This is a genomic window from Chryseobacterium sp. HMWF035, from assembly GCF_003094695.1.
Taxonomy (GTDB): domain Bacteria; phylum Bacteroidota; class Bacteroidia; order Flavobacteriales; family Weeksellaceae; genus Chryseobacterium; species Chryseobacterium gambrini.
Map to the genome: position 1 here is coordinate 139,964 of NZ_QEHP01000139.1, position 57,671 is coordinate 197,634.

The following is a 57,671-nucleotide window of genomic DNA, read 5'->3' on the forward strand; positions in this document are numbered from 1 at the left end:
TTCGTTCATTTCTTTTATGATTTAATTTTAAGCCTTAAAATAAGGAATAAAAATAAAGACATAACTATCCATAAGTTTTTTAACATAAAATTATAAAACACCCTTTCAACACAAGCTGAAAGGGTGTTTAGAATTATTTTAACCGAAACAGGCTAAGTAAAATGATACATGAAATTTATTTGTACGACTAAGAATCTGCACAAATAACGCACGCTCTTGGAGTACTCGGCCAGCTTCCGGGAATACAGCAGCTTCCTTTAGGACACGAAGTTGGTGTACAAGACCAGTTTGGACCAGATCCTTCAATGGCTCTCAACTCTGGTCTTGACAGTTTTTTTAAGTTTTTCATAATGATTTAGTTTTAATGATTGTTCCTACTCTTTATGCTTTTCGGATTTCGCATCCTAAAGTTAGCAATAAAATCATTTAAAAACAATTTAATCAAATAGTTATACAATTAAAAAGCAGCAATTCGTTAGAGAATGCTGCCTTATATCATCTTCTGAATTTAAATCAATCCAAACTGCTCAAAATGATGTGTAAAGTGTTTCTTATGCATCAGTTCCCACATTTCCTTATTCAGTTTTCCGAAAACGAAATTCAGGTGTTCTGCCTGTGGATTTTCTTTGTAATAAATGATAAATCTTTTAAAATTATCAATGAAAGACTGTTTTGCTGCTTCAAGATTTTTATGTCTTAACTCCAATAGTTTTTCGTCATCCGCTAAAAACGGCGCAGGGAAATCTTTTGGCATTTTTCGGTGATTATACAAAGAATCCTGCCATTTTTCCAATTGCTCTTCAGGAGTGAAACAGTTGTCTGCTTCAGGTTCGCCAAGACTTACCAAAACCCCATGCTCCAAATGTTCAATCATTTGTTGTGGAGACATTTTACCCCAGCTTGGCTGAGTAGATTCTGTTAATCCATTCAGCATTTTCTGAATTTTTTTTAAGTTTAAATCAATAAAAGGAGATTGTTTTGCCACCAAAGTTAAAATAGTAGCAACACAAACGATCTCATCTCTCTGATTTACTACTTCAACCAACCATTTCACAACCCCTGAAGGAATGTTTCTTCCTTTTACGCCACGATTGATTTTTTCTTTCGCCGTTAAATACACCGTAATGGTATCTCCTGCATAAACCGGCTTGAAGAACGAACAGTTTTCCAGTCCGTAATTTGCGATAACCGGTCCTTTTTTCCCTGAAACAAACAATCCTGCCGCTGCTGAAAGAATGAAATAGCCATGAGCAACGGTTTTATCAAATATAGTTCCTGTTAAGCTCGTTGCATCGGTGTGTGCGTAGAAATGATCCCAAGAAACATTGGAGAAATTCACGATATCTGCATCGGTAACCGTTCTTCCTGCTGTTTCCAGAGAATCTCCCACCTCAACTTCTTCAAAATATTTCTGGAACGGATGTTTATCTGAATATTTTTTCTCAGCTCCCTGCTGATAAATCTTTGTAATGGCTGTTAAAATATCCGGAGAACCCTGAATAGCTGTTTTCTGAAGGAAGAAATGAAGACCGTTCAATCCGCCCATTTCCTCTCCTCCTCCTGCTCTTCCGGGACCGCCGTGCATTAAAGTCGGAAGCGGAGAACCGTGACCCGTACTTTCTTTCGCGCTGTCTCTGTTCAATACAAAAATTCTTCCGTGCTGTGAAGCCATTTTCCAAGACGTTTCGGCAACGAAATTATTATCATGAGAAACGATGGAACCTACCAAACTTCCTTTTCCTCTTTTTGCCAACGCCGCCGCTTCTTCCGCATCTTTGTAAGGCATTAATGTAGAAACCGGACCAAATGCTTCGACATCGTGAGAAATATTTTTTTCAAAAGGTTTATCATTCAGGAAGAGTTTCGGACTCATAAATGCTCCGTTTTCGTAATCGGCATCTACCAATTCGTGCTTTCCGTCGTAAACCAGTTCTGTTTCAGCTTTTAATAAATTTATTTTTCTTACAACTTCGTCATACTGCTGTTTTCCCACCAAAGAACCCATTCTTGTTTCCCTACTCAACGGGTTTCCGATTTTTGTCTGGTCTAAAGCTTTGGACAAAGCATTCTGAACGTCTCCGATCAAGTTTTCAGGAACGATGATTCTACGGATCGCTGTACATTTTTGTCCGGCTTTTGTCGTCATTTCATTACGGACTTCTTTAATGAATAAATCAAATTCCGGAGTTCCCAGTTTTGCATCCAATCCAAGAATTGAACAGTTCAAAGAATCAGCTTCCATATTGAAACGAACGGCATTTCCTGCAATTGAAGGCAGAGATTTTAATTTTCTCCCTGTATTTGCAGAACCTGTAAACAGCACAGAATCTCCATCCTGAACATAATCCAGAATATTTCCCGGATCACCACAAACCAGCTGAACCGCTCCTTCAGGAAGGATTCCGCTTTCAATCATATCCTGAAAGACGGCATTCGTTAAATAAGAACCAAACGGAGAAGGTTTCACAATGGATGGAACCCCCGCCAATAAAGAGGTGGATAGTTTTTCCAACATTCCCCAAACCGGAAAGTTATAGGCATTAATCTGAATGGAAACCCCTTCACTTGGTGTTAAAATATGAGTTCCTAAGAAAGTTCCATTTGCTGAAATTTTCTGCGTATCTCCATCTACCCAAAACGGCGTATTTGGAAGCATTCTTTTTGCCAATCCTGAATACGTAAAGAAAGTACCGAAACCTCCTTCAATATCTACCCATGAATCTACATGAGTAGCTCCTGTCTTATATGATAATTCGTAATATTTTTTCTTTCTTTCTAAAAGGTAAAGCGCTACTTTTTTCAACATTTCACCACGATCGTAGAACGTCATGGATGAAAGGTTTTTGTAGCCTACTGTTCTTCCGTAATCCAAAGCCTGCTCAAAATTCAGACCTTCTGTGTCAGAAACAGCAACCTGCTCTCCATTAACAGCGTTATATAAAGGAATTCCGTTTCCGTTTCCTTCGATCCACTCGCCGTAGATATAGTTTTTTAACTTTTCCATATTTATCTAATTTGAAAATTTGAGAATGAGTCAATTTGAAAATTAGTTTCCTATGATAAAATTTTCAAATTAGCACATTTTCAAATTATTTAATTTTACTTAATATCATCCCAGATGCTGTAATCTACAACTTTCGTAGGAATCTGCTGAACATATTCTGTAAAAGGTTCACAAGGCAAAATAGCATCTTTTCCTTCTCTTGCCAATTCCTGATACAGTTTTGTTCCTTCTGTTTTCCATTTAATCATTTCATCGGAAACATCGCGGATGATTTTTGCAGGACTTCCGACAATCAATTTTCTTGCATCACATCTGAAGTTTGCCGGAACAAAAGCTAAAGCACCGATGATACATTCATCTCCGATGACCGCTTTGTCCATCACGACTGAATTCATTCCGACCAGACAATTTTTTCCGATATGTCCGGAATGGATAATCGCACCATGACCGATGTGTGCAGATTCTTCTAAAATAGTTTCAATTCCCGGAAAAACGTGAAGGGTACAGTTTTCCTGAACATTGGCACCGTCTTTCACAATAATTTTACCCCAGTCGCCACGAATCACCGCATTGGGACCGACATAAACTTCTTCGCCAATTTCCACATTTCCGATGATCACCGCTTGCGGGTGAACGTACGCGGAAGGTTTTATTATCGGTCGAATTCCGTGATATGAGTAGATATTCATAATTTTAATTTGAAAATAAATCAATTTGGAAATTTGACAATGTGCCAATTTGAAAATTAAAACGCTGTGAATAGTATTTTCAAATTCTCAAATTAGCTCATTTTCAAATTAAACTCGTTCAATCACCATCGCATACCCTTGTCCTACACCGATACAAAGTGTACACAATGCATATTTCTTATCCTGTTTTTGAAGTTCCATTGCTGCTGAACCAACGATTCTGGCTCCTGAAACTCCAAGTGGATGACCGATTGCGATGGCGCCTCCGTTTGGATTTACTCTTGAATCGTCATCTTTTAAACCTAAGGTTCTTGTTACGGCTAAAGCCTGAGCGGCAAATGCTTCATTCAATTCGATGATATCCATATCGTCTAATGAAAGATTCAGTCTTTTTAATAGTTTCTGAGTGGCTTCTACAGGTCCGATTCCCATAATTCTTGGTTCAACTCCGGCAACGGAAGATCCTAAGATTTTCGCTTTTGGCTTCAATCCATATTTTTTTACAGCTTCTTCACTTGCTAAAATTAAAGCTGCTGCTCCGTCATTCATTCCGGAAGCATTTCCTGCGGTTACCGTTCCTTCTTTTCTGAAAGCCGGGCGAAGTTTTCCTAATCCTTCCATTGAAGAAGTCGGTTTGATAAATTCGTCGGTATCAAATATTTTCGGTTCGCCTTTTTTCTGAAGAATTTCAACTTTTACAATTTCTTCTGCCAGTCTTCCGGTTTCCTGAGCTTTGGTGGCTTTCTGCTGAGACCAAAGGGCAAATTTATCCTGATCTTCACGGCTGATGTTGTGGATGTCTGCTAAATTTTCAGCCGTTTCACCCATTGCATCAATCCCATACATTTCTTTCATTTTCGGATTTACAAATCTCCATCCGAAAGTGGTATCAAACATTTGGCTATCTCTACCGAAAGCTGTACTTGGTTTTGACATTACATAAGGAGAACGCGTCATGTGTTCTACTCCACCTGCGATATAAATTTCACCTTCTCCTGCAGCAATAGAACGGAAAGCATTTGCCACCGCAGACATTCCTGAAGCACACAATCTATTCACCGTTTCCCCTCCGATTTTATATGGAAGTCCAGCCAATAAAAGCCCCATTCTGGCTACGTTTCTGTTGTCTTCACCTGCCTGATTGGCACATCCGAAAATAACGTCCTCAATTTCCTCAACAGGAACTTCAGGATTTCTCGCTACAATTTCTTTAATAACAATGGCAGCCAAATCGTCGGCTCTTACTTCTGAAAGACCTCCGCTCAATTTTGAAATGGGAGTTCTGATGTAGTCAATTATATATACGTTGTTCATTTTATTTAATTTGAAAATGTGTTAATTTGAAAATTTGAAAATGAAAAAAAGCAGTAAAAAATAATTTTCAAATTGCCTCATTTCCAAATTTTCAAATTTATAATTCCGTTACTTTTTTTCCTATTTTATAAACTGTTCCGACAAATTTTGCCACCAATTCTTCGTTTTGATTGGTAATTTTAATGTCATAAACAGCGGTTTTTCTGGTTTCATTTACCAAAATACTTTCTGCTCTGAAAGTATCGCCTTCTTTTCCTGCTTTTGTAAAATTGATGATGCAGTTTAAAGCAACGGCAGCGTCTCCGGAATTGTTGGATGAAAATGCCAATGCAGAATCTGCAAAAGCGAACGTAACGCCTCCGTGAACTGTTTTCAGCCCGTTAATCATTTCTTTTTTAATGGGCATTTCTATTAAACAATAATTTTCTCTGACTTCAATCAGTTTGATATTCATCCATTGGGAAAAATAATCCTGATCGAACATATATTCTGCAACCTGTCTCGGATTCATTTTTAATTTATAGTTGTTATTTCTTCATATAATTCATCAGCCAACTTGTCGTAAACCGCCATGGTTTTGCCAAGAATAATCTGATGGTATGAAAGATTTTCGGAATTTGATGGATCTTCTGTTTGAAAATGTTCATGTAAATCAATTCCAAATTCATTCGCTAATCTTTTAATCAGCTCTTTATATTTTTCATTGAATTTGCCTAATAATTCAAGTTTTTCCTGATAATCTTCAATCGAAGAAAGTTCCTGAATGATGTATTCTTTTTCAATGATAAGTCTTGTTTCAAGTTCGGCTCTGAATGATTCTATATCCATAATTTTAATTTGAAAATTAAATCAATTTGAAAATTTGAAAATCAAAACCTGCTGTAATCAATTTTCAAATTAGCACATTTTCAAATTTTTTAATTCAATTTACGAAGCAACGGGCTTTGTCTGTATCTTTCTTCCTGATACTCTTCATAAAGATCCTGCAACGTTTCGGAGATTTTAGCATATCCTATTTCTTTTCCCCATGCCAATAAACCTTTGGGATAATTTACGCCTTTCTGCATTGCGAGTTCGATATCTTCGTCATTCGCCACGCCTAATCTTTTTGCTTCTACGGCTTCGTTAATCAGCATGGAAATAATTCTCATGAATATTTGATGATAAAGTACATCATCATTCACAGGTTCTTCTTTAACAGCTCCTTCCGAATAATCGTAAAACCCTTTTCCCGTTTTTCTGCCGTGAAGTTTGGCTTCCGACATTCTTTGCTGTAGAAGAGACGGTTTGTATTTCGGATCGTAGAAATATTCGTTATAAACGGTTTTGGTTACCGAGAAATTCACGTCAACTCCGATTAAATCCATTAACTCAAAAGGTCCCATTTTAAAGTTACCTAAAGTTTTCATGGCATCATCAACCTGTTCTACCGTTGCGATGTTTTCCTCAACAATTCTCAACCCTTCACCATAAAAAGGACGAGCAATTCTGTTGACGATAAATCCGGGAATATCTTTGGCAATAACCGGAGTTTTTCCCCAATCTTTCATCAGACTGTAGATTTTTTCCGCTAAAGATTTTTCGGTTAATAAAGATGGAATAACCTCAACTAAAGGCATCAACGGAGCCGGATTGAAGAAGTGAATTCCGATGAAACGCTCCGGTTTCTGTAATTCCGCACCAAGAGAAGTGATGGAAATGGAAGAAGTATTGGAACCAATAACACAGCTTTCTGAAACGTGTTTCTCTAATTCTGTGAAAACTTTGGTCTTAATTTCTTTGTTTTCGATGATGGCTTCAATGATCAATTCACAATCTTTGAAGTCTTTTAATTCTGTAGCAATGGAAATATTGGCTAAAATTTCAGTCATTTTCTCTGATGAAATTTTCTGTTTATCAACCAGTTTAGTCAATGTTTTTTCCAGACCTACGGTTGCCGTTTCTACTTGTTTTGCATTAGCGTCATAAATCCAGACTTTGCATCCGTTCGTTGCGGCTACCTGTGCAATGCCGATTCCCATAGTTCCGGCACCGATAATTCCTACATTTTTCATAATGTAACAGTGTATCAATGTAACAATGTAACAATCTTTTCCATTCTGAGCTAGCTGAAGCATTTCATTGGTAAACTGTTACATTGGTACATTGCTATATTAATTCTTATTTCCCTTTATACTCAGGTTTTCTTTTCTGTAAAAAGGCGCTTACTCCTTCTTTAAAGTCTTCTGTTTCTGCGGCTTTCTGTTGCAGATCACCTTCTAATTCCAACTGCTGCTTCAGCGTATTGTCATAAGAATGTGCAAATGCCTTTTTGGTTAATTTTAAACCAACTGTAGGCATATTGGATACTCTTTCTAAAATTTCCAGTGATTTTGAACTGAATTCTTCTTCAGTGAAAACTTCAGCAACCAAACCGTATGATTTAGATTCTTCCGCGGATAATTTTTTTCCGGTAAATGCTAAATAATTGGCTAATTGTCTTCCCAGTAATTTTGGTAAAAAATAGGTTCCACCCGTATCTGGAATCAATCCGATATTGGAGAAAGCCTGAGCAAAATAAGCTTTTTCATTTGCCAGAACAAAATCGCAGATCAACGCCAACATCGCCCCGGCTCCAACTGCAGGACCGTTTACCAACGCTACAACCGGTTTTTTGCAGTGGGTAATTTCCATTACCAAAGGATTGTAATAATCTGTTACAATTTTTCTGATGATATCGTTGTCATGATGTTCATTGCCCTGAACAAAAGCATCATCCAGATTCTGACCGGAACAAAAAGCTCTTCCTCTTCCGGAAATTGCCACGCATCTTACTGCAGGATCTTCACTGCATTCTTTTACAAAATCTTTCAGATCTGATAAAGACGGCTTTGTAAGCGCGTTCATGGTATCCGGCTGATTGAGATAAGCAATTTTAAGTTTTCCGTCGAAATGCGACTCAATATCGAGTTGTGTATACATAGTTTATAATTTTTTAATTTGAAAATTAGACAATTTGAAAATTTTAGTTCACCACTAATTTACTCATTTTCAAATTAGCACATTTTCAAATTGTTTAGTGACATTTAAAATAGTCAAAAGGTTCTAAACAGTCTAAACACTGATACGAAGCCTTACATAAGGTAGACCCGAATCTGCTGATCTGTTTTGAGTTCATGGAACCACAACGCGGACATTTTTTCGGTTTCCCGATGTGATGTTCGTCGGCTCCTTTTTCGGGAGGGGTAATTCCGTATACCCGAAGTTTTTCTCTCGCTTCATCTGTTAACCAGTCCGTCGTCCAGATCGGAAACATTTTGGTGACCACTTTCGCTTCCCATCCGTTTTCCTTCATAATTTTGATGATGTCTTCCTCAATGGTAAACATGGCGGGACAGGCAGAATAAGTAGGCGTAATCGTTACTTCGCAGGAATTCTCGCCAGTAATTTTCGCCTCTCTTACAATACCTAATTCCACGATATTAATTACCGGAATTTCCGGATCGGGAACCATTTCTAATATGTCTAAAGGATTTTTCATAATTAATTTGAAAATTTGAAAATTTGGGTAATTTGAAAATTTATGGCACTCCTCAATTTTCAAATTAGCACATTTTCAAATTAACTCATTGATTTTTTTACCAAGTACAGCCCGGATATGCTCTCTGCATATACTGTAATTCACAAAGGATATATCCAAAATATTCTGTGTGATATCCTGTTCTGGATTTTGGCTGCATGAAAGGATTTGTAGGATATTCTAACTGGAAATCTGCAAAATCTTTTTGGGTGATCGCTAAAAATTCCTCATAAAGAGCATCTGTATTCGGAGCAATATTTAAAGCTACCAAATCATCTTCTCCTTCTGTTTTTGCGAATAAACCTTTCGTATATTCCCAAATATTTTCAATGGCTTTTACCAGACGGCTCTTACTTTCTTCTGTTCCCTGAGCGAAAATTTTCATCCAGGAAGCAGCGTGCGTGTAATGGTATTTTACTTCTTTCAAAGATTTTTGAGCAATTGCCGCCAATTCTTCATTTGCTGAATTGGACAATGCTTCATACATCAGTTTCTGATATACTGCAAAAACATACACTTTTAAAATCGTCTGGGCATAATCTTCGTTCGGAAGTTCTGTCCAGTGTGCATTTACATATTCGTGTTCATATCTTAAAAAGGCGATATCATCTTCAGATTTTCCGTCGTCTAAAAGTCTTGAAGCGTAAACGTAAAAGTTGTTCGCCTGACCAAGTTCATCCAGCGCAATATTCGTTAATGCAATATCTTCCTCCAGATAAGGACCTTCACCGCACCACGCAGACAAACGCTGTCCCATAATGAAACTGTCGTCTGCCAATTTTAATAAATAATTATATAATGGGTTCATTGTTTTAGCTTTTGGCTTTTGGCGTTTAGCTTTTGGCAAATTGCAAGCAGCTAACAGCCAATTGCTGTTTTACATATTTTTTACATCGTTCGGGATCTCGTAGAAGGTTGGGTGACGGTATAATTTGTCATCAGCCGGATCGAAGAATGCTTCTTTATCCACTCCTTCCGAAGTTACAATGTATTTACTTGGGACTACCCAAACAGAAGTTCCTTCTTTTCTTCTTGTATACACGTCTCTTGCGTTTTGCAAAGCCATTTCTGCTGTTGGCGCCTGTACAATTCCAACGTGTTTGTGGGACAATCCCGGTTTAGTCTGAATAAACACTTCCCACATATCTAAATTTGCCATAATTAATTTGAAAATTTGAAAATTCGTTAATTTGAAAATTGATTAAGTGTCGTAATTGAAAATTTGATCATAAATAAAACCGCTAAGGTCATTTTCAAATTCTCAAATTAGCACATTTTCAAATTATATTACCTCTTTTTGTTGTTTTTCTGCAAAAGCTGCTGCCGCTTCTTTTACCCAGGAATTTTCTCTTTGGGCTTTTCTCTTCGTTTCGATACGCTTTTTGTTGGCAGGACCATTTCCTTTTAAGATTTCCATAAATTCATCCCATGGAAGCTCTCCGAAATCGTAATGCTGTCTTTCTTCGTTCCATTTCAGATCTTTATCCGGAATGGTTAATCCCAAGAATTCAGCCTGAGCAACGGTAACATCAATGAATCTCTGACGAAGACTGTCGTTGCTTTCTCTTTTCACTCTGTAATTCATCGAGATTTTGGAGTTTGGCGAACTGTCATCGTTTGGACCAAACATCATTAAAGCAGGCCACCAGAAACGGTTTAACGAAGCCTGAGCCATTTCTTTCTGCTGTTTTGTACCGCGGCAAAGAGCCATTAAAATTTCATAACCCTGTCTTTGGTGGAAAGATTCTTCTTTACAGATTTTCACCATCGCTCTTGAGTAAGGACCGTAAGAATTTCCCATCAACATGACCTGATTCATGATCGCAGCACCATCAACCAACCAACCGATGGCACCAATATCTGCCCAGCTTAAAGTCGGATAGTTGAAGATACTTGAATATTTCGCTTTTCCTGAAAGCATATCTTCATACGTTGCATCTCTGTCTGCTCTGATGGTTCCATCACCTAAAGTTTCTGTCGCAGAATAAAGGTATAAACCGTGACCTGCTTCGTCCTGAACTTTCGCCAAAAGAGCCATTTTTCTTCTCAAAGAAGGTGCTCTGGAAATCCAGTTGGCTTCCGGCAACATTCCGACAATTTCAGAATGTGCGTGCTGTGAAATCTGACGAACCAATAGTTTTCTGTAATCATCCGGCATTACATCTTTTGGTTCTACTTTATTTTCGTCGTGTACGTACTGTACAAATTTTTCTAAATCCATCTTTTTAAATTTGAAAATTAATTAATCTGAAAATTTGAGAATTAGGCAATTTGAAATTAAAACACAATCATGGCATTTTCAAATTAGCACATTGACTCATTTTCAAATTGTCTTAAACATCATAATTAAGCATCACCACGTTGGTTGTCGGGTGACACTGGCAGGTAAGAACGTAACCTCGGGCTACTTCTTCTTCGGTAAGCGCGTAGTTTTTTTCCATGAAGACTTCGCCTTCCAAAACTTCGGCTTTACACGTACAACACACTCCTCCTTTACACGCAAAAGGTACAGGAAGATTGTCTTTCAATGCTTTATCTAAGATACTTTCTTTTTTTGAATTCAAATGGAAAGAATATTCATCATCATCAATAATTACCGTAACCATACTTTCGATGTTGGCAATGGCTTTGAACTCGTCGCTCATTTCCTCCGTATTTTCTTCGTCAGGAGCGGTAAAATATTCAAATAAAACCTGAATCGCCGGCACTTTTTTATCTTTCTTTAAATAATCTGCAATTCCCTTGATCATTTCCGAAGGTCCGCAAATGAAATACGTGGCTTCTTTTACATCAATATCGGTATATCTTTCAAATAAATGTTCCAGTTTTTCAGGGGAAATTCTTCCTTCGAAAATCGGATCTTCATGCTTTTCACGGCTTACGAGATAAACTACTTTCAATCTTCCGTTGAACTGCTCTACCAATTTATCGATTTCAGCCTTTTTCATCACGTGATTCATGCTTCTGTTGCTGTAGAACAGGTACGCGTTGGAATTCGGCTCCTGATAAAGACTTTCTTTAATATTCGATAAAACCGGAGAAATTCCACTTCCTGCCGCCAAACCAATGTATGTTTTTACGTTTGTCGGATGATAAGACGTGTTGAAACCGCCCATCGGAGGCATTACCTCAAGAATTTCATCCATGTGAAGATGTTCATTGAAATAACCGGAAACTTTTCCGCCTTCCAATAATTTCACTAAAACTTCCAGCGTGTTGCTTTTTTCACTCGGCGCATTACAGATGGAGTAAGAACGTCTTTCTTCATTTCCGTTGATCATCATTCGGAAATTAAGATACTGCCCCTGTTTGAATCTGAATTTATCCTTCAGCTCTTCAGGGATTTCAACCGCTACATTTACTGCATCGTTGGTATCTTTCTGAACTTTTACCGTTTTAAGTTTATAAAATGAATTCATTTATTTTTTAAGTATTCTGTTAATTTTTCCACCTTCGCATTTCGGAAGACTGTCCTGAGCATGAATTTTCACTTTTGTGGTAATTCCTACCCTCTTTTTTATTTCGTTTTCTATACTTTTTCCAAAGTTTCCGACAAAAATAGCATAATCGTCGGTATTTTGATTTAAATTTTTCGATGCGATCAATTCGTCATCAATTTCAACATCAATATCCAGTGCAACACACATTTGTTCCTTCTCAACAGGTGTTAAATAATAGTTCGGAACGACTCCTTCTACATGAGAAAACGCTTCTTCTATCTGACTTGGATAAACATTCACCCCTCTTACAATCAGCATATCATCGGCTCTTCCCAAAATCGGACGCATTTTCACCATCGTTCTTTTACCATTTTCGTCATAGTAAAGACTTGTGATATCATTTGTCCAGTAACGCAGAAGCGGCATTGCTTTCTTCGTTAAAGTCGTAATCACCAAAACGCCTTCTTCTCCCAAAGGAACGGGCTTTTTTGTAACCGGATCGAGAATTTCTGGGTAAAAATGGTCTTCCCAAATGTAAGAACCGCCTTTTTCTTCAAAATCTTCCATCGAAACACCCGGCCCTATAATTTCACTTAATCCGTAAATATTGGTTGCATGAACGCCTAATCTTTCTTCAATATGATGTCTGATTAATTCCGTCCAAGGCTCTGAACCTAAAACGGCATATTTTAAACTGATTTCTTCTGCCGTGATTCCTCTTTTAGCAAATTCATCAGCAATGGTTAAAGCGTAAGATGGCGAACAGCAGATTACTTCGGGTTGAAAATCCATGATGAGATCGACCTGTCTTGACGTCATTCCTCCCGAAATCGGAAGAACGCTCATTCCCAGTTTTTCCGCTCCGTAGTGCAATCCCAATCCGCCCGTGAAGATTCCGTAACCATATGCATTATGCAACTGCATTCCCGCTTTCGCGCCTGCTGCATTCAAAGATCTCGCCACGACTTCGCTGAATAAATCAACATCTTCTTTTGTATATCCCACCACCGTTGGTTTTCCCGTTGTTCCGCTTGAACAGTGAATTCTCTGCAGTTCACTTTTCGGAACGGTAAATAACCCGAACGGATAATTGTCTCTCAAATCCTGTTTATACGTTATCGGAAGTTTGGTAATATCTTCAATCGACCTTATTTCCTGTGGAGATATTCCTGATTCTTTAAATTTTCTTTTATAAAACTCAGACTTCTCTCCAAGATAGCCTACCAAATTTGCCAACCGCTCAGACTGAAGCCGTCTCAATTGATCGGGCTTAAGATATTCAACACCAAAATCCATAACTAACTAACATTTGTTAGGTGTAAATTTAAAAAGATTTTGGAACGTGACAAAATTTTTATGATTTTCGTCAGATTTTTAATGATTCTAAATAATTAAGGCTAAGATTTAGGTTTAATTTAAGCATGATTTTAATGAGGATTTTAAAAATTACGAATCCATTTTATGAAATCTTGATCGGAAGAAATATTAATCAATTTTCGAATATTGTATTTATGTGTCTGTACTGTTCTTGGTGATGTTTTGGTAGATATTGCAATATCTTTGGTGGAAAAATTAAGGTAAGAAAGAGCCAAAATCTTCAACTGAACATCAGTTAATTCAGGATGCTTTTCAGTTAGTCTATTGTAAAATTGTCCGTATACTTCTGAGAATCTTTTTAAAAAAGAAGCATCATTTTTCTTTGCGAGATTCAAAACTTCTTCAAAAGCATCATTTACTTTTGTTTTTAACTCTGTTATTTCTTCAGATTGTTCTTTTACGGTTTCGAAAATAATGGATTTTTCTTGCTCGGAGATTTTTCTCTTTTTGCGTTGCATAAAAATGTAGAGCATAATCACCAACAAAACCAATATTACTAGTATAATGATAAATAAGATGTTACGTTCTAAAAAGCTAATGTTTTTATCCTGAATCTCTCTTATTTCTTCAGATTTTAATTTATTTTTATTTTCAAAATCTTTTTTTTCAGCTAAATATTTTAATAAATAAAGGTTTCTTTTGTCTTTTAGAGTAGCAAAACTAACAGAAAGTTGGTTAAGAGTTTCTACATAAATATCCTGATATTTATTTTGTTTAGAAATCTCCAAACCTCTCATCAGATAGGGAATTGCTTCTTTATATTTCCCTTCTATATTATAGCCCATTCCTAAACCAGAATTGATAATGGCTTCATTTTTTATATCATAAATTTTAGTTATAGGAATTAGTTTTTGTGCACTTTTGAAATAAAAGGCAGAAGAATCAGTTTTTTTTTGAAAAAGATAATTTGATCCTATGTTGCTATACACATTAATTAATTTGCTATTTCTTAATTGATTTTTTTTTATTTTTTGCAAAACAGACAATGCAATACTTCCTTTATTTATAGCTTCTTGATCTTTTTCCTGTACATTATAATATTCTTGATAACAGGTCCAATAATTTCCAATAATTTCTAAATGAAAATCATTTGAATCATCTAATTCCTTTAGGATAAGTCCAGTATCATCTAATATTTTTTTGGCATCATATAATAATCCCAAATGCATCAATGCCCAAGATTTTCTTACTAATGCTTCTATTTCTTTTTCGAAATTTTCACTTTCTTTAGCTTTTATTATTGTTTTTTCACAAGACTGAAGTAGTTTTTTATACTCATTCGTATTCATGTAAACTGCATCTATTAAAGACAGTGCATGAATTTCATAATAAATGTTTTTACTTTTCTGTGAAGTGATTAAAAATGCATTTATAGAATTTAAAGCTGCTGCTGGATTTTTTTGTGCTAATTCTAAGTTTCTTTGCATTTGTTCTTCTAATATTTTGTCATAATTAGGATTAAGCTGAGCATTAACTAACACAACATTCCATAGAAATATAAAATAGATTAAAATAGCTTTAAAAATCATTTTCCTTCATAAATATTGTACAAATATAATGTTTTATAGTCCTCAAAAAGAGAGCAACCCAACTGATTACTCTCTTCCTATTTTCTAAATTGTGATTGTGATTTTGTTATTATTTTGAAACCTTTTTAGCTGCACAATTACTTGCCATACTTAGAGTCCCTATTTTTTTGATGATAATTTCGCTTCGCATTACTTTCACATCACTACCACAACTATTAGACCCCATACTTGCAATATCTTGTACCGTAAATGTATTGGGAGACAATGCCCCATTTCCTGTTATTGGCTCTATTAGAAAATCTATATCAAATGTGGTACTGCCGTCTCCATTTAAATACATAATAAATGAAGAGGTGTTTTCTGCTTCTGCATTACCTCCTGTAGCAGAATATGTTTTTCTAAAATAACTGTTATTAATAGAGGTAAGTATCCTTAGTTTTGTATTAAGATTGGGATTACTTGCATCATCTACCAAACCCCTTACATTAAAAGTAAATTCATAAATCCCAGTTGGTAACGTAACAGTATCTGTAGTTCTGGTAGTAGGAACGGTGTTTTCCCCAGAGAATGTGGCGAAAGAGGGTAAAGTTACCCCTTCATTAATTACAGATCCCACAATGGTGTTTACAAAATTATAATCATTATTTGATGAGGGTAACACACCCAACTCACCATAACTATCATACTTATCAAAACGCATTGCGCTAAGTTGGTTAAAAGTATAGCTGGTTCCTGCTGTATTGCCATTTACGCCTAAACGTAAAACCTGTATAGGATAAGGAAGTGTATGCAAAACACCTGAAGCATCTGCAACCACAATACTTTCTGTAGGGTTTCCTTTTTGCAAACCTTCTAATCTTGCAGGATTAGCAACTGCAGTTACGTGTAAAGCATTGGTGGGATCGTTATTGCCAATTCCTACATTCCCTGTTTGATAAATATTTTGTGTGTTTGAAGTTGCGGGATTTGTAGTAGCAGCTTCGTTCCAAGGTTCCACATAAGTTCCGCCAGAAGAACCAGCCATTGTTTGCCAAATAGCTCCGTCAAAATAATAATATCCTGACGCAGAAACATTTACCACCTGATTATCAAGCGGAGCCATTGCTGCCGCTGTTACATACACAATAGCTCCTGTTTGATCTGTGGTGTATGTTTTTAATCTTAATTGCTCACCTGTAATTCTGGGAGCAATAACACCGTCTAATTTTGTAGCTATTGTTGGACTTCCTGTAACATCCAAAGTTGCTTTTGGAGCTTCTGTATTGATTCCAACTTGAGCAAAATTGTAACTAAATATACATAAAGCTACAGATAAAAATAAAATCTTCATTTTTGTTTTTTTGTTTTGCAATGATAACTACATAACTAAATAAAACAAAAAAAAGAGCATACGTATTTCATACTTAAGCACTGACTATCAGTAAAATAAACAAAAAATCTTAACAATACACCATTCTAAAAGCACATACAAATTATCTAATTACAAAAAGTGATAAGGCTATAAGGATTTCATATTTCCTTCACATTTTTATGATTCTAAATAGTTAAGGCTAAGATTGAGGTTTAGTTTAAGCATGATTTTAATACGATTTTGTCATTCAAAACATAGACAGATAGTCTAAGAACGCAGTTCAGAAGTGAAGTGAAAAATCTGTTTTTATTTAATGTTTAGTAGATTTCTCCTTCGTCGAAATGACAGCTTACTGCATAAAATTTTGTTATTATTCAGAACGGAACAAAGTAAAGTGTGGAATATAAGCGAAGTTTTCGTTGTAACTGTCGAAATTTCTACGGAATGACAATAACAATTTTAAATAATTTTAAAATAATTGTTGAGATTCTTCCTTCGTCAGAATGACAGTTAAACGGTTTATTTCTTTTGATTTCCCAGTAAACCAAAAAGAATTTTATCCCTTATTTCATCGGTGATATCAGAACCAGAATCAATATTTCTTTTAAACCAGAAATAGGAGTTGTTTAAAGTATGGAGAATAAATCTCGTGGTAAAAGCGGGTGATCTCAATTCCCAGTTTTCAGCGGTATAAATTTCAGAAATCAACTGTTCAACTTCCTGCTGATAATTTTTTCTTAATTCGATAAATTCAGGTAATCTCTCTTCCAGATGTTTCCATTCGTTGGAATAGATGTGCGTGACATCACGGTTTTTCAGAACAACCGACAAATGTTTTTCAATAAAAAGATTGAGCTTTTCCTTTGGTGGAATATTGGTGTTTTTTACATCCTGAAGTTCATCGAAAAATTCCTGCGCGATGCCGAAACAGATCCATTCCAGAATTTCTTCCTTTGAGCGGATGTGCGCATATAAAGAAGCTGCTTTGATATTCAGTCTGGTTGCCAAATCACGAACAGAGCTTCCCATGTAGCCTTTCTCCTTGAAAAGTTCCACGGCAACATCTAAAATTTTCTTCTGTTTTTCTTTAAGCTCCATTTGTAAAAACGCAAAAGTAATTATTTTGATTTTAATATTTGATTTTGAGAAGATGATTTTTAACTTAAGAATTAAAAGCTAAACACTGCATAATGCTTTTTCAAAATGATGAAATGAAAAAATTAAACTTTTTTACCACTAAAAGATGCAAAAGATTTAAACACTTTAGTTTCTTAAGTTTAATACTTAAATGAAAAAAAAGAGCACATAAGTAAAAAAAATCAAAGATTTTTTCTCTTTGCAGACTTTTGAAATACTTTAAATAAATTCAATAAAGTCTTTTGTTTCTTTTGTAGTTAAATTTAAAATGAGTTTAAAAAACTTATTATTTAAACCATTAAGAAAATTTTAAGTTGTTAAGTTCAATTAAGAAAAAATCAATAGATTTTTAATAAGCATTATTTTGGAAAGCGAAGCGGCTCTTAAATATTCTAAACTTCTTAATTAAAATCTTAATGGTTCAATCAAAAAATAAGGTTAGACGTATTTTAAGATTCAACCCAATCTGACGGTTCTTCCGATAATTTTCACTTAAATTCTTCGAATCGGAAATTTTGTCTTTCCAAAATAGATTCAAAATAAATATTTCGGAAATTTTGTCCAATATTTTTAAAAATTCAACAATAGAATACTTTTTGCGATAATGTACCCGAATTAAATGATTAAATAAAGATTAAGGGCATCAGAAATTAGAAAATCTGATTAAAAAATTAACATTTATTTGACTCTTATGGTCTGAAATCTGATGTCTAAAATCTAAAATTGGAAACTAAAAATTAAAGAATCAAAAATATACAAAATATGAATTTAAATCAATATACCGTAAAATCTCAGGAAGCAATTCAGGCTGCACAACAGGTGGCAATGGAATTTGGCAACCAACAGATCGAACCTCAACATTTACTGGAAGGTATTTTTCAGGTAGATGAAAATATATCGCCTTTCTTATTAAAAAAATCTGAAGCAGATGCGGCTTTGGTAAGAGAGCGCAACCGCGAAAATTTAGAGAAACTCCCTAAAGTACAGGGAGGCAATATTTACCTTTCACAATCAGCAAATAAAGTTTTGCTTGATGCGCCTAACATTGCTAAAAAAATGGGCGACGAATATGTAACGATTGAACATTTATGGCTTTCCTTATTGGAAACCAATTCTGAAGTTTCGAAAATGCTGAAAGATATGGGCGTTACCAAGAGTCTTTTGGAAGGGGGAATTAAAGAATTAAGAAAAGGTTCGAAAGCCACTTCTGCAAGTTCGGAAGAAACGTATCAGTCTTTAAATAAATACGCTAAAAACTTCAACGAATTAGCGGCGGAAGGAAAATTAGATCCTGTGATCGGTCGTGACGAGGAAATCCGAAGAGTGTTGCAGATTCTTTCCAGAAGAACGAAAAACAACCCGATTCTGATTGGTGAACCCGGCGTTGGTAAAACTGCAATTGCAGAAGGAATTGCCCACAGAATTATCAGCGGTGACGTTCCTGAAAACCTGATGGATAAAACATTATATTCACTGGATATGGGCGCTTTGATTGCCGGTGCAAAATACAAAGGTGAGTTTGAAGAGCGTCTGAAATCCGTGGTGAATGAAGTTATTAAATCGGAAGGACAGATTATTCTTTTCATTGATGAGATCCACACTTTGGTAGGCGCAGGAGGCGGTGAAGGTGCAATGGACGCCGCAAATATTCTGAAACCAGCTTTGGCAAGAGGAGAATTAAGAGCGATTGGAGCAACGACTTTAAATGAATATCAGAAGTATTTTGAAAAAGATAAAGCCTTAGAAAGACGTTTCCAGAAGGTAATGGTGGAAGAACCGGATACAGAATCGGCAATTTCTATTCTTCGTGGAATTAAAGACAAGTATGAAGCGCACCACAAAGTAAGAATTAAAGATGAGGCGATTATTGCAGCGGTAGAAATGTCTCAGAGATATATTTCAGACCGATTTTTACCGGATAAGGCGATTGATCTGATTGATGAAGCATCGGCTAAATTAAGAATGGAAATCAATTCGAAACCGGAAGAGCTTGATGTTCTCGACAGAAAATTAATGCAGATGGAAATTGAACTGGCTGCCATTTCAAGAGAAGGTAACCAGACGAAAATCGATCATTTAAAAGAAGATATTGCGAAGATTTCTGAACAGAGAAATGAAATTAACGCCAAATGGCTGAAAGAAAAGCAAAAATCTGAAGATTTAACGCAGATTAAAAAAGATATAGAATCTCTGAAATTAGAGGCAGAAAGAGCTTCAAGAGCAGGAGATTACGCAAAAGTAGCGGAAATCCAATACGGAAAACTTCGTGAAAAAGAAGAAGAGCTTAAAAAGCTTGAAATCGAAATGCAAAATCATCAGAATGAGTTAATTAAAGAAGAGGTAACTTCTGAAAACATTTCTGAAGTGATTGCCAAATGGACCGGAATTCCTGTTACGAAACTGCTTCAGTCTGAAAGAGAAAAGTTATTGAATCTGGAAACCGAACTTCATCACAGAGTAGTTGGACAGGACGAGGCGATTACCGCTGTTGCGGATGCGATACGAAGAAACAGAGCGGGATTGAGTGATGATAAAAAACCAATCGGGTCATTCTTATTCTTGGGAACCACCGGAGTCGGAAAAACTGAGCTGGCAAAAGCTTTAGCGGAGTTTTTATTTGATGATGAAAACAATATGACGAGAATTGATATGAGTGAATATCAGGAGCGTCACAGTGTTTCGAGATTAGTGGGTGCGCCTCCGGGATATGTGGGTTATGATGAAGGCGGACAATTAACGGAAGCCGTGAGAAGAAGACCGTATTCTGTGGTTCTTTTAGATGAAATTGAAAAAGCGCATCCTGATGTTTTCAATACTTTGTTACAGGTTTTGGATGACGGAAGATTAACCGATAACAAAGGAAGAGTGGTGAATTTCAAAAATTCGATCATTATTATGACTTCGAATTTAGGTTCGCACCTTATTCAGGAAAATTTTGAACATATTACTGATGAAAATCAGGATGAGATTGTTGACAAAACAAAAGATGAGGTCTTTGATTTATTGAAACAGACGTTACGTCCGGAATTCTTAAACAGAATTGATGAGGTTGTATTATTCCAGCCTTTAAGAAAAAAGGAAATCGGAAAAATCGTTACCTATCAACTGAGAGGATTTAATGAAATGCTTTCGAAACGAAATATCATTATGACGGCAACTCAGGATGCTGTAGATTATCTGATGAATAAAGGGTATGATCCTGCGTTCGGAGCAAGACCTCTGAAAAGAGTCATTCAGCAGGAAGTTCTCAACAAATTATCAAGAGAGATTCTGGCAGGAACGGTAAATGATGGAGACAGAATCACTTTGGATTATTTCGAGGAAACAGGTCTGGTTTTCAGACCTACAGATTTATAAGTAGTTTTTTTCATATATATTATTTTTGAAGAATTTCCGCAGACCAAAAAATCTGCGGAAATTTTATTTGTAATACATCAGATGTAAAATTAGCAAATCCCATTATCGCTGATCTACCTATCAAACAACATTTTTATTTAATATTCACCAATTCTACATCAAAAATAATAGTCGCTCCCGCAGGAATTGGTCCGGCACCATTATCTCCGTAAGCAAGCTCCGAAGGAATGTAAAATCTGTATTTAGATCCTTTGCTCATCAACTGGATACCTTCTGTCCATCCTTTGATTACTGCGCCCAGATTAATATCCATTGGCGCACCTCCGTTTTTGTCGGTAGAGTCGAAAACAGTTCCATCCAGAAGCTTTCCGGTATATTTTACCTGTACAACATCTGAGGCTTTTGGTTTTGTTTTACCATCACCTTCCTGCAAGACTTCATACTGTAAACCTGAAGCCGTGGTCTTCACTTTAGGATTACTTTTATTTTTGGCAAGAAACTCCAGACCTTTTTTCTTATTTTCATCTGCCTGTACGCCTGCTGCAGCCTGCTTTTTTTCATGTTGCTTCTGCATAAACTCCTGCATAAAAGCTTCCATTTCTTCAGCCGGCATCAGCTTTTTCCCTCCATTCATTTCTTCTTTAATAGCCTGAGCCAAAAGATCTGCATCTACTTTGAAGCCTTCCTGTTTCATGTTTTGGGCAATACTCAGACCTATATAATAAGAAGCTTTCTGATCATCCGTGTATTTGCCATCCACTGCGTTTTCATCTTTCTTAGCGCATGAAACACTAAATATTGCTATGCAAAATAATGCGATAGTCTGTCTTTTCATTTGATAATTTTATTGTTTATGATTAACGAATTTAAAATCGCTGCAAATCTATCCAAAATCTTTATCATTTTAATTAAAATTTACAATCCGTAAAAACCCCATAAATAATCAGGAAAAAACCGTGTCGTATTCCCCTGAAATTTTACGAGATTTGCAATACCAACTAACCTTACACCTTTTAAAACTAGCTTTATGGAAACAAAACCAAATTTAGACAACTTAGAATTTGAATCTGCCGAATCAATTTCTAATCCCAACACCCTTCATTGCGATTTGATCAGAACTCTTGTAGAGAACTACAGAAAAAATCAGTTGGCGTGTATAAACCAAAATTTAGGATTTGATGATGCCCATTCCATTCATTTTGATCTGGCTACGCTGAAAAAATTTATTTCAGACATTGAAAATGAAGCATCGAAAAACGATTCCCGCGTTACAGATCAGGATTTGGGAATACGATTTTATTATGCGGCTTATCCTAAAGAGCAGGACTGGAATATTATGTCGGGAACTCCGATCGGAACAGAATATGCACAAAGGCACACTTTAGTTTTGGTTCCTACCATGAAACAGGAAGACGAAAACGGAGATAAACTCTGCTATGATTTCAATCCTTTAAGCGCAAGCGGAAGCGGAGAGTTTTTGGCGATGGCTTCGGCAAGAAATTCCGGTTTGCAGGGAGAGGTGGTATGTCAGAATCATGGTACCCTGTCTCCTCCTTCCACACAAGTAACAGAATCTTTTTAATAAAAAATTATATTTACACGAATAAGCACAATGAGTGAATTTCAAAAAGTACTACAAGAATCTTTAATCTGGACGGAAGGGCTGGCTGCTCTTATTTCTATTATATTTTATAGGAATGCTAAAGATAAATACTGGAAGTACTTTTCCATTTATTTAATACTCATGTTTTTATGTGAAGTTTTTGGGAAATGGGGCGGATATTTAATGGAATATAATAAGCCAAAGTTTTTTAATTATTTTGTTATTCCTGTTGAGTTTTTATTTTTCTATTGGCTTTACGCAGCAAAATCATTAAAAAGACCAAAACTATTCTATACGCTATCTGTTATTTATCTGCTTTCCTTTCTTCCCAATGAATATTTTTTTAAAGCAGGAAAAATAATTTTTTCATTCAATTATACGTTTGGCTGCCTTATCCTGATGGTTCTTGTGATAATGGAATATTATAGGCAAATTAACTCTTCGGATATTTTGCATTTCAGTAAAAACAAAATGTTTTACATTAATCTCGGGGTCACTTTATTTTATATCGGAACTTTACCTTTTTGGACGTTCTTCAGTTTATTAAACAAGTATCCAGAATTATGGAATATGTATTTTAATTATTTCCTAGTTTCCGGAATCATCATGTATTTATTATTCTCAATTTCATTTATATGGGGAAAACAGAGCTCATAATAACAATCATCCTTTTCAATATATTTTTTGTATTGTTTGTGGCTGCAGTGATGGTTTATATCCGCAAATACAAACAGCGCAAGAAAGAATATCTGAATGAGATTGAAATAAAAAACGAAATTCACCAGAAAGAATTGTTAGCGACGCAGCTTGAAATTCAGCAGGCAACGATGCAGCAGATCGGGCGCGAACTTCACGATAATATCGGGCAGAAATTAACGTTAGTGAGCCTTTACACCCAGCAGCTTTTGTATGAGAATAAAGTTCCGGAGGTAAGCGAAAGAATTGAGCAGGTTTCACAGATCATCAATCAGTCGCTTCACGATCTCAGGAGCCTTTCAAAAACATTAACGGACGATAATATTAATCAAAAGGAAATCGTAACTTTAATTCAGGAAGAAGTAGACAATACCAATGCGTTTAAAAAATGCCATGTCGATTTTCAGCATAATTTTAATCAGCTGGATCTCAGCTTTGTGCATAAAAACGTATTGCTGAGAATTACTCAGGAATTTATTCAGAACAGCATCAAACATTCAGGCTGTAAAAATATTCTGATTAATCTGAATACTTCTCAGGAGTCGCTTTGGGAATTGAATATTAAAGATGACGGGGTGGGTTTCGATCAGTCCAACATCAAATCCAACGGAATCGGGCTCACCAATATGAAAAACAGAGCCGAAATTATCGGGGCAGATTTCTGTCTTGAAAGTCAGAAAAATTTGGGAACTACGCTCAACATTATTTTAAAAAGACAGCCATGAAAAAAACGATAGTAATTGTAGACGATCATGTACTTATCGCAAAAGCTTTAGAAGGAATTATTGATAATTTTCCGGAGTTTGAAGTAATCTACGTTGCCGAAAACGGAAAAGACCTGATCCAGAAATTCGAAAATAACAGCAAAATTCCGGATATCATTCTTCTGGACATCAGTATGCCGATTATGGACGGTTTCGAAACCGTACTTTGGCTTAAAGAAAATCATCCGAACATTAAAGTAATGGCTTTAAGCATGCAGGGCGACGATAAAAGCGTTATTAAAATGATCCGGAACGGCGCCAAAGGGTACTTACTGAAAAATACACATCCGAAGGAACTGGAGAATGCATTGACGAAACTTAACAATGACGGTTTTTTTTATCCGGAATGGGCTTCGAAAATCATTTTTTCCAACATGAACAATGAAGATGCTGCCAATAATGTAAAAATTTCCGACCGCGAGAAAGAGTTTTTAAAATACACCGTTACAGAACTCAGCTATAAAGAAATTGCGGATAAAATGTGCTGCAGCCCGAGAACAGTGGAAAGCTACAGAGATCAGCTTTGTGATAAATTAGATCTTAAAACGCGGGTTGGTCTTGCCGTTTTTGCCATTAAAAACGGTTTTGCAGGATAAAATCAACATTCAAACATTACTCAATAATAGTTTTAAATAATCAATAAAAACGTCTTTTAAATATAAATACAGTAACACATATTTAAAATTACTATTTATTGAATAATAAAACAATTCAACTACATAGTGAAATACTTGCATATCTACTTCAAATAATATAATTTCATCCTGCGAAACAAAATATTGTATTTTTATGAAAAAACTATTATTCGGAGCTCTTATGCTGAGTTTCCTGTCTGCGTGTAACAGCGACAACATTTCTAACCAGACCGAAGGATCTGAAAACACTCCTGCCATTTCCGGAACCGCACTGCAAAGAGGCTGTGCTTCAGAAGAAATCAGAAAAGTGGCATTGAAAAACAGTTCGGAACTGAGACAGAAATATTCTGAAATCGAAGCCAAAACCGAACGATTTGAAAATGACATGAAGCTGGGTAAAGTATTATCCGATGGTACCGTTGAAATTCCGGTAGTGGTAAATGTCTTATACAGAACAACTGCTGAAAATGTTTCTGACGCCCGTATTGCAGAACAAATTGCAGTTCTTAATGCGGATTATGCAGGAACCAACACCGACGTTTCAAAAATTCCTTCCGAATTTCAGGGGGTAAAAGCAGGTGATGTGAAAGTAAGATTCAGACTGGCAAATGTGGTGAGAAAATCTACCACCAAAACAAGTTGGGGTACCAATGATGCCATGAAGAAAGCATCTACCGGAGGAATTAATGCAACAAGTCCTTCTAATTATCTAAACATCTGGACGGTAGGAAATATGGGACAGGTTCTTGGCTATGCGACTTTCCCTGAATCTTCCGGATTATGGAATGATGGTGTGGTAATTGCCGCTCCTTATTTTGGTAAAACCGGTGCCTCTTCTCCATTTAATCTGGGAAGAACAGCCACCCACGAAGTGGGACACTATCTGAACTTAAGACACATCTGGGGAGATGCTAACTGTGGAAACGACCTTGTAAGCGATACACCTACACAAACAACAGCTAACACAGGAAAACCAAGCTACCCTCTTTACAATACCTGCAGCGGCGTACAGAGATCTGTAATGTTCATGAATTACATGGATTATGTGGATGATGCAGCCATGTTTATGTTCTCCGCAGGACAAAAAACCAGAATGCAGTCTGTTGTAGCTTCTAACGGAGCAAGATCAGGACTAAGACTATACTAATCTTTATTGTTAATTTTAATACAAATGATTCCGGCTGTTTCTCTGAAACAGCCGGAATCTATTTATAATGTTTTAGTATTGTCTTTCGGTGTATAATCCATAAAGATACCACCATCAAGATTTACCGATTTTACTTTTTTGGTAATCGGAACCGTAAGCATTGTTTTTTTCTGATCTTTTTCCCAGACCGATGGCGAAAAATGAAGCTTCTCCACAGTTCCGTCTTCATAGCCGATTTCTGCATCAAAAGGGATGGCAAAACCGCCTACATTATCCACATTTACTGTCAAAAGATCATTCATCTGAGATGCTGAAGACACTTTCAGGTCGATATAATTATTGGTGTAAAACCAGTTATTGAAGAACCAGTTCAGATTTTTTCCCGAACCTGTATTCATAGAATTAAAATAATCCCACGGAATCGGATGCTTTCCGTTCCAGTTGTTCATATAATGATGTAATGCTTTTTTAAACAGATCATCCCCCAGATAATCTTTTAAAGCCAGATAAGACAGGGATGCTTTTACATAAGAATTATTTCCGTACCCTGCTCCGCTTACCTGAGTACTCATCGTAATAATAGGCTGATCCTGTTCCGCAGAAGGATCATTGATCCATCTTTTTACCCTGAAATTTTTATAAAATTCTTTGGCTTTTGCTTCTCCGTTTTCATCAATTCCGATTAAATATTCCAAAGTCGTTGCCCAACCTTCATCCATAAAAGCATAACGGGTTTCGTTGATGCCCATATAGAAAGGAAAATAAGTATGTGCAATTTCGTGATCCGCCGTTAATCTCGCATCCTGAAAATCATCCGGAATACTGGTATCATTAATCATCATCGGATATTCCATGTCTGCGTATCCCTGAATTGCGGTCATCGCATTGTAAGGATATTCCACTCCGGGCCAGTTTTTAGAAAACCAGTCGAGATTATACTGCATCCATTCCACATAATGCTCAAAATCTTTTGCATCCGCTTTGTAACCTGCCTGAACACTTGCTCTTTTCGTTTTAAGCTGCACACTTGCTGCATCCCAAACATAATGATTGCTTAAAGCAAAACAGAAATCGGTGATATGACTGGCTTTAAATTTCCACGTATTCCATTTATTCTGCTTCGTTACTTTTCCGGACTTCATTTCTTGCTCAGTCGCAATATGAATGACTTTGTCGCTTTTTAATGAAGACTTATATCTTTTTAAATACTCAGACTGAAGAACGGCATCGGGATTCAGGAAATCTCCGGTTGCCCAGACTACGTAATTTTTAGGCGCAGTAATGGCAAAACTGTAATCGTTGAAATCATTATAAAACTCCTGCCTGTCGGAATGCGGAAGCATATCCCATCCATTGTAATCATCATAAACAGAAATTCTCGGGAAAGAATAGGCCACATAAAATGTTTCAGGATCTATCTGTCCTTCTCTTCCGCTTTGTACAGATAAAGGATACTCCCACTCGATGCGGATTTCAGCTTTTGCTTTGGATTTTAAGGCTGAATTCAGCTTTATTTTTTCAACCGTTCCCCAATCGTCGCTGTTTACGTTATATTTTTCACCATTTACAGCAAATGATTTAATATGCAACCCCGAAGAAAGAAAATCTTTGGAAACAACGCCTGATCTCGGAGCCTGTGGTTTATGGAGATTATTAACAAATCTTATGGCAAGATCATTCAGATCATTTGGGCTGTTGTTGGTATAGACGATGGTTTCCTTTCCCGAAACCACCTTAGAATTGGCATCTATCTTTACCTCAACATTATAAATCCCTTTATTCTGCCAGTAATTTTTACCCGGAGCGCCCGACAGATCACGGGTTCCGTTTTCGTATGCTTTTTTAATATTTCTCGGCATATACAATTCCTGCGCGGAAAATTGCCATGAAACTAAAAACAATACACCCAAAACAAGCTTTTTCATTAAAATCTTTTTATAATAAGTATTTTATTTAACATAAAAGTAACAAAAAACGGCAATATAATTATTACCGTTTGTATTATTTTTTGATCGCTTACAATTAAGCAGAAATCATTTATTATCTTAAATATTTGACTAAAGCCATTTTAAAACATTAAATCCACCAAAACCGGAAAGTGATCCGATGGATACAGAAGATTTTCTCTTCTGTCGTTGATGTGTCTGTGAGATTTGATCTTAAAACCTTTCACGAAAATATAATCAATCCTGTCCTTCGGAATTTCATTTACATTGAAACCTGTAAAAGTACCTTTCGGACCGTAATGTTTTGTTTCTGAATGATAAAAACTGTCTTTCATATTCTGCGACATAATTTTTATCGGCTCCGAATCTTCCGTTAAATTAAAATCTCCGCTCACAGTTACCGGCAGATTTTTAGGATTGATTTCTTTGATTTTCTTTAAAATTAATTCCGAAGACTTCACTCTTGCTACATTTCCGATGTGATCGAAATGAAGATTCAGTGCCATGAATTCTTTTTTAGATTTTTTATCTCTGAAAACAGCGTAGGTACAAATTCTGTTCAAAGCGGCATCCCACCCTTTTGATGGTTTTTCAGGAGTTTCCGAAAGCCAGAAGGTATCCGATTTTAAAACCTGCAATCTGTCTGTATCATAAAAAATAGCCGAAAATTCACCTTTTTCTTTTCCGTCGTCTCTTCCCACTCCTACATAATCATAGTTTTTCAATCCGTTTTTTATATCCTTCATCTGATCCGGCAATGCTTCCTGAACGCCGAAATAATCGGGATGATAATACGTAAGGAGATCTGCTACATCCTGTTTCCTGTTTGTCCATGAATTTTCTTTATCCGAATCTACATTCAGTCTGATATTAAAACTCATCACCTTAAGATTCTGCGAAAATCCCAATGCAAAAACCATCAGGAATACGATTGAAAATCTGTAATTCATAATCATCTATTTTAAGTAACAAAAGTAATGTTTCTCCTTAAAACAGCCTTCAGAATTGGGAATTTTAATATTAAATTCAATTTAAAAACAAAAACTCCGGAGTATTTTCCGAAGTCTTGATTTATTATTTTAATTTAAACCATTAAAATGGAGTTAAGGGGTTAAGAATATCTAAGTTTCCAATTTTTAAGATTTAAAAAAATGATTTTTCTTGATAAAGCTTAACTTCTTAATTTAGAACTTAATGGTTTAAAAGATTAAAATTATTCTTTATTAAATTTAAATTCTCTTCCGTTCTGCTTAAAGGTAAATGATTTTTTATCCTGACTGAAAGTTAAAGAAATCTGCGCCATTTCCAGACTGAACGTATTGTTCCCGGTATATTCCAGAGGAAATTCCTGCTGTCCTGTTGCCTGAGCAAAAAGCTGGTTGTTTTTCTCTGTAAATACAATTTTCATCGGAAGATCCTTGCTTCCGAAAGTTCCTGTAAATTCTTTAAGATTTACTTTTTCCGTCGGTTTTGCATCAGCGGAACTCCAGGTGTTATTTTTAGAATCTACATCCGGAATTTCTGAATTCGGATCCAGTTTCACCTGATCGATTTCTTTTGTGGAATTGATTCTGAATGTCCATTCCGTATTTCTTTTCCAGACCTCGATCGGCAGTTTTACCATTTGCTGCGTTCCGTCTTTAAATTTAACCTGAACGTTGGTCGGCATAGGTAACTGTCCGATATTTTCAACCGTGATCTGCGCTCCGTTTTTAAAGTCTCCGTTAACGTATTTTACATTTTTAATACCCTGATCGATTTTCCATTTGTTGATGAACCACCCTCTCCAGAACCAGTTCAGCTCTTCACCCGACACATTTTCCATCGTGTGGAAAAAATCCCAAGGTGTAGGATGTTTGAAAGCCCATCTTTCAACATAGGTTCTGAATGCCTTGTCGAATTTTTCAGGTCCTAAAATAGATTCTCTTAAGATTTGCAGTCCCATTCCCGGTTTGAAATACGCCAAAGCACCGATGCTGTTTTCTTTCATATTATCCGGACCTACCATGATGGGTTCAAAACCGTCGCTCATAATATATCCGCTCATCTGCGCAATATTTTTCTTTTCGTAATACTCACCTTTGTTGAAAGCTTCCGTAGAAAGTTCGTTGATGAATGTGTTGAATCCTTCATCCATCCAAGCAAATAATCTTTCGTTGGAACCCACAATCATCGGGAACCAGTTGTGCCCGAATTCATGATCTGTAACGCCCCAAAGATCGCCGCCTTTGGAATCCATGTGACAGAAAACAATTCCCGGATATTCCATTCCGCCTTCATTTCCTGCTACATTGGTTGCAGCCGGATAGGTATATTCGTACCATTTTGCAGAGTAATGCTCAATCGCCGCTTTTGTGTATTCCGTAGATCTGCTCCATGCCTCTTTCCCTACACTTTCTACAGGATAAGCGGAGATTGCCAAAGATTTTTTCCCGCTCGGAAGGTTAATTTTTGCGGCATCCAGAATAAATGCAGGAGAGGAAGCCCAAGCAAAATCTCTTGCCTGATTGATTTTAAATTTCCATGTTTTTGTTCCTGTTGAATTGTTTTTCCCCAACTCAGATTCAGAACGGATCATCACTGTTTTATCACTGTTCTTTGCCTGATCCCATCGGCTGATTTCTTCTTTGGAATACACTTCTTTTGAATTAAGTAATTCTCCTGAAGCCACCACATAATGATTGGCAGGAACGGTAATGTTTGCCGTAATATCTCCGTATTCCAGATAAAATTCCGAAGCACCGAGATAAGGCAACGTATTCCATCCCATTACATCATCATACACACACATTCTCGGATACCATTGTGCTATCGTAAAGATCTTTCCGTTTTTCGTATCCTGAATTCCCATTCTGTCGGAACCGTATTTTGGAGAAAGGAAAGAATATTCAATTTTAATTTTTGCGACGCCTCCCATCGCTTTCAGTTCAGCAGGAAGATCAATCTGCATCCTGGTATCAGTAATAGTATATTTTACGTCTTTACCATCTAATTTTACGGATTTTATTTTGTAACCGCCGTCAAATTCCTCACCATGCGCTCCGTTTCGGCTTCCCGAAGTCGGTACGACTGCGTTTCCTCTTGAATCTTTTGCAAATAAATTCTGGTCGAGCTGCAACCATAAAAAACCCAGTTTGTCGGGACTGTTATTGGTATAAGTGATTTCCGCGGTTCCTGTGAGTTCGTTTTTGGCTTCATTAAGGCTTACATCGAGATTGTAACTTGCCGAATTTTGCCAGTACGCGTGTCCCGGCTGTCCGCTTGCGGATCTTGTAGGTGTACCTGTCTGTGTATAGAAAAATGGTTTGAAAGCTTCTACGTAGCTGTATTTCGGGGCTTCCTGAGCCAATGCAGACTGTGAAAAGAACATCATGGCAAGCGCAGAAACAAGAGTTGGAATTTTGAAATTCATATTAATTCTTTTAATTTAACAAAGTAAACAAAAATAAGACTTCTCCGGACAGAAAAGTCTGATGTCTTCATTTATCTTGTTAAATTTCTTTGTCTTCTTCCACAGAAAGAAAATACTGCTCAAAATCTTTATCTGAAACCGGCTTTTCGCTTTCAAGTTTTACGACTCCGATGGTTTTGTAGTGAGCAGACAATCTTACATTGTTTTTTTTCAGTTCTTTTTCAAGCTGTCTGATATCTGTATTTTTTTTGAGAACTGCTAAGTATGTTTTCATCATTATATCTGTATAAGTCCGTTTCCGATGTCTCTGTATTTCAAACCTTCGATGGGTTTTGCCTTCATTTCTACGAGTTCCCAGATTTCTTTTGCCGATTTTTCGGGAAACTGTTCCATATATAAGGCAATAAACCCTGAAACATGCGGTGTTGCCATGCTTGTTCCGCTCATTGCGTAATAATTGCCGTTTTTATTCTTAGAATTTTGGGGATAAGAACTGATGATATCGACTCCGGGAGCGCAGATATTGACGTTTCCTCCGGTTGAAGGATTTAAGCCTGCGTTGGAAAATTTAGCTACTTTCATTTGTCCGTCAATCGCTCCGACTGCCATTACCGACATGGAGTTTGCAGGCATGGAAACAGGTTTTGGAACAGCCGGTCTGTTACTGTCGTTTCCTGCTGCTGCAATAATGATGCAGTTGCTTTCCAAAGCTCTTGCCCCCACGGTTTCAAAAAGCGGAGAAGGTGCTTCATTCAGCAGAACCGGAGAAGCGAGTGAAAGGGACAGAATTCTGAATTTCTTTGTAATTGCCCAGTCTATAGCATCAATAACGCTGCTTGTGGTTCCTTTTCCTGCATCGGAAAGCACTTTTGCAATTTTTAAATTGGCATCTTTTGCGATTCCGTACCGTTTTCCGTTATCCAGCCGAATGTTTCCTGTTGCAACTCCTGCACAGTGGGTTCCGTGACCGTTGGGATCGCGGCTCCAGTCTTCTCCGGCAATAAAGGATTTGCCTTCAATATTTCTTCCGAAAAAATCGGGATGAGAAAGTTCTAGTCCTGTATCCAGAATACAGATATCAACACCTTTTCCCGTGTATAAAGAATTTCCGAGACCCAAAGCTTTGAGCCCCCATTCCATTTCTACTAAAGGTTTTTGAGGTAACGGTTTATTTATAATGTATTTTTCCAGCTCGGTGATTTTGTCTGCAATCTCTGCGGACTGTTTTTTCAGTTCACTGATGATGGAGAGCTCATCCGCCGAAAAAAAATCTCTTTCTTTTTCAAAATAAACGATCGGGTTAGAATCGTTTTTCACAGCGCTTTTCAACTGTGCTTCATCCATATTTTCAACCACAAGAACACCCAGATTTTTGTAGAGAACTCCGTTATCTTCATCAATAACATCATAGGCTCGGTTTTCTGCGGAAAGAAATTCTGATGAGGTAATGTTTACATCAAATTCATTTTCAATTTTTTTGAGGGAATTTTTATGCTGATCTTCGAGAACAACAATGTATCTTTCATTTTCCATGGGTTTTGTTTTTAAATCTATTATTCGCCTTTTAATTTTAATACAAAGGGCACTAAGTTTTTTTTACAACTAATTGTTTTTAAGGCTCACAAAGGTGTTTGGTTACGTCGAATCTTCGATTTCACTTAAATTAAGAAACACAGAGATTTTAAATTATTACAGATTAGTTTAATTTTAAAAGAACTTTTTCAAGAAGCAGATAGATATCTTCCGAGATCATCTGTAATCTGAGTTTTTTATTAATTCCGGCAATCTGAGTGTTTTGTTTGATTAAAGAATTCCAGAAGTCTTCAATTTTTGGTACATTGACGAGACTTTTCACGATTTCGTCGTTCAGTATTCCGTTTTGATAGAGAGAAACAATTAATCCTGATAAAATTTCTTCTGCTTCATCCAGTTTTTTATGCTCTTTGGTGTACATTTCCATTAAAAATTTGTGGACACTTTCCATTGCGCTGAATGAAAATCCCCAAGTCAGCTCACGTTTTCCCGAAGCTATTTTTTCCATCTGAACGGGATTAAATCCTCTTTTTACAGTGGAAATCATGTTCATAACCTTTAAAACTTCAGATTCGTAAGTAGTATTTCCTTTGATCTTCAGGTAATCTAAAAATTCATAGAGAAATTCCTCAAACTGCGCATCAAAATCGAAAGACTTCGACAGATAAAGCTCCTGAACTTTATTAAAATGTTCAAGCAGTTCCTGAATTTTCTGTATTGTATGATGAACAAGTTCCTGCATTACTCAAAAATTATCTGTTCGACTTCTTTACCGTCCTTGTCTTTAAAAGAGACGATTCTGATTCCTTCGTCTTCCATTTCCACATGAAGATTGACGAAAAGCTTGTCTTTGTCTTCCGCAGAGTTGGTATTGGGATCGATGTAGATGTTATTGATTTTAGAATTCACGAGGCTGAATCTGTTCAGCAAAGCATTACTAAAAATTTCTTTCAGCTCGTTCACTTCCTCTTCGCCGTTTCCTTCCTGCACGCGGAAAATTCCGGAATTTAAACTTTTAACATTCTGTCTGAGATCAACTTTAAGCAATTCTACAGAAGGTTTTTTACCAAATTTCTGGTCTCCGGTTTCAAGTGCTTTAAAAAGACTGGTAAATTCTTTGGTCTGAAGCTGTTTTTTGCTGATCTCCGTCATATTGAGGTTTTTCTCTTTATTGACAAGGCGGATTTTTTTGTTAACATCTTCCACAAGCTGATCTTCGCTGTACTTGAAATTGTACTTCGAATCTGCATCAATATCTGTGATCTTGATGGGGATATCCATTTTTACACTCGGAAGCGAATATCTTGGAACTTTAAAAAACTTTAAATACTCGTGTTTAGCATATTCTTTTGCGATCATTACCGCATTTTCGTCTGCTTTTTTACGAGCCTGAATTATCTCGTTGTTGAGATAATCCAGGTAATCTGATAATTTAATCATTTCTCGTAAAGGGTTTTTATTGTGCGAGTAATCCTAAAACTTTTTCCAATCCTGCAGGCATTTCGTCGTTGGTTGCTCTTACTTTTACGCCCAGAGAATATTCTTTTTCCACTTTAATTCCTGTGGCTGAAGTTCTTTTGTAAGAAACATCCACTTTAAACTTCACAGGTCCGAAACCTCCTGAAGCTCCCGCAGTGATCCCGAATTCATCGCTTACATCTTTGGTGTAAGTAGAATTTAATTTTACATTGAAATCCACTTCGCAGGTTTCAATTCTGAAGCTCGGAACATTTAGTAATGCAATGAAAGGAACTGAAATTTCAACATCGTTCATTGTTTCTTTAGGATTGGTGGAACTTTCGGGTTCTGCCGGATCAAAATCTGGGTTTGGTCCCATTTTTTTGTACTTGAATTCCGCCATACGAAGTTTGCTGTCGCTTCCATCCTGCTCAAATCCTACTTCTTTGATGAAATTTACTGTGCTGATTGATGCATTCGACTGTGCTTTTACACACGCATCCAACGGACCTCCGATGATGGTTGCAAAATCGATGCTTCCCAATTCTGCTGCAAAATCTGCACTTTCGGCTCCTGAAGTTTTGAAAACCTGATCATCTGCCGCCATTCTTCCTGCCATCATTTTCATGATTTCTGAAGAAACGGCTGCGAAAGATTTTTCCCACTTCTCATCGTAATTTTTCTTGAAGTCTTCAATAATGCTTACCAATTCTTTGTTGGAAAGGGAAGAAAGCTCGGAAGTTTCAATACCCGATACTTTTTCGTAGACTGCAGGACTTAAAGATTTTTCCAGTCCTGTTAATAAATCAATTAATTCACTTTTTGTTTTCTTGGTGTGGTTCGCTTCCAACACCGACTTTAATGTTTCCATGTTTGGTTGTTTAGGTTATTAAAAATTGATACTGCAAATGTATCATCGCCTGTGATGAGTTGTCTCAGTAATTCACCTAAATTTCAACCGTAAAATCACCCAAATAAAAAAAGTAGATTCCCCATTGAGAATCTACTTTTTGCTTTATTTAAAGGATTTTTTTCTTTTTAAATTAGAAAACAATTTAAATTTTTCTAATTATCCGCAATATGCTATAATTAAGTGTTGTTTGCTGTAATCATTATTATTTTTTTACCACAACGTACACTAAGGTTATCCACAAAGCTCACAACTATTGTGTTCCTTGTGAAATCTTTAGTGTTCTTCATGGTTAAAATCCAAGTATGATAAATAACATATATCAAAATAAATTTTTATACACATTGTCATTCCGACGAAGGAGGAATCTCTACATAAGATAATAGATTCTTCACTCCACTTCTGAACTGCGTTCGTAGACTTTCTGTCTATGTTTAGAATGACAAACGTATTACTAATCTTAACTCCTTAAAATTATTCTTAATGGTTAAAATTTAAAATTAATTTGATTTTTTTGCTTTAATCATGGCTTCCAAAGCATCCCACATTTCCTGCGGAATATCTTCAAGCATGTTAAATTCACCTGCTCCCTGCAACCATTCTCCGCCGTCGATGGTTACCACTTCGCCATTCATATAAGCGGAATAATCTGAAACTAAGTAAGCGGCAAGATTTGCCAGTTCCTGATGTTCTCCTACTCTTCTTAAAGGAACTTTCTTTCTCATATCAAATTTTTCCTGCAGGTTTCCCGGAAGCAATCTGTCCCATGCTCCTTTTGTAGGGAAAGGTCCCGGAGCAATGGCATTGAAACGGATTCCGTATTTTGCCCATTCCACCGCCAAAGATCTCGTCATTGCCAAAACGCCTGCTTTTGCACAAGCGGACGGAACCACATACGCAGAACCTGTCCATGCATACGTTGTTACAATATTTAAAACCGTTCCCGGTGTTTTGGAATCGATCCAGTGTTTCCCAACGGAAAGAGTACAGTTCTTTGTTCCTTTCAACACAATATCCAGAACAGCATCAAAAGCAGAGTGAGTGAGCCTTTCTGTGGGGGAAATAAAGTTTCCGGCAGCATTGTTGAGCAGGATATCAATTTTTCCGAATTCTTTTAACGCAGCTTCTTTCATGGCTTCTACCTCATCCCAGTTTCTTACGTCACACGCAACGCAAAGAACTTTTCCGCCTGTTTCTTCTTCCAGTTCTTTTGCAGTTCCCTGTAGTTTTTCGAGGTTTCTGGAAGTGATGACTACTTTTGCGCCCAATTCGAGAAAATATTTGGTCATTGCTTTTCCAAGACCACTTCCTCCTCCTGTTACAATGGCTACTTTATCTTTTAAAGCTCCTTCACGAAGCATAGGCTGTGTATAAAGATTCATAATTTAGTTTTAATAGATTACGTTAAGTAGTAAATTTACTATAAATATTTGTTTTGGCAGAGTAAAAAGCTATGCACGATATAGAATTGTAAAAAACCTGCTATACCAAGCTTCATAAAATCAATCCCCAAACATTTCCAATATATACTAAATTTAATCTCTGTAATTTTATTAAAACATTATATTTAATTCATTAAAATTGTACATTTGTTAAAAATTAAGCATAATTATGCCAAGTCTTACTCCTAAAACCAATGTGCTGGGATTTTCGAATGCTTATCATCTTCTCAGACGTACCACTTATAACATTACGAAAGCAAAGATTCTGGATTTTGCAACCAAAACTCCACAACAGGCGCTTACGGAATTGTTTACATTCAGCAATCCTGTTCCGCCGTCTCCGCTTAATAATGTAGGTGAAACGATTGTCCCGACGGCTGCAAATCCTACCATTACCGATACGCAAAGCACAGCAAACAGTGTGAGGAACGATCTTTACTGGTGGCTTTACAGCGCTTTGAAAGATCCTTCTGCCCAATATAAAATTGCTTATTTTCTGCACGTTCTTTTTGTAACGGATGATGATACTTCTTTCTGGACCAACTATGATTATAAGGAACTTCTAAGATTTCACGCCAACGGAAGCCTTAAAGAACTAGCTTTCAGAATAACGCAGAATCCGAGGATGCTTATTTTCCTGAATAATAATGTGAATCTGAGTACAAGTCCCAACCAAAATTATGCAAGGGAGTTTCTGGAGCTTTTTACGATTTTAAAAGGACCGCAGATTGCTGCGGGAAATTATACCAACTATACGGAAACAGATGTACAACAGGCGGCAAGAGTTTTAACCGGATTTTCTCTCACCTCATCGGTTCATCTGGATAAAACGGCAAGACTTACTTCTCTAGATCCGGTAACGAATATTCCGACAGGTCAGGTAAAAGTTAACACACATGACACGGGAACCAAAACATTTTCGTCAGCTTTCGGAAATCAGGCAATTTCGGGAGGAAATACAGAAGCAACGATTAAAGCCGAGCTTCAGAATTTCATCAATATGATTTTTAATCAGGATGAAACGGCAAAAGCATATTGCAGAAGAATGTACCGTTATTTTGTGGGAAGATTAATTACCACCGAGATCGAAAATGACATCATTGTTCCTTTGGCAGCTTCTCTTAAGGCAGATAATTACAATATTATTCCTGCACTGACCACCCTGCTGAAAAGCAAACATTTTTACGATGAGGAAGACAGCATTACGGGAGACCAGACTATCGGAAATATTGTAAGAAATCCTGTTGAGCTTTATCTTCATATGTTTTCCCTGCTGAATCTTCAGGTTCCGCTGTATGGCGTAAATCCTTCGGCAATACACAGTCTGATGAATGTTGTCGGCAATTTCTCTACAAATATGGGAATGCCCATTTTCAGTCCTCAGTCGGTAAACGGATATGCAGGATATTCCAGCAGTCCGAATTATGATAAAAACTGGATTACCACTTCATCTCTGAGAATACGGTACAACAATACAATAGATTATCTCATCAACGGTCTTACCTACAACGGCTTTACCTTTAAACTGAATAATGCATCTTTTGTAAAAGACAGCGGATATTTTTCAAACCCCGCCAACGCAGATACACTGGTAACAGAATTTCTCCAGATGATGTTTGTGGAAGTTCCGGACGGCACCCGTTATGATTATTTTAAAGGTGTTTTTCTGAATAATTTAAGCACCATCAACTGGCAGAATGAGTGGAATAACTACCTCAGTACAGGAAATGCCAATAATGTAAAGATTCCGATCGACAGACTGGTAAAAGCCATCATTAAATCTCCTGAATTCCAAATAATTTAAGATCATGAACAGAAAAGATTTTTTAAAATTAATATCTCTTGCGGGAGTCGGAGCTCCGTTTTATCTTAACGGAATGCCTTCGAGGTTTATGAATCAGTTTTTGGATTTTCAACTGAACTGTGATACGGTTAACGACCGTTCTCTGGTTATTCTGAGACTTGCAGGAGCAAATGACGGATTGAATACGGTAATTCCGATCAGCCAGTACAGTACGTATGCCGCCTTACGTCCCAATATAAAAATTGCCAGTTCAGGAACGGGAAGTTACATTCCGTTAGACAGTACGGTATCTTCCGGTAAGCTTGTAGGGCTTAATCCTTCTATGACGGGTTTTAAAAGTCTATATGATTCCGGAAAACTGCTTTTAATGAACGGAGTTGGCTATCCGAACCCGAATTATTCGCATTTCCGATCAGAAAATTTAATGTTTGCAGGGAAAGACGGAACTACAAACTCGGATCTTCTCGACGGTATTTTCGGAAGATATCTTGGCGCGTTATATCCGGGACTTGCCGGAAATCCGACCACACTGAATCCTGATCCGCTTGCTATACAGATGGGAAATCTCAATCCGTGTCTGTTTTATGAACATACGACTGAGAAAAATATCGAATACAACATGACCGGATTTCAATCGAGTGTTTTCAGCAATTTAAACTTAATGAATTCTGAATATAATGATCTTCTAAATTATATAAAAGGAGTTGCCACGAGTATGGATGCGTACTATGACCGTGTGATGCAGGTTTTCAATGCCGGAAACAATTCAACCACTACTTATCCTAATTCGTCTCTTGGAAAACAACTGAAAACAGTGGCAAGAATGATTAAAGGAGGCAGCAAGACCAAGATTTTTCAGGTGAATCTAAGCGGATTTGATACTCACGTGAGTCAGGTACAGACGGGAAATACGCATTTGGGAACCCACGCGAATCTATTGGCTGATATTTCCAATTCTGTTGCCGCTTTTCAGGCAGATATTCAGCAGTTGGGAATTGCAGATAAAATAATGACGGTTACTTTCAGTGAATTCGGCAGACAGGTTCGTGAAAACGGAAGTGTGGGAACCGATCATGGAGATCTTGCTCCGTTTTTCGTAGTTGGAAACGCCGCAGCCGCAGGAATTTTGGGAGATCATCCTGTATTTACCAACCAGACAAGTTTTTACTATAACCAAAATCAAAGAAGATATGATTACCGGCAGATTTTCGCTTCTCTTCTTCAGGATTGGCTTGGAGCAAGTACGAGTCTTATGATTACTTCGGAGCTGGATTATTACGTTACGGGAAATCAGAAAGTGGATGTCATTAAGAATTCTCAAAAAGCCAATGCGGTCTGTTCAACTTTGGGAACATCGAATGTGGTTTCAGATAAAGGAATAAGGATTTATCCGGTTCCGGCAAGCCAGTTTGTGTATGTGGAATTTGACAACAGAACATCCGGAAATATAAAGTATCAGTTAATGGATATGAGCGGAAGAGTAATTCAAAGTTCATCAGAAAAACCTGTATCCAACCGAATTGAAATTCATGTTTCGGGAATTCCTGAAGGAAATTATTTATTGATAATCAATACAGATTCTGAAGAAATCAGCAGAAAAATTATTGTTTCGCACCGTTAGAAATTTTTATAGAATCTCTAAAATAAAAGTTTTAAAATAATTCAATTTAAATCAAAAACAGCCCGACAGAAATTGTCGGGCTGTTTTTATATTGAACAAGATTAAATTTATTCAGATTAAGAAGCAACAACTGTACCTTTAAATGAAAGAGTCTTTGGAGTTTTGCTGTCGCTTGTGGTAACGTTCACTGTTTTCATGAACGGACCTGCAGCAGCAGCGTTGTAGCTTGCTTCTACAAATCCTTTTTTACCCGGAAGAATAGGCGTTTTTGTATAATCCGCAGTTGTACATCCGCAAGAAGGTGCTACATTTTCGATAATGATAGGCTTCTTGGAAGTATTTGTAAATTCGAATCTGATGGTTTTGGGTTTTCCCTGAGGAATATTTCCAACATCAATAGATTCTGATTTCCATGTAACGTCTGCAAGAATTCTTACAACCGGATTATTGTCAGTCGGAAGTGTATTTGCAAAAAACGGAGAAAATGCCAAAACAGCTAATAATGCTGAAATTTTTAAATTTTTCATGAGTATAAATTTTAATAATTAAAAAGAACCGATTTGTTTTTGTTTTCACAAATGTAAGATGAATATTTATATTAATCCTGTTAACCGGTCTCAAACATTTGTTAATAAGTTGTTAATGATCAGAAATTAATAGATAATTTTGGATATTATTGTTCCTGTAAAATGGAAATAAAGAAACTCAATATTATTATAACGCTAGGTTTTGTTGCTATTATCGGAATTCTGATAGCACAGCTTTTATGGACACGACAGGCTTATAATCTTGAAGACAAGAAATTCAACCAGACCGTAAACATTGCTTTACTGGAAGTGGTTGAAAAACTTTCCGGCGGAAAAACTTCCTTTACAGAAAGCCCGGTTCAGAATATTTCCAATGATTATTACGTGGTAAATATTAACAATGAATTTCACCCTGAAGTTCTGGAACATTACCTGAAAACTGAATTTACACGTTTTCAAATTAATACCGATTATGTTTACGCATTGTACAATTGCCACAGCGATCAGATGATCTACGGAAAATTCGTATCCAAACATCAGGAAAGCCCGAATGAAAAAGTGATTAAATTTCCGAAGCATAAAAATCTGGTGTATTATTTTTCCATCCGTTTTCCGGATAAAACCACGTATCTCATCAGTTCGTTACGTTTCTGGTATCTTCTCACTTTTGCCCTGATTATCATTCTTCTGGTATATGTGTATTCCATTTATACCATTATTCAGCAGAAAAAATTCTCAGAACTGCAAAGGGATTTCATCAATAATATGACGCATGAATTCAAAACGCCTCTTTCGTCGATATTGCTGGCTTCAGAAGCTTTAACGAAGCAGGAGCAGATCAAGGAAAACCCTAAATTACAAACGTATACTTCCATCATCACGGATCAGAGCCACAAACTGAATAGTCATATTGAAAAAATACTGAATATTGCCAAAAATGATGCTTCAGGATTGTCTCTGAAACCGCAGCGAATTGTTTTAAAGCCTTTCATTCAGGAAATTGCAAAAACCGTAAAGCAGAAGAATGAAAACATTTCGATTGAATTATCTATTGATGATAATATTTCCGTTGTAGCCGACGAATTTCATTTCAGCAATATCATTTACAATATTCTGGACAATTCCATAAAATACTGTGAAACCCAGCCACACATTATTATTTCTTCTTTAAATGACACAAAAGGTTTATATTTAAAGTTCAAAGACAACGGAATCGGGATTCCTGCGAAAAACCTTCCTCATATTTTTGATAAATTTTACAGGGTAAACACTTCAAAAAGCGATGCGGTAAACGGTTTCGGACTGGGACTTTTTTATGTAAAAAAAGTGGTTCAGCAGCATAACTGGAAAATTTCTGTTGAAAACAACAGCCATCAAGGAATCACCACTACCCTGTTTTTGCCATTGTAAAGAATATGTGTAATCATGGAAAAATCTAAAATTCTCTACGCCGAAGACGACAAAACCATTGCGTTTCTTATTCAGGACAGTCTGGAAAATCATTACGATATTTCCTGCTATTCTGACGGAAAATCTGCTCTGGAAGCTTTTAACAGAGGAAGTTTCGACATCTGCCTTCTGGATATCATGATGCCGGAAATGAACGGTTTTGAGGTTGCACAGCATATCAGAGAAAAAGATTCTGAAATTCCCATCATTTTTATTTCTGCCAAAGCACTGAAGGAAGACCGGATTAAAGGATTGAAAATAGGAGCCGATGATTATCTGGTAAAACCTTTCAGCATTGAAGAGCTTATTCTTAAAATTGAAGTCTTTCTGAGAAGATCTAAGAAAAAAGAATCTGCACCAACAAAATACAAGGTCGGAAACTATGATTTCGATCCGAACAATTACACCTTACACAATTCGGAAAGTACGGTAACGCTTACTCAGAGAGAATCGGAGCTGCTTTTATTTTTTATCCGAAATAAAAATACCGTTCTCAAAAGACAGGATATTCTGAAGGCGGTTTGGGGCGATGATGATTATTTTATGGGACGGAGTCTCGATGTTTTTATTTCAAGGCTGCGAAAAGTCTTTTCCGGCGAAGAAAATATTTCCATTGAAAATCTTCATGGGATTGGCTTTCGTTTTTCTGAGAAATGATTTTTTGTTTTTGGTTAATCGTAAAGGCACAAATATTCATTAAATAAGGTCTGATCTTAAGGTGCAAGTATTTCATCTACTATAAATAAACATCAATCCTTGTGGATAATCTTTGATTTTCCTGCGCTTAAAGATTTGAGACGAATAAAAATCCTGCGTCTTACAATAAGAATATTTTTTATTTATAAAAAGTTTAAACCAACTCTTTATTTAAAATTTAAAAATCTTCTTTAATTTTTCGTTTATGCGTCTTTCCCCACTGCGAAAGCGCCATAATAACAGGTTTCAGGGTTCTGCTGTAATCTGTTGAGATATATTCTACGATAACCGGAATCTGCTCTGCATGCACTACTCTTTTTACGAAACCGTTCAGCTCCAGATCTTTGAGTTCATTGGAAAGAACTCTTGCGGATATTCCGGCAACGATTCTCTGAAGCTCATTGAATCGGATATTTCCGTTTTCATGTAATGCTATAATGATTTTGAGCTTCCATTTGCCGCCAATTACATAAATAGCATCTTCCACGGAGGAAAGATGTCCGCTGCATTTTTCAGCCGTCATAGGCTCTTCAAAAACCATCGTATTTTCCATGTGTTTCAATTTTAACTAATCTACAGGTTACTGCTAACCTTTTGTTCACTACTAACTTTTAATAAGCAAATGTATATAATTTTGCTGAAGAAATTTAAATTTTTAAAAATGAAAAACATCCTTCATATCATTTCAAGTCCGAGAGCTGAAATATCGGCAAGCAGAAAATTAGGAAATGCCGTAGTGGAAAAAATTAAGGAAAAATATTCTGATGCTGTAATTAAAGAGCGTGATCTGACAAAAGACCACGTTCCGTTTCTGGAAGAAAAGCACATTAATACGTTCTTCTCTCCGGAGGAAAGCCATTCTGCAGAACAAACGGAAATCAGCGACTATTCAAAAGGACTGATTTCAGAATTGCAGGAGGCAGATATTATTGTAATTGATTCTCCGATGTACAATTTCTCGGTTCCGGCAACACTCAGAGCGTATTTTGATTTTACTTCAAGAGCAGGATATACTTTTAAATATGATGAAAACGGTCCCAAAGGTTTATTAAACGATAAAAAATTATACATTGCCTTTACTTCCGGAAATATTTATTCTGAAGGACCTTATCAGGTTTATGATTCTAATGTTCCTTATGTAAAGAATGTTTTTGGATTTTACGGAGTGTCGGACGTAAGTGTTTTCCGTGCTGAAGGTTTATCAATCCCCGGGATCCAGGAAACCGCTATGGAAAAAGCAATTGAAGGAATCACTATTGATTAATTTTTCAGATATAATTTAGAAAAGGGAGACTTACGAATTTGTAGTCTTCCTTTTTAATAGTTTTTGGCTAAAGCCGATTGATTATTTATAAATGAAAAGCGGGCTAAAGCCCGCTCCTATTGATATCGTTCTATTTTATATTTATCACTCAACTTCAAAAAGCAAACGCTCTCCGAATTTCTGTTCATTGATTTTTCCGTTTTCGTAGACCAGATTTCCGTTGACAAAGGTGTGGGTTACTTTAGAATGGAAATTCATTCCTTCCAATGGACTCCAGCCGCATTTGTAGAGGATATTTTCTTTTTCTACTGTCCAGTTTTCGTTTAAATCTACCAAAACAAGATCTGCTTTATAGCCTTCTTTGATGAAACCTCTTTTCTCAATTCTGAATAAAATGGCAGGATTGTGAGCCATTTTCTCAACAATTTTCTCTAAAGAAATCTTCCCATTTTTATAATTTTCCAGCATTACCACCAGAGAATGCTGAACCAAAGGTGCTCCGGAAGGGCATTTTGTATACACATTCTGTTTTTCTTCCCATGTGTGAGGCGCATGATCCGTTGCAATCACATCAATTCTGTCATCCAGTAACGCTTCCCAAAGTCCGTCTTTGTCTTTTTGGGTTTTTACGGCAGGATTCCATTTGATTAATCCGCCTTTTGTTTCGTAATCTTCATTGGTGAAAGTCAGGTGATGAACACAAACTTCCGCTGTAATTTTTTTATCTTTTAAAGGAATATCATTTCTGAAAAGTTCTGTTTCTCTAGCAGTCGACAAGTGGAAAACATGCAGTCTTGCCCCTGTTTTTTTTGCTAACTCGATGGCTTTCGAAGAGGATTTATAACAAGCCTCTTCGCTTCTGATCAGATGATGGAATTTCACCGGAATATCTTCGCCGTATTGATCAATATATTGCTGGGTGTTTGCTCTAATGGTTGCTTCATCCTCACAGTGAACGGCAATCAGCATTTTTGTATTGCTGAAGATTTTTTCCAGCGTTTCAGGATTGTCAACCAGCATATTTCCGGTGGAAGAACCCAGGAATAATTTAATTCCGGGAACATTTCTAGGATTTGTCTTTAATACTTCTTCCAGATTATCGTTGGTTCCGCCCATCATGAAGCCGTAGTTGGCGTAAGCTTTTTGAGAGGCAATTTCGTACTTATCTGCCAATAATTCCTGTGTTACCGCATTCGGAACGGTATTGGGCTGCTCGATAAAACTGGTTGTACCTCCTGCAATTGCCGATCTCGATTCTGTTTCAATATCTCCTTTGTGCGTTAATCCCGGTTCACGAAAATGTACCTGATCGTCGATAACACCCGGTAAAAGAAATTTCCCTTCGCCATCAATAATCCGGTCTGCTTCTTCGGAAATCTGGGAATCTATTTTGGAAATTAAATCGTTATCCAATAAAATATCGCCTTCAACAATCTTTCCTTCATTTACGATTTTTACATTTTTGATTAAGGTTTTCATTTTTACTTTTTTTTCAAATTAGAGATGGAGCCATGCTTCCAACTTTGTCAAAGTTTAAAACTTTGACAAAGTTCTTCAAAATTAAGGTTTATGAATGAATTTTAATGCAGCTGATAAAAAATCAATTTCTAAATATTTACATTTGCATAAAATTTCACACGTTGTATAAGAAATTATTAGGACAGACAATTATCTATGGAATTGGAGCTATAGCGCCAAGAATTATTTTATTCATCCTAAATCCACTTTTGATTTATAAAATTCCCAACGAAGGTTTTGCAATTTTCACACAGCTTTATGCATGGATTTCTTTTGTGAACATTATCCTTTCTTTTGGCTTTGAAACTGCTTATTTTCGATTTTCTGCTGAAGAGGATAATGAGAAGAAAACATTTAATACCTCATTTTGGTTTTTATTTTCAACCTCTAGTCTTTTTCTAGTTTTATGTTATTTATTCAATCAGCCGATTGCTGATTATGCAGGTTATCACAACAATCCGGAATACATACGTTGGTTTGCAATGATTGCTTTTTTTGATAATCTTCTTGTAATACCTTTTGCATGGCTGCGTTTTCATAATAAACCGATAAAATACTCTGCAGTAAGAATTGTACAATCTGTATTTCAGGCATTTTTTACAGCAGCATTATTCTTCTGGATCCCCGAAAATGTATCTAAAAGCTTTGGATTGGACCAAAATGTAGACTTCCCCTTCTTTAGTAATTTAGCAGGAAGTGCCTTAGGATTTTTATTACTGCTTCCTATTATATTAAAGGTAAGATTTCAGTTTGTGACTTCTTTATTTAGCAGAATGATTAAATATTCGTTTCCTCTAATGTTGGCTGGTCTTGCTTTCATGGTGAATGAAAATTTCGATAAATCTGTTCAAAGAGGTCTTATTTCTGATGAAGAAGCCGGTGCTTATGGAGGATGCTATAAGTTAGCTGTACTAATGACATTATTTGTCACCGCTTACCGAATGGGAATTGAACCTTTCTTTTTTAAACAAATGGATAAAGGAGATGCTAAAAAAACATATGCTAAAGTAGCTGAATATTTTGCATTTTTTGCCTGTGTGGTTGCTTTAGGAATTATCGCTAATATTTCCTGGCTGAAAAGTGTATTTATCCCTAATAAATCTTACTGGATTGCGATAGATATTATTCCTATCATTGTGGTTGCCAATCTCTGTTTCGGAATTTATTACAATTTTTCAACATGGTATAAAGTGACGGACAAAACCAGTGTAGGAACCATTATTTCATGGCTTGGAGCCGGAATAAATATTACCCTTAATCTTTTGGCACTTAAGTATTATCACAGTATGCTCGGTTCTGCGTGGGCAACTTTCGGAGCTTATGCTATTATGATGATCGTCTCTTATTTACTTGGTCAAAAATATTATCCTATCCCTTACAGAATGAAAAAAATGTCATTCTTTCTGATATTATTGGGAGTTTTCAGCTTTATCATTGTTAAATATTTTAATTATGATATTTTAATGAGTAATGCCTTATTTATAACTTTTGCAGGTATCCTCATCTATTCCGAAAAAGAGATGCTTTTATCAAAAATCAAACGATAAATCTGGCTCTTAATTTGCTTATACCAGATTCTGCGTTGCACCAGACAAAACTTGAAAACTCTTGGCAATACTATCACATTCAAAGGTTTTATTGCTATCTTTATAAAAAATTAGAACTAACAAAAAAACATATTTATATCATTTATGAAAATTATTGTTCCTATGGCTGGACGCGGTTCCAGATTACGTCCACATACACTGACAGTACCAAAACCTCTTATCCCTATCGCAGGGAAGCCGATCGTACAGAGACTGGTGGAAGATATTGCTAAAGTTGCGGGAGAAACCATTGAAGAAGTAGCTTTTATCATCGGGGATTTTGGTCCGGAGATTGAAAAATCTCTCATTCAGATTGCCGAAAAACTGGGAGCAAAAGGAAGCATTTATTACCAGAATGATCCTCTTGGAACGGCTCATGCCATTAAATGTGCAGAACAGTCGATGACGGGAGATGTGGTAATTGCTTTTGCAGATACATTATTCCGAGCAGATTTTGTTTTAGATAAAAACTCAGATGGAGTAATCTGGGTAAAAAGTGTAGAAGATCCTTCTGCTTTCGGAGTAGTTAAATTAGATAACTACGGTTTCATTACAGATTTTGTGGAAAAACCTCAGACTTTTGTTTCGGATCTTGCCATTATCGGTATTTATTATTTCAACAGTGCCGAGAAACTGATGGATGAAATTAATTATATCATGGACAATGATATTAAAAACGGTGGTGAATATCAACTGACTACAGCACTGGAAAACCTGAGAACAAAAGGAGCAAAATTCACACTTGGAAAAGTGAATGACTGGATGGATTGCGGAAACAAAAACGCAACCGTAGAAACCAACAGTAAAATTCTTGAATACGAAAGAGATGCAATGTCTCATTTTCCAGCTTCAGCGCAGATCGAAAATTCTTTGATTATTCAGCCGTGTTTTATCGGGGAAAATGTGAAAATTTCAAACTCAAAAGTGGGTCCCGGAGTTTCTTTGGGGAATAACACAATCATCGTTAATTCAAATATAGAAAACTCTCTGATTCAGGAAAATACAAGAATCAACCATGGAAACCTTTCCAATTCCATGATTGGTAATTCTGCTCAGTATTTCGGTGTTGCAAGGGAAATTTCTCTGGGAGATTATTCCGTTCTGGATTTTTTGTCTAAATAATTTTTCGAAAATATAAAATATTACCATAAATAAATTATCTTCAAGCCACACAAAATGTTTTGTGTGGTTTGGCGTTAATATTGCAACAATTTATCAAATTTTCCGGCATGAAAAAGTGGATTCCATTACTTATTTTAACTGTATTTCTTTTTAACTGTAAATCCAGAAAAACAGCCATGGAACAAAATCAGAATACTGACAGTCTCGTTGTGAATGACATGAAGGATCCTGACAAAAAAGAAAATCACGTTGGAGACAGAATGGATTTTTATCAGAAAATTTATCTTCATCCGCAGTTTGAATATCTTAAAATTACCAGCAAAATAACGGCAGACAACATAAAAGTGAGTCCGCTGGATGCAGTCATTTATATTGAAACCGATAAAAAAATATGGTCAAGAATAGACTTTCTGTTTTTTAATGCAGCAAGAGCATTAATTACTCCGGAAGGAATTAAAGCGATGGATAAATATAACAAAAACTACATCGATTCCGATTTTGATTATTTAAATAATCTTCTGAATGTTAACTTTATCGATTATAAAAATCTTGAAAAACTTTTAGAAGGAAGAACATTTTTCACTTTAAGCGACAGAAATGCAAAAATTGTAAAGAATAATGACGGTTATCTTGTAGAATCCATTTCCAACCTCAAAATTTCTACGGAAAATATAGAAAGGGAATATAAAATCATGATGCAATATTCGGATGATTTTGATCTTACAACGGTAAATTTGAGGGATGCTAAATCCAATGATGCCATGCAAATCGTATATAGTGATTGGGAGCTTCAACCGAATAATGTAAAGTTGCCAAAAAATGTTAAAATAATTATAAAAGGAAGTAAAAACAGCCAGATTTTAATAGAAAATACGAAATTTGATTTTTCGAGGATGGAAACACCCTATTCTGTTCCATCTAGTTATAAGAAAATTGAGATTCAATGATTAAAAAATTTAGCTTTTTAATAGGTATTTTACTGTTCGGATTCCACTATGGGCAGAATCAGAAAAAAGAACAGCTGCAAAAGCAAAATGCTGAACTTAAAAAACAAATTGCACAAATAAATACAGACTTAGCAAAGACAAGAGCCGAATCTAAACTTTCGGTTGCTTATCTTGATAACGTTAATAAAAAACTGGCTTTAAGAGAAAAAGTCTATACCAATACCCAGAAGGAAAAGAGGTTTATTGAAGACGATATTTATCTGCGTCAGCTGGAAATTAACCGTCAGAATAAAGATCTTAAAGTTTTAAGAGACAATTATGCCAAGGTTTTGGTAAATGCCTACAAAAATAAAGGGGTACAAAACAAGGTAACGTTCATCCTTTCGGCTAAAAATCTGGGGGAAGCGATAAGAAGAGTTCAGTATTTAAAGCAATATTCTGATTATCAGGATAAAAAGGCAGCGGAAATTACCAATGCCGCAGAAAAAATAAAGCAGACCATTGCCAGAAGACAAAACTCTGTAAAAGAAAAAGCAAATTTATTGGTAAGTCAGCAGAAAGATTTAACAACGATTAATGCAGAAAGAGCGCAAAAAGAGCAGCTGGTTGCAGAATTTAAGAAAAATGAATCTAAACTTACCGCTGAACTAAGACAAAAGCAGACTCAGTCTAAAGCTTTGGAAGGACAGATCAGAAGCATCATTGCCGAAGAAATCCGAATCGCCAAAGCAGAAGAGGAAGCAAGAAAAAAAGCAGAAGCTGAAAAAATCCGTTTGGCAAAAATTGCGGCTGAGAGAGAAAAAGCGAGAATTGAAGCAGAAGCTAAAGCCAGAGCAGAAGCTTTGGAAAAAGAAAGATTAGCCGCAGAAGTTGAAGCAAGAAAAACAAGAGAGCTTGCTGAAAAAAGAGCTGAAGAAGAAAGAAAACGTAATGAAGAAGCAGCCCGTTCTGAAGCAACAGCAAGAGATGAAGCGAGAAAAATAGCAGCCAAAAAAGCTTCTGATGAGGCTAATGCAAAAGCGAAAGAAGCGTCTGACAAATTAACGGCAGCAAGAGCAGCAGAAGCGGCATTGGTAAAGAAAAAAGAAGACGATAAGAAAGCTGCTGAAAGCAAAGCAATGACCAATTATGGCGTTACTACTGTAGCCGGAAGCAATTTTGCAGATAATAAGGGAAGATTAGGATATCCGGCAGACAGAATAGGACAGATTACGCACCGCTTCGGAAGACATCCGCATCCAGTATTTAAAAATATTGATGAGGATAACAACGGGATAAAAATCTCCGTACCCTCCGGAACAAGAGCAAAATCTGTATTTCCAGGAACCGTATCTTCGGTATTGGCAAACAGCGACGGAACAAAAACCGTTATGCTGAGACACGGAAATTATTTTACCATCTATTCCAACCTTTCCGGCGTAAGTGTTTCCAAAGGACAGCAGGTTTCCGCAGGAACACCGGTGGGAGTGGTAGGACAGGATTTTGACGGAACCTATACCCTTGATTTTCAGGTATGGAACGGAAGTACTCCGGTAGATCCATTAGGTTGGGTTTCTTATTAAAAAAAGACTAACTTTGTAAAAATTTTAGAAATGAATACATTAACAATACTGTCATTATCTTGGCAACACATTTTGATCGTAGCGGTCATTCTGCTTCTACTTTTCGGAGGTAAAAAAATCCCTGAACTGATGAGAGGTGTAGGTTCTGGTATCAAAGAATTTAAAGATGCTGTAAAAGAAGAGGACAAACCGGGTTCTGAAAACAAGACAACAAACAACAACTCTTCGAGCAACTAAAAATTCTTTACACTCAATGAATTTTACTGAGACTGCATGGAAAGTCTTCAATCAGGCTATTGAAGACTATCACGTGTCTGATGACGTTAACACTCTAATTAATAACCCGTTCGAAAAGGATACTTTGGAACGGATTTTGTATGCTAAAAACTGGATTGACACCGTTCAATGGCATTTGGAAGATATAATTAGAGATGAAAATATTGACCCAACTGAAGCTCTTCATTTGAAGAGAACAATTGATACATCCAACCAGAAAAGAACAGATCTGGTAGAATTTATCGACAGTTGGTTTCTGAAAAAGTTTGAAAATATTACTCCTAAGCCTGACGCAAAAATAAATACCGAAACAATCGCCTGGGCGGTAGACAGGTTATCAATTCTTGCATTAAAGGTTTATCATATGTCGCAGGAAGCCTACAGAGAATCTGCTTCAGAAGAGCACAGAGCAGCTTGTAAAGCCAAACTGGATGTTCTTCTTACCCAGCATGAAGATCTTTCCACTTCTATTAATCAGTTGCTTACTGATATCGAGAACGGAGATGTTAAGATGAAAGTGTACAAACAAATGAAAATGTACAATGATGAAAGTCTTAACCCAATCCTTTATCAAAAGGGGCAGCAAAAATGAAACGAATAATTTTTTTTGGAGTACTACTAATTATAACATCTTCCTGCGCAACGGAAAAACCCAATTTTTCTCCGTTGTCGAATAGTTTTTATAGCGAAACAAAAGGTTCAGATTCTGATAAAGGAGCCAAAAAAAACATCGAAATTAATGTTCGTGACAATGTAAACGCTTCAGAAATATCCAATCTTATTGCTACTTTTCCGCAGTTTAAAAATACAGCTTTAAACACTGAAATCACTACTTTAAAGTACAGCCTGCAAAATTATCTTTATGCTATAGATGCCGGCAATCTTCAGGGTAAAAACAGAGCAATAAAAGACTTTGAAAAATCCTATAAAAAAATTCAAAAGCTAAGACAGAATCTTAAAGAGGACGACAATGAGGTTCTCAACAGATACTTGGTGAGATTAAAAACCAATATTTCTGCTATAGAAGATTCTGTAAAAAGAAACTAAAAAACCAATTAGGAATTAATGATTAAAATTCAGGCGGAATCCAACGTCCCTACGGAATACGGAACGTTCCGAATGATCGCGCTCTCTGAAAGCGAAAACGACTGGATGCCTCACATGGCGATCGTTGCAGAAAATACAGATTTTTCCAAACCTGTAAACGTGCGTTTTCATTCAGAATGTATTACCGGGGAAGTTTTCCATTCCAAAAAATGCGAATGCGGACAGCAATTAGATGCTGCCATGAAATACATCCATGAAAATGGAGGAATTATTATCTACCTTCGTCAGGAAGGAAGAAATATCGGGATCATCAATAAATTAAAAGCATACTCTTTACAAGAAAAAGGTTTTGATACCGTAGAAGCCAATTTAAAACTTGGACTTCCTGCGGATGACAGAAACTTTGGAGTTGCTATTGAAATCCTAAATTTATTGGGGGTAAAAGATATTAATCTTCTTACCAACAATCCTGAAAAAGTAAAATATGTAACCGAAAGCAATATCCACCTCAACTCAAGAGTCCCGTTGCAGATTCCGGCAAACGAAATCAGTAAAGGATATTTACAGACAAAAAAAGATTATTTTGGTCATCTACTCGATGACAGCGATAAATAAAAAAGCAAAAGCTCCGAAAGAAATTCCGGAGCTTTTTTGTAATTATAAAAAACTGAAAAGATATATTCTTAATTCGCTTTAACTGTGATTACTTTAGACTCATCTAAATTGTAATATTTAATTACCGCATTGTAATCACTTGTATCTACTGTAGATGAATTTTTAGCAGGACTTGCCGGAACTAAAACAACTCTGAATGTCTGGCTATTCAGGTAAGTACTCATCTCAGAAGATGTCATTGTTGCTTGGTCAAAGTTCGCTTCTGTATAAATTTCAAGATTTTGAGAATTGAAAAGTGCATTATAATCTAATTCTCTACCCCCTGAAAGATAATAGGTTTTAGGAATTAATTGCCAAGCATTACTCGCAGCCGGATCTCTTCTGTATACTAAAACCACATCTGTACTTTCTATATTGATAGGAACTGTAAAAGAATATCCGTTCGCATTAGTAAAACTTCCTGTAACATCTCTCATTTTTGGATACGTATCACCGTCACCGACAGTATTATCATTATTATCACAGCTGAATATAAATAAGCTTACAAAAGCCATTATTAAAATTGGAAGAAATTTTTTCATTTTATAAAAGTTTAGTTGTTTATTATTTATAAAGCGTATTCAAATCATATACCAAAAATTTCAAAAACTTTGTTTTCATCATTTTTTTAGTTGTATTTTTGTTCTTATTCAAAAAATTATGAAGAAACTTATTTACAGTTCACTTTTCATTTTCATATTCTCAAGCTCAAAACTATCTGCTCAATATCAGCCTAAAAACATTTCCAAAGACGATTTGAAAAAGGTAAACCAATGGGTAGATAAAACTTATAAAAGCTTATCTCAGGACGAAAAACTTGGGCAGCTTTTTATCGTGGCACTTTACACCAACCGAGGTGAAAATGAAATTGAAAAAGTAAGGAGTATTGTCACCAATGATAAGATCGGAGGATTGATTCTGATGCAGGACGATGCGGCAAGAGAAATCACTTTGGTAAATGAATTTCAGCAAAAATCAAAAGTCCCTTTAATGATCGGGATGGATGCAGAATGGGGATTGTACCAGAGAATCGCTGCGGCGCACAAATTTCCGTGGGCAATGACTTTAGGAGCTATTCAGGATAAAAGTTTAATTGAAAAAATGTCGGCTAAAATTGCGGAAGACTGTCACCGAATGGGCATCAACTGGGATTTTGCGCCTGTTGTGGATGTTAACACCAATCCCAACAACCCGATTATCGGAAACAGAAGCTTCGGCTCGGAAGTCAGCAATGTGGTAAATTCTGCATCGGCTTATGCAAACGGACTTCAGAATAATTCTATTTTAGCGGCAATTAAACATTTTCCCGGACACGGAGATACAAGCACAGATTCGCACACCGATCTTCCGGTGGTAGCACACAATCTTGAAAGGCTGAACAATGTAGAACTTGCCCCTTTTAAAACCCTTATGAATAAAGGAATCGGAGGTGTAATGGTAGCGCATTTATACGTTCCGGCTTTAGAACCCAATAAAGGAATTCCGGCTTCAGTTTCTAAAAATATCATCACCGGTATTTTAAAAAATAAATTCGGCTACAAAGGCTTAATTATTACCGATGCTTTAAATATGGGCGCTGTCGCCAACAAATACAAACCCGGAGAACTGGATGCAATGGCTTTTAAAGCCGGAAACGATATCATGCTGTTTTCACAGGGAGTTGCAGAAGGGAAAAAACTAATTCAGAAAGCTATTGAAAGCGGCGAAATTTCACAATCCAGAGTGGAGGAAAGTGTGAAAAAGATCCTTTTAACCAAATATTTTTTAGGACTTGATAAATACACCCCTAAAAATCCTAAAAACATTAATTCAGATTTAAATAATGATTCTCATAAAACTTTAGTTCAGAATCTCTATTCAAATGCACTTACTTTGCTGAAGGATGAAAAAAAACTGCTTCCTCTGAACGGAAAACAAATATATTATGTTCCATTGGAAGAAGCGCCTTATCAGACATTTGCCAATCGTTTAGGTTCAAATATCATCATTAAAAAAGCTGATGAAATTGCTACGATTCCGGCAAATTCCACAGTGATTGTCGGTTTCCATAAAGATAATTCCACGGCTTACAAACCTTATAAAATTTCAGACGCTTCAAAGAAAGTGTTATCCGACCTTACGAAAAACCAGAATGTCATTCTTAACGTTTTCGGAAGCGCTTACGCCTTGAAAGATATTGATATTTCCAAGGTTTCAACCGTTCTGGTTTCGTATGAAAACAATGAAGACTCGATGAATGCAACAGCCGATGCTTTAAACGGAAAAACAAAAATCCAGGGCAGACTTCCTGTTCTGGTAAATGATACTTTGAAGGCAGGAATGGGAATTGATCTTGTTCCCATAATTGTAAAATAGAGGTGTGAATTCGAAAATTTACAACATCAAAACAACAATAAACTAATGAAAATAGGCATACTTTGCTATCCCACCTACGGAGGAAGCGGAATTGTAGCAACAGAACTCGGAATGTCGCTTGCCAATAAAGGCTATGAAGTCCACTTCATCAGCAGCGCGCTACCTGCGAGATTAGATATTACCAATCCGAATATTTTCTTTCACAGGGTAAATGTTCAGACTTATCCGCTTTTCCAGTATCAGCCGTATGATATTGCGCTGAGCTCGATGATTTACCGTGTGGTGAATCTCTATAAGCTGGATCTGCTTCATGCTCACTACGCGATTCCTTATGCATATGCTGCGTTTACCGCCAAACAGATGCTGAAGGAAGACGACAACGATATTCCCTTGGTTACAACGCTTCACGGGACAGATATCACATTGGTCGGGCAGCATCCAAGTTACAAACACGCCGTGGAATTCTCCATCAACCAGTCGGATGCGATCACTTCGGTGTCGGAAAGTCTGAAAAGAGATACGCTTCAGTTCTTTAAAATCAAAAAAGAAATTCAGGTGATTACGAATTTTATCGATAATTCTGAGTTTGATGAATGCAACGAATGCCAGAGAACACAGTTTGCCAATCCGGACGAAAAGATCCTCATCCACGTATCGAACCTGCGTCCTGTAAAGCGTGTTGAAGAAGTATTGCAGATTTTCAAGAATGTTCAGAAAAAGGTAAAATCCAAACTCATCATCATCGGAGAAGGTCCGGATATGGAAAAAATCAACCAGTTCTTAGAAGAAAATCCGGATCTGATTTCAAAAATCCGTCTTTTGGGTAAAGTAAATGATCTTTACAGAATTCTTCAGCTTTCGGATGTATTCTTACTGCCTTCCGAGCAGGAAAGCTTCGGTCTAGCCGCACTGGAAGCAATGGCAGCGAATACTCCGGTCATCAGCTCGAATGCGGGAGGAATTCCGGAAGTAAATATTCAGGGAGAAACAGGTTTTCTTGCCGAGATCGGAAATGTGGAGGCGATGAGCAACTACACGATCAAACTATTGAGCAACGACGAACTTCTGGCGCAGATGAAAGTCAATGCCAAAGAACAGGCAATAAAATTCGACCTTAAAAATATTCTTCCGATCTACGAAGAAATGTACAGAACCACCATCGAAAATTTCAAAAGTGAGCTTACCAAAGCATAACATTATATAAAGAAAGTTTTGACTTACCAAAACCTAACAGGTTTTAAAAACCTTTTAGATTTATACCATAAAAATACAACGGCTGCATTCAAAAGGATGCAGCTTTTTTATACATTGAGTTTTAGAAGATTAATATTTTTCATGCAAATAATTATTTTCTCTGAAAGGATTTATGACTTTTGAATTATTTATAAAATAATTTTCTTATTTAATTGATTTTCAAACATTTAATATTTTTTTAAATCATTTTTATTTTATATTTGCATTAAACACCCATGACCGAAAAACTACTACAATACCTCTGGAATTATAAAGTGTTCAAGCATTTCGACTTCGAAGATCTTGAAGGCAATCCCGTTGAAATTTCAGACTTCGGGAAATGGAATACAGATTCCGGTCCGGATTTTCTGGCGGCTAAGGTAAAGATCAATGAGATTACTTTTGCAGGGAACATCGAAATTCATGTAAAATCTTCCGACTGGATCTTTCACAAACATTCATACGATCCAAACTATCAGAATATAATTCTCCATATTGTTTTTCAGAACGATTGCGAGATTGAGGAACTGAAAAACAGAAATATCCCGACTCTGGAATTAAAAGATCATATCGACGAAAATATTCTGTGGAAATATGAAAAACTGATCGGCGGAACACAGTTTATTCCCTGCGAAAATATTTTTGATCCCGGCAAAATTCCGGTTCAATTTCATGAAGAAAATGTTCTTAAAAAACTGGCGGATAAATCTTTAGAATTTGAGAAGAATTTAGCTCAATTTAAAAATAATTTTGAAGCCGTTTTGTTTCATTCTTTAGCCTATTCTTTCGGATTAAAGGTGAATGCATTTATTTTCAGGCAAATTGCGGAAAGCATAGATTTTACAATCATTAATAAGATCCGGCAAAACGAAACCCAGCTGGAAGCTTTATTTTTTGGTATCTCCGGCTGGCTGGAAAATCCGGAGGATGAAACGATGAAAATCTGGAAGCGGGAATTTGATTTTATCAAGGCAAAATTCAACATTTCCGATCTTAAATTTCACCCTAAATTTCTCAGATTACGACCACCCAATTTTCCTACGCTCCGTTTGTCGCAGTTGGCGAATCTTTATTTCCGGCATCAGAACTTATTTTCAAAAATCATCCATGTTAAAAATACAGAAGAGCTTTTCGAAATTTTTAGTGATATCAAAGCTTCTGAATACTGGGATGATCATTATAATTTCGGGAAAATATCATCGGTAAATCAGCCCAAAGTTGTATCGCGCGATTTTATCGAATTGATTATTTTGAACACAATTTTACCTCTAAAATATACCTATCATCAATATCATAACGAAGAAATTGCAGACGAAATACTGCTTTTTTACAAAACCCTTCCCTCCGAAAAAAATTCAGTTATTGCTGACTGGAAAAAGCTGGGCTTGAAGTGTAAAACGGCACTGGAATCGCAAAGCCTGATTTATCATTTTAAAAATTCCTGTGAAGAAAAAAATTGCTTAAATTGCGGTATTGGATTTAAAATTTTAAAAGAATCTTCAAATGCTTGACAATATCCGCCATAAAATGGAAAGAGAATGGTTTGGCGTTCTTACAAGAACGGGCGCAAAACTCGGAATTCCTGTTTCTAAACTGAGAGTATTTTTCATCTACTCTACTTTTGCAACGGCAGGATTTTTCTTTTTAATTTATCTGGGACTGGCATTTACACTTTGGGTAAAAGATATTTTTATCACCAGAAGACCC

The 57,671-nt window shown here is 36.4% G+C and carries 55 protein-coding genes (2 of these 55 running past the window's edge); 23 read left to right on the forward strand and 32 right to left on the reverse strand.

Annotated features, from left to right (window positions below):
* The 18 genes from DD829_RS21690 to DD829_RS21770 all read right to left on the reverse strand — a co-directional run.
* Positions 1-9 carry the beginning of a DUF4241 domain-containing protein gene (locus DD829_RS21690; protein WP_185140327.1) on the reverse strand. 726 nt of this gene lie to the left of the window's left edge, so 9 of the gene's 735 nt are visible here — the first part of the coding sequence; it begins with the start codon at positions 7-9; its stop codon lies beyond the left edge, outside the window.
* A 178-nt stretch (positions 10-187) separates the two neighbouring features.
* Positions 188-349 carry a bacteriocin-like protein gene (locus DD829_RS23880; protein ID WP_165762953.1) on the reverse strand — a complete coding sequence of 54 codons (162 nt, stop codon included), beginning with the start codon at positions 347-349 and terminating at the stop codon, positions 188-190.
* A 159-nt stretch (positions 350-508) separates the two neighbouring features.
* Positions 509-3,004 carry a phenylacetic acid degradation bifunctional protein PaaZ gene (paaZ, locus tag DD829_RS21695; protein WP_108411178.1) on the reverse strand — a complete coding sequence of 832 codons (2,496 nt, stop codon included), beginning with the start codon at positions 3,002-3,004 and terminating at the stop codon, positions 509-511.
* Positions 3,005-3,099: 95 nt separating this feature from the next.
* Positions 3,100-3,693: a transferase hexapeptide repeat family protein gene (locus tag DD829_RS21700; RefSeq protein ID WP_076395268.1), complete on the reverse strand. Its 594-nt coding sequence runs from the start codon at positions 3,691-3,693 to the stop codon at positions 3,100-3,102.
* Positions 3,694-3,801: 108 nt separating this feature from the next.
* The gene (gene pcaF, locus DD829_RS21705) at positions 3,802-5,007 is read right to left on the reverse strand and encodes a 3-oxoadipyl-CoA thiolase (RefSeq protein WP_108411179.1); all 1,206 of its coding nucleotides are present in this window, start codon (positions 5,005-5,007) and stop codon (positions 3,802-3,804) included.
* Positions 5,008-5,104: 97 nt separating this feature from the next.
* Entirely contained in the window at positions 5,105-5,518 is a 414-nt protein-coding gene (locus tag DD829_RS21710) for a PaaI family thioesterase (RefSeq protein WP_029297542.1), read from the reverse strand.
* Positions 5,519-5,520: 2 nt separating this feature from the next.
* Positions 5,521-5,835: a hypothetical protein gene (locus DD829_RS21715; RefSeq protein ID WP_116548137.1), complete on the reverse strand. Its 315-nt coding sequence runs from the start codon at positions 5,833-5,835 to the stop codon at positions 5,521-5,523.
* Between the two features lie 89 nt (positions 5,836-5,924).
* Positions 5,925-7,061, reverse strand: a complete 1,137-nt coding sequence (locus DD829_RS21720; protein WP_108410386.1) for a 3-hydroxyacyl-CoA dehydrogenase NAD-binding domain-containing protein — start codon at positions 7,059-7,061, stop codon at positions 5,925-5,927.
* A 106-nt stretch (positions 7,062-7,167) separates the two neighbouring features.
* The gene (locus tag DD829_RS21725; protein ID WP_108410385.1) at positions 7,168-7,968 is read right to left on the reverse strand and encodes an enoyl-CoA hydratase-related protein; all 801 of its coding nucleotides are present in this window, start codon (positions 7,966-7,968) and stop codon (positions 7,168-7,170) included.
* A 94-nt stretch (positions 7,969-8,062) separates the two neighbouring features.
* Positions 8,063-8,527: a 1,2-phenylacetyl-CoA epoxidase subunit PaaD gene (gene paaD / locus DD829_RS21730; RefSeq protein ID WP_116548138.1), complete on the reverse strand. Its 465-nt coding sequence runs from the start codon at positions 8,525-8,527 to the stop codon at positions 8,063-8,065.
* A 97-nt stretch (positions 8,528-8,624) separates the two neighbouring features.
* Positions 8,625-9,413 carry a 1,2-phenylacetyl-CoA epoxidase subunit PaaC gene (paaC, locus tag DD829_RS21735; protein ID WP_108409167.1) on the reverse strand — a complete coding sequence of 263 codons (789 nt, stop codon included), beginning with the start codon at positions 9,411-9,413 and terminating at the stop codon, positions 8,625-8,627.
* 30 nt (positions 9,414-9,443) lie between these two features.
* Complete coding sequence (gene paaB, locus DD829_RS21740) at positions 9,444-9,725, reverse strand: 1,2-phenylacetyl-CoA epoxidase subunit PaaB (RefSeq protein WP_002981782.1); 282 nt, start codon at positions 9,723-9,725, stop codon at positions 9,444-9,446.
* 123 nt (positions 9,726-9,848) lie between these two features.
* Entirely contained in the window at positions 9,849-10,787 is a 939-nt protein-coding gene (paaA, locus tag DD829_RS21745; RefSeq protein ID WP_108409168.1) for a 1,2-phenylacetyl-CoA epoxidase subunit PaaA, read from the reverse strand.
* A gap of 112 nt (positions 10,788-10,899) precedes the next feature.
* A complete protein-coding gene (locus DD829_RS21750) occupies positions 10,900-11,985 on the reverse strand; it encodes a 2Fe-2S iron-sulfur cluster-binding protein (RefSeq protein WP_076395146.1) in 1,086 nt (361 codons plus the stop codon).
* A complete protein-coding gene (locus tag DD829_RS21755; RefSeq protein WP_116548139.1) occupies positions 11,986-13,302 on the reverse strand; it encodes a phenylacetate--CoA ligase family protein in 1,317 nt (438 codons plus the stop codon).
* Positions 13,303-13,445: 143 nt separating this feature from the next.
* Positions 13,446-14,912: a tetratricopeptide repeat protein gene (locus DD829_RS21760; protein ID WP_116548140.1), complete on the reverse strand. Its 1,467-nt coding sequence runs from the start codon at positions 14,910-14,912 to the stop codon at positions 13,446-13,448.
* Between the two features lie 109 nt (positions 14,913-15,021).
* Positions 15,022-16,242: a hypothetical protein gene (locus tag DD829_RS24255; RefSeq protein WP_228408262.1), complete on the reverse strand. Its 1,221-nt coding sequence runs from the start codon at positions 16,240-16,242 to the stop codon at positions 15,022-15,024.
* Positions 16,243-16,782: 540 nt separating this feature from the next.
* Positions 16,783-17,361 (reverse strand): TetR/AcrR family transcriptional regulator, encoded by a 579-nt coding sequence (locus tag DD829_RS21770; RefSeq protein WP_108410895.1) that lies wholly within the window; start codon positions 17,359-17,361, stop codon positions 16,783-16,785.
* Positions 17,362-18,162: 801 nt separating this feature from the next.
* On the opposite strand from DD829_RS21770, the gene clpB reads away from it, so the two are divergent.
* Complete coding sequence (gene clpB / locus DD829_RS21775) at positions 18,163-20,757, forward strand: ATP-dependent chaperone ClpB (RefSeq protein ID WP_108408989.1); 2,595 nt, start codon at positions 18,163-18,165, stop codon at positions 20,755-20,757.
* Positions 20,758-20,890: 133 nt separating this feature from the next.
* Here clpB and DD829_RS21780 read toward each other — a convergent pair whose 3' ends face one another.
* On the reverse strand, positions 20,891-21,592 hold the full coding sequence (locus tag DD829_RS21780) for an FKBP-type peptidyl-prolyl cis-trans isomerase (RefSeq protein ID WP_108408988.1): 702 nt from the start codon (positions 21,590-21,592) through the stop codon (positions 20,891-20,893).
* A gap of 192 nt (positions 21,593-21,784) precedes the next feature.
* On the opposite strand from DD829_RS21780, the gene DD829_RS21785 reads away from it, so the two are divergent.
* The 5 genes from DD829_RS21785 to DD829_RS21805 all read left to right on the forward strand — a co-directional run bounded on the left by DD829_RS21785 (position 21,785) and on the right by DD829_RS21805 (position 25,602).
* Positions 21,785-22,339: a hypothetical protein gene (locus DD829_RS21785; protein ID WP_108408987.1), complete on the forward strand. Its 555-nt coding sequence runs from the start codon at positions 21,785-21,787 to the stop codon at positions 22,337-22,339.
* A gap of 30 nt (positions 22,340-22,369) precedes the next feature.
* Positions 22,370-23,017 carry a hypothetical protein gene (locus tag DD829_RS21790; RefSeq protein WP_108408986.1) on the forward strand — a complete coding sequence of 216 codons (648 nt, stop codon included), beginning with the start codon at positions 22,370-22,372 and terminating at the stop codon, positions 23,015-23,017.
* Entirely contained in the window at positions 22,996-23,781 is a 786-nt protein-coding gene (locus tag DD829_RS21795; protein ID WP_076395132.1) for a sensor histidine kinase, read from the forward strand. Before DD829_RS21790 ends, DD829_RS21795 begins: the two co-directional genes overlap by 22 nt.
* Positions 23,778-24,416 (forward strand): response regulator transcription factor, encoded by a 639-nt coding sequence (locus DD829_RS21800; protein ID WP_076395130.1) that lies wholly within the window; start codon positions 23,778-23,780, stop codon positions 24,414-24,416. The genes DD829_RS21795 and DD829_RS21800 overlap by 4 nt, the downstream gene beginning before the upstream one ends.
* A gap of 193 nt (positions 24,417-24,609) precedes the next feature.
* On the forward strand, positions 24,610-25,602 hold the full coding sequence (locus DD829_RS21805; RefSeq protein ID WP_108408985.1) for a zinc metalloprotease: 993 nt from the start codon (positions 24,610-24,612) through the stop codon (positions 25,600-25,602).
* A 62-nt stretch (positions 25,603-25,664) separates the two neighbouring features.
* Here DD829_RS21805 and DD829_RS21810 read toward each other — a convergent pair whose 3' ends face one another.
* The 9 genes from DD829_RS21810 to DD829_RS21850 form a co-directional block, all read right to left on the reverse strand.
* Complete coding sequence (locus DD829_RS21810) at positions 25,665-27,527, reverse strand: M1 family metallopeptidase (RefSeq protein WP_108408984.1); 1,863 nt, start codon at positions 27,525-27,527, stop codon at positions 25,665-25,667.
* A 143-nt stretch (positions 27,528-27,670) separates the two neighbouring features.
* Positions 27,671-28,498 carry an endonuclease/exonuclease/phosphatase family protein gene (locus DD829_RS21815; RefSeq protein ID WP_108408990.1) on the reverse strand — a complete coding sequence of 276 codons (828 nt, stop codon included), beginning with the start codon at positions 28,496-28,498 and terminating at the stop codon, positions 27,671-27,673.
* A gap of 263 nt (positions 28,499-28,761) precedes the next feature.
* On the reverse strand, positions 28,762-30,960 hold the full coding sequence (locus tag DD829_RS21820) for a M1 family metallopeptidase (RefSeq protein ID WP_108408983.1): 2,199 nt from the start codon (positions 30,958-30,960) through the stop codon (positions 28,762-28,764).
* Between the two features lie 79 nt (positions 30,961-31,039).
* Entirely contained in the window at positions 31,040-31,234 is a 195-nt protein-coding gene (locus tag DD829_RS21825; protein ID WP_108408982.1) for a hypothetical protein, read from the reverse strand.
* A 2-nt stretch (positions 31,235-31,236) separates the two neighbouring features.
* Positions 31,237-32,493, reverse strand: coding sequence for a S8 family peptidase (locus tag DD829_RS21830; RefSeq protein ID WP_108408981.1), 1,257 nt, complete (start codon positions 32,491-32,493; stop codon positions 31,237-31,239).
* Between the two features lie 163 nt (positions 32,494-32,656).
* Positions 32,657-33,235 carry a hypothetical protein gene (locus DD829_RS21835; RefSeq protein ID WP_108408980.1) on the reverse strand — a complete coding sequence of 193 codons (579 nt, stop codon included), beginning with the start codon at positions 33,233-33,235 and terminating at the stop codon, positions 32,657-32,659.
* Positions 33,235-33,933, reverse strand: a complete 699-nt coding sequence (locus tag DD829_RS21840) for a hypothetical protein (protein ID WP_076395114.1) — start codon at positions 33,931-33,933, stop codon at positions 33,235-33,237. Before DD829_RS21840 ends, DD829_RS21835 begins: the two co-directional genes overlap by 1 nt.
* Before the next feature lie 16 nt (positions 33,934-33,949).
* Complete coding sequence (locus tag DD829_RS21845) at positions 33,950-34,822, reverse strand: DUF2589 domain-containing protein (protein ID WP_228408263.1); 873 nt, start codon at positions 34,820-34,822, stop codon at positions 33,950-33,952.
* A gap of 539 nt (positions 34,823-35,361) precedes the next feature.
* The gene (locus DD829_RS21850) at positions 35,362-36,243 is read right to left on the reverse strand and encodes an SDR family oxidoreductase (RefSeq protein ID WP_076395112.1); all 882 of its coding nucleotides are present in this window, start codon (positions 36,241-36,243) and stop codon (positions 35,362-35,364) included.
* A 229-nt stretch (positions 36,244-36,472) separates the two neighbouring features.
* Here DD829_RS21850 and DD829_RS21855 point away from each other — a divergent pair, with 229 nt between their 5' ends.
* A complete protein-coding gene (locus DD829_RS21855; protein WP_108410445.1) occupies positions 36,473-38,107 on the forward strand; it encodes a DUF1800 family protein in 1,635 nt (544 codons plus the stop codon).
* Between the two features lie 4 nt (positions 38,108-38,111).
* Entirely contained in the window at positions 38,112-39,728 is a 1,617-nt protein-coding gene (locus DD829_RS21860) for a DUF1501 domain-containing protein (RefSeq protein WP_108410444.1), read from the forward strand.
* Positions 39,729-39,844: 116 nt separating this feature from the next.
* Here DD829_RS21860 and DD829_RS21865 read toward each other — a convergent pair whose 3' ends face one another.
* A complete protein-coding gene (locus tag DD829_RS21865; RefSeq protein WP_076395107.1) occupies positions 39,845-40,255 on the reverse strand; it encodes a DUF1573 domain-containing protein in 411 nt (136 codons plus the stop codon).
* Positions 40,256-40,417: 162 nt separating this feature from the next.
* On the opposite strand from DD829_RS21865, the gene DD829_RS21870 reads away from it, so the two are divergent.
* Both DD829_RS21870 and DD829_RS21875 read left to right on the forward strand, forming a co-directional pair.
* A complete protein-coding gene (locus DD829_RS21870; RefSeq protein ID WP_108410429.1) occupies positions 40,418-41,665 on the forward strand; it encodes a sensor histidine kinase in 1,248 nt (415 codons plus the stop codon).
* Between the two features lie 15 nt (positions 41,666-41,680).
* Complete coding sequence (locus DD829_RS21875) at positions 41,681-42,361, forward strand: response regulator transcription factor (RefSeq protein WP_108410428.1); 681 nt, start codon at positions 41,681-41,683, stop codon at positions 42,359-42,361.
* 217 nt (positions 42,362-42,578) lie between these two features.
* Here the strand turns inward: DD829_RS21875 and DD829_RS21880 are convergent, their stop codons facing one another.
* Positions 42,579-42,953 carry a winged helix-turn-helix transcriptional regulator gene (locus DD829_RS21880; RefSeq protein ID WP_228408264.1) on the reverse strand — a complete coding sequence of 125 codons (375 nt, stop codon included), beginning with the start codon at positions 42,951-42,953 and terminating at the stop codon, positions 42,579-42,581.
* A gap of 108 nt (positions 42,954-43,061) precedes the next feature.
* Between DD829_RS21880 and DD829_RS21885 the strand changes: the two genes are divergently transcribed.
* Entirely contained in the window at positions 43,062-43,664 is a 603-nt protein-coding gene (locus DD829_RS21885; RefSeq protein WP_029297608.1) for an FMN-dependent NADH-azoreductase, read from the forward strand.
* A 144-nt stretch (positions 43,665-43,808) separates the two neighbouring features.
* Here the strand turns inward: DD829_RS21885 and DD829_RS21890 are convergent, their stop codons facing one another.
* Positions 43,809-45,143, reverse strand: coding sequence for a dihydroorotase (locus DD829_RS21890; protein WP_108411357.1), 1,335 nt, complete (start codon positions 45,141-45,143; stop codon positions 43,809-43,811).
* Between the two features lie 161 nt (positions 45,144-45,304).
* On the opposite strand from DD829_RS21890, the gene DD829_RS21895 reads away from it, so the two are divergent.
* From DD829_RS21895 to ribA, 8 genes are all read left to right on the forward strand, one after another.
* A complete protein-coding gene (locus tag DD829_RS21895; protein ID WP_108411356.1) occupies positions 45,305-46,729 on the forward strand; it encodes an oligosaccharide flippase family protein in 1,425 nt (474 codons plus the stop codon).
* 144 nt (positions 46,730-46,873) lie between these two features.
* On the forward strand, positions 46,874-47,890 hold the full coding sequence (locus DD829_RS21900) for a sugar phosphate nucleotidyltransferase (RefSeq protein WP_076395095.1): 1,017 nt from the start codon (positions 46,874-46,876) through the stop codon (positions 47,888-47,890).
* A 176-nt stretch (positions 47,891-48,066) separates the two neighbouring features.
* On the forward strand, positions 48,067-48,837 hold the full coding sequence (locus DD829_RS21905) for a DUF4292 domain-containing protein (protein ID WP_228408265.1): 771 nt from the start codon (positions 48,067-48,069) through the stop codon (positions 48,835-48,837).
* Complete coding sequence (locus DD829_RS21910) at positions 48,834-50,399, forward strand: peptidoglycan DD-metalloendopeptidase family protein (protein ID WP_108409084.1); 1,566 nt, start codon at positions 48,834-48,836, stop codon at positions 50,397-50,399. The genes DD829_RS21905 and DD829_RS21910 overlap by 4 nt, the downstream gene beginning before the upstream one ends.
* 30 nt (positions 50,400-50,429) lie before the next feature.
* Positions 50,430-50,636 carry a twin-arginine translocase TatA/TatE family subunit gene (locus DD829_RS21915; RefSeq protein ID WP_076395089.1) on the forward strand — a complete coding sequence of 69 codons (207 nt, stop codon included), beginning with the start codon at positions 50,430-50,432 and terminating at the stop codon, positions 50,634-50,636.
* Positions 50,637-50,652: 16 nt separating this feature from the next.
* Complete coding sequence (locus tag DD829_RS21920) at positions 50,653-51,267, forward strand: DUF4254 domain-containing protein (protein WP_076395087.1); 615 nt, start codon at positions 50,653-50,655, stop codon at positions 51,265-51,267.
* On the forward strand, positions 51,264-51,722 hold the full coding sequence (locus tag DD829_RS21925; RefSeq protein WP_108409083.1) for a hypothetical protein: 459 nt from the start codon (positions 51,264-51,266) through the stop codon (positions 51,720-51,722). Before DD829_RS21920 ends, DD829_RS21925 begins: the two co-directional genes overlap by 4 nt.
* Before the next feature lie 18 nt (positions 51,723-51,740).
* Positions 51,741-52,337, forward strand: coding sequence for a GTP cyclohydrolase II (gene ribA / locus DD829_RS21930; RefSeq protein WP_108409082.1), 597 nt, complete (start codon positions 51,741-51,743; stop codon positions 52,335-52,337).
* Positions 52,338-52,405: 68 nt separating this feature from the next.
* Here the strand turns inward: ribA and DD829_RS21935 are convergent, their stop codons facing one another.
* The gene (locus tag DD829_RS21935) at positions 52,406-52,918 is read right to left on the reverse strand and encodes a hypothetical protein (RefSeq protein ID WP_108409081.1); all 513 of its coding nucleotides are present in this window, start codon (positions 52,916-52,918) and stop codon (positions 52,406-52,408) included.
* Between the two features lie 118 nt (positions 52,919-53,036).
* Here DD829_RS21935 and DD829_RS21940 point away from each other — a divergent pair, with 118 nt between their 5' ends.
* The 4 genes from DD829_RS21940 to DD829_RS21955 form a co-directional block, all read left to right on the forward strand.
* Positions 53,037-54,731, forward strand: a complete 1,695-nt coding sequence (locus DD829_RS21940; RefSeq protein WP_108409080.1) for a glycoside hydrolase family 3 protein — start codon at positions 53,037-53,039, stop codon at positions 54,729-54,731.
* Between the two features lie 45 nt (positions 54,732-54,776).
* On the forward strand, positions 54,777-55,925 hold the full coding sequence (bshA, locus tag DD829_RS21945; protein WP_108409079.1) for an N-acetyl-alpha-D-glucosaminyl L-malate synthase BshA: 1,149 nt from the start codon (positions 54,777-54,779) through the stop codon (positions 55,923-55,925).
* Between the two features lie 275 nt (positions 55,926-56,200).
* The gene (locus tag DD829_RS21950; protein WP_116548142.1) at positions 56,201-57,475 is read left to right on the forward strand and encodes a DUF2851 family protein; all 1,275 of its coding nucleotides are present in this window, start codon (positions 56,201-56,203) and stop codon (positions 57,473-57,475) included.
* Positions 57,468-57,671: the 5' portion of a PspC family transcriptional regulator gene (locus DD829_RS21955; RefSeq protein ID WP_029297636.1), read on the forward strand. The gene runs 18 nt beyond the window's last position; only the first 204 of its 222 coding nucleotides appear in the window; its start codon is at positions 57,468-57,470; its stop codon lies off the right edge, out of view. The genes DD829_RS21950 and DD829_RS21955 overlap by 8 nt, the downstream gene beginning before the upstream one ends.

What these genes read in the sequence shown, in the direction of transcription:
- DD829_RS23880 (WP_165762953.1), bottom strand. Translation starts at nt 349, where the DNA reads ATGAAAAACTTAAAAAAACTGTCAAGACCAGAGTTGAGAGCCATTGAA.
- paaZ (WP_108411178.1), bottom strand. Translation starts at nt 3,004, where the DNA reads ATGGAAAAGTTAAAAAACTATATCTACGGCGAGTGGATCGAAGGAAAC.
- DD829_RS21700 (WP_076395268.1), bottom strand. Translation starts at nt 3,693, where the DNA reads ATGAATATCTACTCATATCACGGAATTCGACCGATAATAAAACCTTCC.
- pcaF (WP_108411179.1), bottom strand. Translation starts at nt 5,007, where the DNA reads ATGAACAACGTATATATAATTGACTACATCAGAACTCCCATTTCAAAA.
- DD829_RS21710 (WP_029297542.1), bottom strand. Translation starts at nt 5,518, where the DNA reads ATGAATCCGAGACAGGTTGCAGAATATATGTTCGATCAGGATTATTTT.
- DD829_RS21715 (WP_116548137.1), bottom strand. Translation starts at nt 5,835, where the DNA reads ATGGATATAGAATCATTCAGAGCCGAACTTGAAACAAGACTTATCATT.
- DD829_RS21720 (WP_108410386.1), bottom strand. Translation starts at nt 7,061, where the DNA reads ATGAAAAATGTAGGAATTATCGGTGCCGGAACTATGGGAATCGGCATT.
- DD829_RS21725 (WP_108410385.1), bottom strand. Translation starts at nt 7,968, where the DNA reads ATGTATACACAACTCGATATTGAGTCGCATTTCGACGGAAAACTTAAA.
- paaD (WP_116548138.1), bottom strand. Translation starts at nt 8,527, where the DNA reads ATGAAAAATCCTTTAGACATATTAGAAATGGTTCCCGATCCGGAAATT.
- paaB (WP_002981782.1), bottom strand. Translation starts at nt 9,725, where the DNA reads ATGGCAAATTTAGATATGTGGGAAGTGTTTATTCAGACTAAACCGGGA.
- paaA (WP_108409168.1), bottom strand. Translation starts at nt 10,787, where the DNA reads ATGGATTTAGAAAAATTTGTACAGTACGTACACGACGAAAATAAAGTA.
- DD829_RS21750 (WP_076395146.1), bottom strand. Translation starts at nt 11,985, where the DNA reads ATGAATTCATTTTATAAACTTAAAACGGTAAAAGTTCAGAAAGATACC.
- DD829_RS21755 (WP_116548139.1), bottom strand. Translation starts at nt 13,302, where the DNA reads ATGGATTTTGGTGTTGAATATCTTAAGCCCGATCAATTGAGACGGCTT.
- DD829_RS21760 (WP_116548140.1), bottom strand. Translation starts at nt 14,912, where the DNA reads ATGATTTTTAAAGCTATTTTAATCTATTTTATATTTCTATGGAATGTT.
- DD829_RS24255 (WP_228408262.1), bottom strand. Translation starts at nt 16,242, where the DNA reads ATGAAGATTTTATTTTTATCTGTAGCTTTATGTATATTTAGTTACAAT.
- DD829_RS21770 (WP_108410895.1), bottom strand. Translation starts at nt 17,361, where the DNA reads ATGGAGCTTAAAGAAAAACAGAAGAAAATTTTAGATGTTGCCGTGGAA.
- clpB (WP_108408989.1), top strand. Translation starts at nt 18,163, where the DNA reads ATGAATTTAAATCAATATACCGTAAAATCTCAGGAAGCAATTCAGGCT.
- DD829_RS21780 (WP_108408988.1), bottom strand. Translation starts at nt 21,592, where the DNA reads ATGAAAAGACAGACTATCGCATTATTTTGCATAGCAATATTTAGTGTT.
- DD829_RS21785 (WP_108408987.1), top strand. Translation starts at nt 21,785, where the DNA reads ATGGAAACAAAACCAAATTTAGACAACTTAGAATTTGAATCTGCCGAA.
- DD829_RS21790 (WP_108408986.1), top strand. Translation starts at nt 22,370, where the DNA reads ATGAGTGAATTTCAAAAAGTACTACAAGAATCTTTAATCTGGACGGAA.
- DD829_RS21795 (WP_076395132.1), top strand. Translation starts at nt 22,996, where the DNA reads ATGGGGAAAACAGAGCTCATAATAACAATCATCCTTTTCAATATATTT.
- DD829_RS21800 (WP_076395130.1), top strand. Translation starts at nt 23,778, where the DNA reads ATGAAAAAAACGATAGTAATTGTAGACGATCATGTACTTATCGCAAAA.
- DD829_RS21805 (WP_108408985.1), top strand. Translation starts at nt 24,610, where the DNA reads ATGAAAAAACTATTATTCGGAGCTCTTATGCTGAGTTTCCTGTCTGCG.
- DD829_RS21810 (WP_108408984.1), bottom strand. Translation starts at nt 27,527, where the DNA reads ATGAAAAAGCTTGTTTTGGGTGTATTGTTTTTAGTTTCATGGCAATTT.
- DD829_RS21815 (WP_108408990.1), bottom strand. Translation starts at nt 28,498, where the DNA reads ATGAATTACAGATTTTCAATCGTATTCCTGATGGTTTTTGCATTGGGA.
- DD829_RS21820 (WP_108408983.1), bottom strand. Translation starts at nt 30,960, where the DNA reads ATGAATTTCAAAATTCCAACTCTTGTTTCTGCGCTTGCCATGATGTTC.
- DD829_RS21825 (WP_108408982.1), bottom strand. Translation starts at nt 31,234, where the DNA reads ATGAAAACATACTTAGCAGTTCTCAAAAAAAATACAGATATCAGACAG.
- DD829_RS21830 (WP_108408981.1), bottom strand. Translation starts at nt 32,493, where the DNA reads ATGGAAAATGAAAGATACATTGTTGTTCTCGAAGATCAGCATAAAAAT.
- DD829_RS21835 (WP_108408980.1), bottom strand. Translation starts at nt 33,235, where the DNA reads ATGCAGGAACTTGTTCATCATACAATACAGAAAATTCAGGAACTGCTT.
- DD829_RS21840 (WP_076395114.1), bottom strand. Translation starts at nt 33,933, where the DNA reads ATGATTAAATTATCAGATTACCTGGATTATCTCAACAACGAGATAATT.
- DD829_RS21845 (WP_228408263.1), bottom strand. Translation starts at nt 34,822, where the DNA reads ATGGAAACATTAAAGTCGGTGTTGGAAGCGAACCACACCAAGAAAACA.
- DD829_RS21850 (WP_076395112.1), bottom strand. Translation starts at nt 36,243, where the DNA reads ATGAATCTTTATACACAGCCTATGCTTCGTGAAGGAGCTTTAAAAGAT.
- DD829_RS21855 (WP_108410445.1), top strand. Translation starts at nt 36,473, where the DNA reads ATGCCAAGTCTTACTCCTAAAACCAATGTGCTGGGATTTTCGAATGCT.
- DD829_RS21860 (WP_108410444.1), top strand. Translation starts at nt 38,112, where the DNA reads ATGAACAGAAAAGATTTTTTAAAATTAATATCTCTTGCGGGAGTCGGA.
- DD829_RS21865 (WP_076395107.1), bottom strand. Translation starts at nt 40,255, where the DNA reads ATGAAAAATTTAAAAATTTCAGCATTATTAGCTGTTTTGGCATTTTCT.
- DD829_RS21870 (WP_108410429.1), top strand. Translation starts at nt 40,418, where the DNA reads ATGGAAATAAAGAAACTCAATATTATTATAACGCTAGGTTTTGTTGCT.
- DD829_RS21875 (WP_108410428.1), top strand. Translation starts at nt 41,681, where the DNA reads ATGGAAAAATCTAAAATTCTCTACGCCGAAGACGACAAAACCATTGCG.
- DD829_RS21880 (WP_228408264.1), bottom strand. Translation starts at nt 42,953, where the DNA reads ATGGAAAATACGATGGTTTTTGAAGAGCCTATGACGGCTGAAAAATGC.
- DD829_RS21885 (WP_029297608.1), top strand. Translation starts at nt 43,062, where the DNA reads ATGAAAAACATCCTTCATATCATTTCAAGTCCGAGAGCTGAAATATCG.
- DD829_RS21890 (WP_108411357.1), bottom strand. Translation starts at nt 45,143, where the DNA reads ATGAAAACCTTAATCAAAAATGTAAAAATCGTAAATGAAGGAAAGATT.
- DD829_RS21900 (WP_076395095.1), top strand. Translation starts at nt 46,874, where the DNA reads ATGAAAATTATTGTTCCTATGGCTGGACGCGGTTCCAGATTACGTCCA.
- DD829_RS21905 (WP_228408265.1), top strand. Translation starts at nt 48,067, where the DNA reads ATGGAACAAAATCAGAATACTGACAGTCTCGTTGTGAATGACATGAAG.
- DD829_RS21910 (WP_108409084.1), top strand. Translation starts at nt 48,834, where the DNA reads ATGATTAAAAAATTTAGCTTTTTAATAGGTATTTTACTGTTCGGATTC.
- DD829_RS21915 (WP_076395089.1), top strand. Translation starts at nt 50,430, where the DNA reads ATGAATACATTAACAATACTGTCATTATCTTGGCAACACATTTTGATC.
- DD829_RS21920 (WP_076395087.1), top strand. Translation starts at nt 50,653, where the DNA reads ATGAATTTTACTGAGACTGCATGGAAAGTCTTCAATCAGGCTATTGAA.
- DD829_RS21925 (WP_108409083.1), top strand. Translation starts at nt 51,264, where the DNA reads ATGAAACGAATAATTTTTTTTGGAGTACTACTAATTATAACATCTTCC.
- ribA (WP_108409082.1), top strand. Translation starts at nt 51,741, where the DNA reads ATGATTAAAATTCAGGCGGAATCCAACGTCCCTACGGAATACGGAACG.
- DD829_RS21935 (WP_108409081.1), bottom strand. Translation starts at nt 52,918, where the DNA reads ATGAAAAAATTTCTTCCAATTTTAATAATGGCTTTTGTAAGCTTATTT.
- DD829_RS21940 (WP_108409080.1), top strand. Translation starts at nt 53,037, where the DNA reads ATGAAGAAACTTATTTACAGTTCACTTTTCATTTTCATATTCTCAAGC.
- bshA (WP_108409079.1), top strand. Translation starts at nt 54,777, where the DNA reads ATGAAAATAGGCATACTTTGCTATCCCACCTACGGAGGAAGCGGAATT.
- DD829_RS21950 (WP_116548142.1), top strand. Translation starts at nt 56,201, where the DNA reads ATGACCGAAAAACTACTACAATACCTCTGGAATTATAAAGTGTTCAAG.